The sequence below is a fragment of the Paraburkholderia suaedae genome, from assembly GCF_040812055.1.
Lineage (GTDB): Bacteria > Pseudomonadota > Gammaproteobacteria > Burkholderiales > Burkholderiaceae > Paraburkholderia.
Genome location: NZ_JBFOAH010000015.1, coordinates 115,344 through 171,778, shown reverse-complemented (window position 1 = coordinate 171,778; position 56,435 = coordinate 115,344). Strand labels below are relative to the sequence as shown.

General features: G+C 62.5%; 52 protein-coding genes and 2 pseudogenes (1 of these 54 only partly in view). 19 read left to right on the top strand and 35 right to left on the bottom strand.

What is annotated here, in order from left to right:
• A protein-coding gene (locus ABQJ48_RS20995) for a response regulator (RefSeq protein ID WP_367839912.1) crosses the window boundary here: on the top strand, positions 1-109 show its 3' end. 320 nt of this gene lie to the left of the window's left edge; the window shows 109 of its 429 coding nt (coding positions 321-429); its start codon lies off the left edge, out of view; the stop codon is at positions 107-109.
• 230 nt (positions 110-339) lie between these two features.
• Here the strand turns inward: ABQJ48_RS20995 and ABQJ48_RS20990 are convergent, their stop codons facing one another.
• The 3 genes from ABQJ48_RS20990 to ABQJ48_RS20980 all read right to left on the bottom strand — a co-directional run bounded on the left by ABQJ48_RS20990 (position 340) and on the right by ABQJ48_RS20980 (position 2,132).
• Positions 340-1,122, bottom strand: a complete 783-nt coding sequence (locus ABQJ48_RS20990) for an ABC transporter substrate-binding protein (protein WP_367839911.1) — start codon at positions 1,120-1,122, stop codon at positions 340-342.
• 350 nt (positions 1,123-1,472) lie between these two features.
• Positions 1,473-1,823: a DUF190 domain-containing protein gene (locus ABQJ48_RS20985; RefSeq protein ID WP_367839910.1), complete on the bottom strand. Its 351-nt coding sequence runs from the start codon at positions 1,821-1,823 to the stop codon at positions 1,473-1,475.
• A gap of 66 nt (positions 1,824-1,889) precedes the next feature.
• Entirely contained in the window at positions 1,890-2,132 is a 243-nt protein-coding gene (locus ABQJ48_RS20980; protein ID WP_367839909.1) for a hypothetical protein, read from the bottom strand.
• Between ABQJ48_RS20980 and ABQJ48_RS20975 the strand changes: the two genes are divergently transcribed.
• Positions 2,131-2,577, top strand: a complete 447-nt coding sequence (locus ABQJ48_RS20975) for an SRPBCC family protein (protein ID WP_367839908.1) — start codon at positions 2,131-2,133, stop codon at positions 2,575-2,577. The genes ABQJ48_RS20980 and ABQJ48_RS20975 overlap by 2 nt on opposite strands.
• An 86-nt stretch (positions 2,578-2,663) precedes the next feature.
• Here ABQJ48_RS20975 and ABQJ48_RS20970 read toward each other — a convergent pair whose 3' ends face one another.
• The 10 genes from ABQJ48_RS20970 to ABQJ48_RS20925 form a co-directional block, all read right to left on the bottom strand.
• Positions 2,664-3,086: a DUF1801 domain-containing protein gene (locus ABQJ48_RS20970; RefSeq protein ID WP_367839907.1), complete on the bottom strand. Its 423-nt coding sequence runs from the start codon at positions 3,084-3,086 to the stop codon at positions 2,664-2,666.
• A gap of 93 nt (positions 3,087-3,179) precedes the next feature.
• Entirely contained in the window at positions 3,180-3,707 is a 528-nt protein-coding gene (locus ABQJ48_RS20965; protein ID WP_367839906.1) for an SRPBCC family protein, read from the bottom strand.
• The gene (locus tag ABQJ48_RS20960; RefSeq protein ID WP_367839905.1) at positions 3,704-4,039 is read right to left on the bottom strand and encodes an ArsR/SmtB family transcription factor; all 336 of its coding nucleotides are present in this window, start codon (positions 4,037-4,039) and stop codon (positions 3,704-3,706) included. Before ABQJ48_RS20960 ends, ABQJ48_RS20965 begins: the two co-directional genes overlap by 4 nt.
• Positions 4,040-4,376: 337 nt before the next feature.
• Positions 4,377-4,964 carry a hypothetical protein gene (locus ABQJ48_RS20955; RefSeq protein WP_367839904.1) on the bottom strand — a complete coding sequence of 196 codons (588 nt, stop codon included), beginning with the start codon at positions 4,962-4,964 and terminating at the stop codon, positions 4,377-4,379.
• A 406-nt stretch (positions 4,965-5,370) separates the two neighbouring features.
• The gene (locus tag ABQJ48_RS20950) at positions 5,371-5,676 is read right to left on the bottom strand and encodes a DUF488 domain-containing protein (RefSeq protein WP_367839903.1); all 306 of its coding nucleotides are present in this window, start codon (positions 5,674-5,676) and stop codon (positions 5,371-5,373) included.
• 115 nt (positions 5,677-5,791) lie between these two features.
• On the bottom strand, positions 5,792-6,406 hold the full coding sequence (locus ABQJ48_RS20945) for a uracil-DNA glycosylase family protein (protein ID WP_367839902.1): 615 nt from the start codon (positions 6,404-6,406) through the stop codon (positions 5,792-5,794).
• A 281-nt stretch (positions 6,407-6,687) separates the two neighbouring features.
• The gene (locus ABQJ48_RS20940; RefSeq protein ID WP_367839901.1) at positions 6,688-7,932 is read right to left on the bottom strand and encodes an MFS transporter; all 1,245 of its coding nucleotides are present in this window, start codon (positions 7,930-7,932) and stop codon (positions 6,688-6,690) included.
• Positions 7,933-7,945: 13 nt separating this feature from the next.
• Positions 7,946-8,485 carry a GAF domain-containing protein gene (locus ABQJ48_RS20935; protein WP_367839900.1) on the bottom strand — a complete coding sequence of 180 codons (540 nt, stop codon included), beginning with the start codon at positions 8,483-8,485 and terminating at the stop codon, positions 7,946-7,948.
• A gap of 33 nt (positions 8,486-8,518) precedes the next feature.
• Positions 8,519-9,931: an MFS transporter gene (locus ABQJ48_RS20930; protein ID WP_367839899.1), complete on the bottom strand. Its 1,413-nt coding sequence runs from the start codon at positions 9,929-9,931 to the stop codon at positions 8,519-8,521.
• A 45-nt stretch (positions 9,932-9,976) separates the two neighbouring features.
• Complete coding sequence (locus ABQJ48_RS20925; RefSeq protein ID WP_367839898.1) at positions 9,977-11,761, bottom strand: gamma-glutamyltransferase family protein; 1,785 nt, start codon at positions 11,759-11,761, stop codon at positions 9,977-9,979.
• A 223-nt stretch (positions 11,762-11,984) separates the two neighbouring features.
• Here ABQJ48_RS20925 and ABQJ48_RS20920 point away from each other — a divergent pair, with 223 nt between their 5' ends.
• The gene (locus ABQJ48_RS20920) at positions 11,985-12,662 is read left to right on the top strand and encodes a FadR/GntR family transcriptional regulator (RefSeq protein WP_367839897.1); all 678 of its coding nucleotides are present in this window, start codon (positions 11,985-11,987) and stop codon (positions 12,660-12,662) included.
• Positions 12,663-12,680: 18 nt separating this feature from the next.
• On the opposite strand, the gene ABQJ48_RS20915 is transcribed toward ABQJ48_RS20920, so the two are convergent.
• Positions 12,681-13,430 (bottom strand): hypothetical protein, encoded by a 750-nt coding sequence (locus ABQJ48_RS20915; RefSeq protein ID WP_367839896.1) that lies wholly within the window; start codon positions 13,428-13,430, stop codon positions 12,681-12,683.
• A gap of 215 nt (positions 13,431-13,645) precedes the next feature.
• On the opposite strand from ABQJ48_RS20915, the gene ABQJ48_RS20910 reads away from it, so the two are divergent.
• Positions 13,646-15,232, top strand: coding sequence for a phospholipase D family protein (locus ABQJ48_RS20910; protein ID WP_367839895.1), 1,587 nt, complete (start codon positions 13,646-13,648; stop codon positions 15,230-15,232).
• 207 nt (positions 15,233-15,439) lie between these two features.
• Complete coding sequence (locus ABQJ48_RS20905; RefSeq protein ID WP_367839894.1) at positions 15,440-16,906, top strand: metal-dependent hydrolase family protein; 1,467 nt, start codon at positions 15,440-15,442, stop codon at positions 16,904-16,906.
• 185 nt (positions 16,907-17,091) lie between these two features.
• Here the strand turns inward: ABQJ48_RS20905 and ABQJ48_RS20900 are convergent, their stop codons facing one another.
• The 3 genes from ABQJ48_RS20900 to ABQJ48_RS20890 all read right to left on the bottom strand — a co-directional run bounded on the left by ABQJ48_RS20900 (position 17,092) and on the right by ABQJ48_RS20890 (position 18,672).
• Positions 17,092-17,472 carry an SHOCT domain-containing protein gene (locus ABQJ48_RS20900; RefSeq protein WP_367839893.1) on the bottom strand — a complete coding sequence of 127 codons (381 nt, stop codon included), beginning with the start codon at positions 17,470-17,472 and terminating at the stop codon, positions 17,092-17,094.
• Positions 17,473-18,146: 674 nt separating this feature from the next.
• The gene (locus ABQJ48_RS20895) at positions 18,147-18,350 is read right to left on the bottom strand and encodes a hypothetical protein (protein WP_367839892.1); all 204 of its coding nucleotides are present in this window, start codon (positions 18,348-18,350) and stop codon (positions 18,147-18,149) included.
• Between the two features lie 28 nt (positions 18,351-18,378).
• Complete coding sequence (locus ABQJ48_RS20890; RefSeq protein WP_367839931.1) at positions 18,379-18,672, bottom strand: GYD domain-containing protein; 294 nt, start codon at positions 18,670-18,672, stop codon at positions 18,379-18,381.
• A gap of 209 nt (positions 18,673-18,881) precedes the next feature.
• Here ABQJ48_RS20890 and ABQJ48_RS20885 point away from each other — a divergent pair, with 209 nt between their 5' ends.
• Positions 18,882-19,619: a protein-L-isoaspartate(D-aspartate) O-methyltransferase gene (locus ABQJ48_RS20885; protein WP_367839891.1), complete on the top strand. Its 738-nt coding sequence runs from the start codon at positions 18,882-18,884 to the stop codon at positions 19,617-19,619.
• Between the two features lie 332 nt (positions 19,620-19,951).
• Here the strand turns inward: ABQJ48_RS20885 and ABQJ48_RS20880 are convergent, their stop codons facing one another.
• The 4 genes and pseudogenes from ABQJ48_RS20880 to ABQJ48_RS20865 all read right to left on the bottom strand — a co-directional run bounded on the left by ABQJ48_RS20880 (position 19,952) and on the right by ABQJ48_RS20865 (position 24,827).
• Entirely contained in the window at positions 19,952-21,025 is a 1,074-nt protein-coding gene (locus ABQJ48_RS20880; RefSeq protein ID WP_367839890.1) for an AI-2E family transporter, read from the bottom strand.
• A gap of 164 nt (positions 21,026-21,189) precedes the next feature.
• Positions 21,190-22,488 (bottom strand): annotated as a pseudogene (locus ABQJ48_RS20875) (TAXI family TRAP transporter solute-binding subunit).
• A 423-nt stretch (positions 22,489-22,911) separates the two neighbouring features.
• A complete protein-coding gene (locus ABQJ48_RS20870; protein WP_367839889.1) occupies positions 22,912-23,598 on the bottom strand; it encodes a Vgb family protein in 687 nt (228 codons plus the stop codon).
• Positions 23,595-24,827 (bottom strand): helix-turn-helix domain-containing protein, encoded by a 1,233-nt coding sequence (locus ABQJ48_RS20865; RefSeq protein ID WP_367839888.1) that lies wholly within the window; start codon positions 24,825-24,827, stop codon positions 23,595-23,597. The genes ABQJ48_RS20870 and ABQJ48_RS20865 overlap by 4 nt, the downstream gene beginning before the upstream one ends.
• A 138-nt stretch (positions 24,828-24,965) precedes the next feature.
• On the opposite strand from ABQJ48_RS20865, the gene ABQJ48_RS20860 reads away from it, so the two are divergent.
• Entirely contained in the window at positions 24,966-25,730 is a 765-nt protein-coding gene (locus ABQJ48_RS20860) for a DUF899 domain-containing protein (protein WP_367839887.1), read from the top strand.
• A complete protein-coding gene (locus ABQJ48_RS20855; RefSeq protein WP_367839886.1) occupies positions 25,727-26,554 on the top strand; it encodes a DUF2182 domain-containing protein in 828 nt (275 codons plus the stop codon). The genes ABQJ48_RS20860 and ABQJ48_RS20855 overlap by 4 nt, the downstream gene beginning before the upstream one ends.
• Positions 26,555-26,873: 319 nt before the next feature.
• Here the strand turns inward: ABQJ48_RS20855 and ABQJ48_RS20850 are convergent, their stop codons facing one another.
• Together ABQJ48_RS20850 and ABQJ48_RS20845 are read right to left on the bottom strand one after the other, a co-directional pair.
• Positions 26,874-27,698, bottom strand: coding sequence for an alpha/beta hydrolase (locus ABQJ48_RS20850; RefSeq protein ID WP_367839885.1), 825 nt, complete (start codon positions 27,696-27,698; stop codon positions 26,874-26,876).
• 495 nt (positions 27,699-28,193) lie between these two features.
• A complete protein-coding gene (locus tag ABQJ48_RS20845; RefSeq protein WP_367839884.1) occupies positions 28,194-29,105 on the bottom strand; it encodes a LysR family transcriptional regulator in 912 nt (303 codons plus the stop codon).
• 148 nt (positions 29,106-29,253) lie between these two features.
• Here ABQJ48_RS20845 and ABQJ48_RS20840 point away from each other — a divergent pair, with 148 nt between their 5' ends.
• The 4 genes and pseudogenes from ABQJ48_RS20840 to ABQJ48_RS20825 all read left to right on the top strand — a co-directional run bounded on the left by ABQJ48_RS20840 (position 29,254) and on the right by ABQJ48_RS20825 (position 33,873).
• A complete protein-coding gene (locus tag ABQJ48_RS20840; protein WP_367839883.1) occupies positions 29,254-30,195 on the top strand; it encodes a hydroxymethylglutaryl-CoA lyase in 942 nt (313 codons plus the stop codon).
• Between the two features lie 7 nt (positions 30,196-30,202).
• The gene (locus tag ABQJ48_RS20835) at positions 30,203-31,354 is read left to right on the top strand and encodes a CaiB/BaiF CoA transferase family protein (protein WP_367839882.1); all 1,152 of its coding nucleotides are present in this window, start codon (positions 30,203-30,205) and stop codon (positions 31,352-31,354) included.
• Positions 31,355-31,615: 261 nt separating this feature from the next.
• On the top strand, positions 31,616-33,055 hold the full coding sequence (locus tag ABQJ48_RS20830) for an MFS transporter (protein WP_367839881.1): 1,440 nt from the start codon (positions 31,616-31,618) through the stop codon (positions 33,053-33,055).
• 306 nt (positions 33,056-33,361) lie between these two features.
• Positions 33,362-33,873 (top strand): annotated as a pseudogene (locus ABQJ48_RS20825) (aconitase family protein).
• On the opposite strand, the gene ABQJ48_RS20820 reads toward ABQJ48_RS20825, so the two are convergent.
• Complete coding sequence (locus tag ABQJ48_RS20820) at positions 33,854-34,324, bottom strand: ribonuclease (protein ID WP_367839880.1); 471 nt, start codon at positions 34,322-34,324, stop codon at positions 33,854-33,856. The pseudogene ABQJ48_RS20825 and the gene ABQJ48_RS20820 overlap by 20 nt on opposite strands.
• 285 nt (positions 34,325-34,609) lie before the next feature.
• Positions 34,610-35,452 (bottom strand): EamA family transporter, encoded by an 843-nt coding sequence (locus ABQJ48_RS20815; RefSeq protein WP_367839879.1) that lies wholly within the window; start codon positions 35,450-35,452, stop codon positions 34,610-34,612.
• A 123-nt stretch (positions 35,453-35,575) separates the two neighbouring features.
• Here ABQJ48_RS20815 and gcvA point away from each other — a divergent pair, with 123 nt between their 5' ends.
• Positions 35,576-36,466 carry a transcriptional regulator GcvA gene (gene gcvA / locus ABQJ48_RS20810; protein WP_367839878.1) on the top strand — a complete coding sequence of 297 codons (891 nt, stop codon included), beginning with the start codon at positions 35,576-35,578 and terminating at the stop codon, positions 36,464-36,466.
• Between the two features lie 157 nt (positions 36,467-36,623).
• Here gcvA and ABQJ48_RS20805 read toward each other — a convergent pair whose 3' ends face one another.
• The 4 genes from ABQJ48_RS20805 to ABQJ48_RS20795 form a co-directional block, all read right to left on the bottom strand.
• Positions 36,624-37,484 carry a class I SAM-dependent methyltransferase gene (locus ABQJ48_RS20805; RefSeq protein WP_367839877.1) on the bottom strand — a complete coding sequence of 287 codons (861 nt, stop codon included), beginning with the start codon at positions 37,482-37,484 and terminating at the stop codon, positions 36,624-36,626.
• 277 nt (positions 37,485-37,761) lie between these two features.
• Positions 37,762-39,975, bottom strand: coding sequence for a beta-glucosidase (locus ABQJ48_RS20800; protein ID WP_367839876.1), 2,214 nt, complete (start codon positions 39,973-39,975; stop codon positions 37,762-37,764).
• Between the two features lie 560 nt (positions 39,976-40,535).
• Positions 40,536-40,808 (bottom strand): hypothetical protein, encoded by a 273-nt coding sequence (locus ABQJ48_RS37865; RefSeq protein WP_473094164.1) that lies wholly within the window; start codon positions 40,806-40,808, stop codon positions 40,536-40,538.
• Between the two features lie 23 nt (positions 40,809-40,831).
• The gene (locus ABQJ48_RS20795; protein WP_473094163.1) at positions 40,832-41,833 is read right to left on the bottom strand and encodes an amino acid permease; all 1,002 of its coding nucleotides are present in this window, start codon (positions 41,831-41,833) and stop codon (positions 40,832-40,834) included.
• Between the two features lie 24 nt (positions 41,834-41,857).
• Between ABQJ48_RS20795 and ABQJ48_RS20790 the strand changes: the two genes are divergently transcribed.
• A complete protein-coding gene (locus tag ABQJ48_RS20790; protein ID WP_367839932.1) occupies positions 41,858-42,448 on the top strand; it encodes a hypothetical protein in 591 nt (196 codons plus the stop codon).
• 2,988 nt (positions 42,449-45,436) lie between these two features.
• Here ABQJ48_RS20790 and ABQJ48_RS20785 read toward each other — a convergent pair.
• A complete protein-coding gene (locus tag ABQJ48_RS20785; protein ID WP_367839875.1) occupies positions 45,437-46,411 on the bottom strand; it encodes a ParB/RepB/Spo0J family partition protein in 975 nt (324 codons plus the stop codon).
• On the bottom strand, positions 46,408-47,619 hold the full coding sequence (locus ABQJ48_RS20780; RefSeq protein WP_367839874.1) for a ParA family protein: 1,212 nt from the start codon (positions 47,617-47,619) through the stop codon (positions 46,408-46,410). Before ABQJ48_RS20780 ends, ABQJ48_RS20785 begins: the two co-directional genes overlap by 4 nt.
• Before the next feature lie 338 nt (positions 47,620-47,957).
• On the opposite strand from ABQJ48_RS20780, the gene ABQJ48_RS20775 reads away from it, so the two are divergent.
• Together ABQJ48_RS20775 and ABQJ48_RS20770 are read left to right on the top strand one after the other, a co-directional pair.
• Positions 47,958-48,311: a hypothetical protein gene (locus ABQJ48_RS20775; RefSeq protein WP_367839873.1), complete on the top strand. Its 354-nt coding sequence runs from the start codon at positions 47,958-47,960 to the stop codon at positions 48,309-48,311.
• A gap of 364 nt (positions 48,312-48,675) precedes the next feature.
• Positions 48,676-50,091, top strand: a complete 1,416-nt coding sequence (locus tag ABQJ48_RS20770) for a replication initiation protein (RefSeq protein ID WP_367839871.1) — start codon at positions 48,676-48,678, stop codon at positions 50,089-50,091.
• Here the strand turns inward: ABQJ48_RS20770 and ABQJ48_RS20765 are convergent.
• The gene (locus ABQJ48_RS20765; protein ID WP_367839870.1) at positions 50,088-51,656 is read right to left on the bottom strand and encodes a GntP family permease; all 1,569 of its coding nucleotides are present in this window, start codon (positions 51,654-51,656) and stop codon (positions 50,088-50,090) included. The genes ABQJ48_RS20770 and ABQJ48_RS20765 overlap by 4 nt on opposite strands.
• Before the next feature lie 2 nt (positions 51,657-51,658).
• Entirely contained in the window at positions 51,659-52,702 is a 1,044-nt protein-coding gene (locus tag ABQJ48_RS20760) for a patatin-like phospholipase family protein (protein ID WP_367839869.1), read from the bottom strand.
• 416 nt (positions 52,703-53,118) lie between these two features.
• Here ABQJ48_RS20760 and ABQJ48_RS20755 point away from each other — a divergent pair, with 416 nt between their 5' ends.
• The 3 genes from ABQJ48_RS20755 (at position 53,119) to ABQJ48_RS20745 (ending at position 54,417) form a co-directional block, all read left to right on the top strand.
• Positions 53,119-53,490 carry a GFA family protein gene (locus tag ABQJ48_RS20755; RefSeq protein WP_367839868.1) on the top strand — a complete coding sequence of 124 codons (372 nt, stop codon included), beginning with the start codon at positions 53,119-53,121 and terminating at the stop codon, positions 53,488-53,490.
• Positions 53,487-53,609, top strand: coding sequence for a hypothetical protein (locus ABQJ48_RS20750; RefSeq protein WP_367839867.1), 123 nt, complete (start codon positions 53,487-53,489; stop codon positions 53,607-53,609). The genes ABQJ48_RS20755 and ABQJ48_RS20750 overlap by 4 nt, the downstream gene beginning before the upstream one ends.
• A 469-nt stretch (positions 53,610-54,078) precedes the next feature.
• On the top strand, positions 54,079-54,417 hold the full coding sequence (locus ABQJ48_RS20745) for an RcnB family protein (RefSeq protein ID WP_367839866.1): 339 nt from the start codon (positions 54,079-54,081) through the stop codon (positions 54,415-54,417).
• Between the two features lie 91 nt (positions 54,418-54,508).
• Here the strand turns inward: ABQJ48_RS20745 and ABQJ48_RS20740 are convergent, their stop codons facing one another.
• Positions 54,509-55,843 carry a type II toxin-antitoxin system HipA family toxin gene (locus tag ABQJ48_RS20740; RefSeq protein ID WP_367839865.1) on the bottom strand — a complete coding sequence of 445 codons (1,335 nt, stop codon included), beginning with the start codon at positions 55,841-55,843 and terminating at the stop codon, positions 54,509-54,511.
• A gap of 2 nt (positions 55,844-55,845) precedes the next feature.
• Positions 55,846-56,370, bottom strand: a complete 525-nt coding sequence (locus ABQJ48_RS20735) for a helix-turn-helix transcriptional regulator (protein ID WP_367839864.1) — start codon at positions 56,368-56,370, stop codon at positions 55,846-55,848.
• Positions 56,371-56,435: the final 65 nt, after the last annotated feature.

Below are 56,435 nucleotides of genomic sequence, written 5' to 3'. Positions count from 1 at the left end.
GACGAATATCTGGCCTGACGACTCGCCCGCCAAGATCCGCAGCTACGGGTTCGACGGATTGTGCCGCCGCCCATGTCCGGTGTGGAAGTTGGCCGACGTGTTGAACTAGATCAGCGTTAGGCGATTGTCAGCCATGGCGCGATGTATCGCTGAATATTGACTGGACCAAGTGCGCCGCCGCGCCGATCTGGCAACAGTGTTCTCCGTTAGTCAAACAAGTCGGTGCGCTGGAAAAGGCAGTTCATCACGCGTGAATTGCGGCAGCCATCGCAAGAATTCGCATGGGCTGCATCGGCTCGTCGACGAAAATCCCGCCGCCCGGTCGTGCGCCAAGCGCTGTCACTGGCCGTAGACGTCGAAGTCGAAGTACTTCTTCGCGATCCTGTCGTACGTGCCGTCGGCACGCGTATCGGCGATGGCCTTGTCGATCTTCGCTTTCAGATCAGCATCCTCCTTGCGCAGTCCGATCGCGGTACCGCTGCCCAAGGTCTTCGCATCGTAAAGCGGATCGCCGGCAAATTCGAAGTCCTTGCCGCGCGGCGTGCGCAGGAAACCGACGTCGGCTTGCACGGCATTCTGCAACGATGCGTCGATGCGCGCAGCAATCAGGTCCGCGTACACCTGATCCTGATCCTGATAAGACACGATGCTCGCGCCGGCCGGCTCCCAATACGTTTTCGCGTAGGTTTCCTGGATCGTGCCCTGCTCCACGCCGATCCGTTTGCCCTTCACCGCTTGCGGCGTCGGCACGATCGTCGAGCCCTTCCGGGCGATGAGGCGCGTTGGGATGCGGAACACTTTCGCGGAGAACGCGATCTGCGACTGACGCGCCGGCGTCATCGACATGGTCGAGAGCACGCCGTCGAACTTGCGTCCCTTGAGCGCGGGAATCATCCCATCGAAGGCGTTTTCCACCCACACGCACTTCGCGTCCAGGCGTCGGCAAATCTCGTTGCCCAGATCGATGTCGAAGCCGACGAGCTTGCCGTCGGCAGCCTTGGATTCGAATGGCGGATAGCTCGGGTCGACGCCGAACCGCACGGTCGACCCATCCTTCGCGATCGCGTTGCCGGACGATACGGCGAGCAGCGCGACCGTCAGGGTTGCAAGCATGGCTTTCATGTTTCTCCTTTGTCACTCTTTGGCAAAAATGCGTGGGGTGATTCCACAGGTGTCGTCGCGCGGTTCATCAGGTCGATGAGCGCCGGGAGAGAGTTTGCTTATGCAAAGTGTCCCCGCGCGCGAGCCCGACATTCGAGCGTAATCTGCCAGGCCACGCAAATGCATTGCAAAAATCATTTCATGCAGGGCATGCATAGAGCGATGCAACGAAGTGCGGCGTGCAGCCGGTAGCGAGCCCAATACTGCGCGCCGCCAACGGCACGCTGTGACCGTCGTCTCTTTAGCAGGAACAGCCGGAGATGGGCATCGACGTTTGCCACACTTGTTGCCGGCAACAGCCGGATCGCATGCTATGGTTTGCTGATCTTCGCGTCGTCATCACCCTCGTCATCACCCACCACGCCGAACTCGACGGGCGTCTTGACGTAGAACACGTGTACGCCATCCGCGCGAAGCCGCTCGAACAAGCGGTCGGTTTCCTCGCTCGTGACTGCCATCACGACGGACAGAGGCTGGTCCGTCAATTCGAAAAAGTGCGCGGAGTGAATGCGATGATGGTGGCCGATGCCTTCGCTGGCCGGTATCACGGTGGCACCGCGCAGACCCAGTTCAGCCGCGAGATGGATCAGCCAGTCGGCCAGCGGCTTGCCCCGGTGGCGGCGATCCTGCTGGGTAAAGAAGGTGACCTGATAGCCGTTCATGTTGGCGTCTCCTTCATGCAGTTTTGGCGCACGAGAAAACCTTGCGTGACAGCGTGACGGGCGTCGTCAGTGCCACTTGTCAACGCTACCACTTTCGCCGGACGTGAGTGAGCCGGTGAGATCGGATTGTGGAAGTTCGCTGGCCCGGCCCGGCGCATAAAAAGCAACGCGCAAGCAAGCGGCGTTGATCGCGCCGCGGCAGGCGCGCAGCAGGATGGGTTTTCCCTGGTCGTAGCGGTGTCGATACCGCAGTCGTCCATTCGTCGTGCGAGTATCAACAACTTCTTCAGTGAAAAGCGAGCACATCATGGCTACTGGAACCATCCACCTGCACCGCGTCTTGCGCGCGACCCCCGAGCGCATCTACCGCGCGTTCCTCGAACCCGATGCACTCGCGAAGTGGCTTCCTCCGTACGGCTTCACCTGTCACGTCCATCACATGGATGCTCGCGTCGGGGGCACGTACAAGATGTCGTTTCGCAATTTCAGCACCGGCAACAGCCACTCGTTCGGCGGCGAATACGTGGAATTGGTGCCGTTCGAGAAGATCCGCTATTCAGACCGTTTCGACGACCCTAATTTGCCCGGCCAGATGCACGCCACCATTTCCTTGCGGCAGGTGTCGTGCGGTACAGAGGTCACGATCGTGCAGGAGGGCGTGCCCGAGGTCATTCCCGTCGAGATGTGCTACCTCGGCTGGCAGGAGTCGCTGATGCAGTTGACGAAGCTCGTGGAACCCGAGATTGCCGACTGAGCGTTGCGCGCGGGCGTGGATGCCGTTGCTCGAAGCACGCCCGGGCAATGGTGCTTCGAGCAAACAACGCGTTGGCGTGCCGCCGGCTACTTGTCCCGCTTCGGCTTTGCTTTGGCTTTTGCGTTGGCCGTGTTCAGGGCAAGCGCCGCGCGGACGAGTGCCCTGAACGCGTCCGCGTTGATCTGCTCGCCTTCATGGATGTCGATCGCGCGCCTGACGTTGCCGTCGAGGCTCGCGTTGAACAGCCTGGCCGGGTCACGCAACGAAGCCCCTTTCGCGAAGGTCAGCTTCACGACCGACTTATACGACTCGCCGGTGCAAATGATTCCATCGTGCGACCATGTGGGCGTGCCCATCCACTTCCACTCCTCCACGACCTCCGGGTCCGCTTCCTTGATGAGCTCGCGCATCCGGCTCAAGGTCTCGCCTCGCCAGTCCCCGAGATCGGCGATTCTCTTGTCGATCAACGCGGATGCCGGCTGGCCCTCGGGCGAATCCGATTTTTTCATGTTGTTCTCCTCGACTTGCGCGTCGCGCCGATTGCAGAGCAACTCATTCTCCGTGCTCAGCGCGCGGAAACTCTTCGTGTAGCGGATCGTGCTTCAGATGCCAAAGCGCTTGGCATACTCCTCGTTCAGGCGAGGCCAACCGAACCGCATTGCGTCGCCACCGACGATACGGCCAATCGGTTCGTCGCCCAGGAGCCGATCGAGTACATCGAGGCAGATGTGCCAGCCCGCCGCACCCATCGCGATGAAGCCGCGATCGATGTTGTGCCACAACGTGAGCCGCGTGCCGTCCCCGAGCGGTTCCAGTTCCCATCGCATCTGGTTGTCGCCCCAGCGGTATTCGAGCAGCTTTGGCGCGTCGGCGCGGGTCACCTCGGTCTCGGAGACTTGCGGGGCCGGCGTGCCGACCGTTGACAGCTTGACCGACCCCACAGCGGCGAGACTGCGGTCGGCGTCGAATGGCGCCCATTCGCGCAGGCTGGCCGGATCGGTTAGCGCATGCCAGACTTTCTGCGGCGAATGGCGCAACTCGCGAACCAGAACGAGCGTCCATTTTTCGCCGTCTTTTCTGACTTCGGCGCCGGCGGCGGGACCCGGCATGTATTCGTCTCGACTGCTCATGATTTCTTCCTCTTGCGGCGCGGTGCGGGATACCTCTGATCGAGGTGGCGTTCGAGAGCATCGACATGAACCGACCAGTAGCGGCGAAACGGCTCGAGCCATGCGTCGATCTCCATCAGCGGCTCCGGTTTGATCCGGTACAAACGGCGCTGTGCGTCCACGCGGGCTTCCACGAAGCCAGCCTCCCGAAGCACGCGAAGGTGCTTTGAAACCGAGGGCTGCGAGAGATTGAGCTTCTCCTCGATTTCACCCACGGACTGCTCCGACGATGCGAGCAGACTGAGGATCGCGCGGCGGCTCGGTTCAGCGATGATGGCGAATGTCGATTCCATGTCTCTTATATACCTCTAGAAGTATATTAGTGTCAAGCCGCATGCATGCTGTGGTTGGCCTAGCGGGGTGGGGTCATGGGGTTGGAGATTTTGCTGCGCTGAAGCCAAGGCCAAAGCCAAGGCCAGGCTGAGCCAGGCGATGGCGAGTTTCGGCGACGCCGCACAGGCGGGCCACCGGACTTGCCGTAGCGAAGCGTGGAAACAGGCGTACTCGCGCAGCACAACGTGCAAACCGTCACCGCGGCGGAGCGAACGGCAAGAGCCCCTCGCCGGGCGCGTCATGCTGCCTCGCCAGGCAGCCGAAGTGCGACGGTTTTCTTCGACGCCTTGCGCGGGCTCAGCCTCGCGCCCGGTCGATGGTACTGAGCGCCAGTTCGCGCGCGAGGTCCGCGTATAGCTCAGCCCATTTGCCTAGCAACGTAGAGTCGTCGGTCAGGAACAGCGGGTGCCCCACCCATGCGCTCACGCTCGAGTCTTTCCAGGCGAGCTCGAATACGCGTAAGTCCCGGTCTTCGCTGACGCCGATCTCGATCATTTCGTCAAACGACGCGAGGTCGCCAAGACGCACGTCTTCGACCGCAATCCCGTGGATCGCAGCCAGCGCGCCGAGCGCGCATTCGCGCGCATCGTCGCGGCTGGCGGCGAGCACGAACACGATGCTTTCGTGGTGAGTGTTATCGAACACGGCCCGATAGAGGGAGGTTCGGCAGCGATGGCTGAGCTGTGTGCCGATGCCTGCCTCCGTTTGCGACAACAGTGGTCTGTTTTTGCCGGTCGGTCGAATGCCGCTCTTCTGGATGCCGGACCGCTGCTTTCGGCCGCGGTATTTCTCGCTGCTCCAGTACAGATAGACTCCGCACACGACCAGGCAGGCCAGCGCCAGAATCCCGACGCCCCAGAGTACTGCCAGATCAGCATTCGCCATATCAGGCCCCCTTCTGTGTCGCTCATGGTTCGACCGCCAGTTCCGCGGTCTCGCCGGCGGTCCCGGCTATCAGCCGGACGTCCTGCACTTCTACCGGAAGACGCTCCCGTTGCCGCTGATGCCCACGCCGGTGAGCATCCACCTTGGTCCGAAACCGGAAAACGGCCGCGGCAAATGGTTTCTTGCGCAGGCTGGCGTCGCCATCGCCCGGTAAGCGAGGCGACGACACCTTCGAGTATCGGACCGCCGTCGCGATTGATCAACAGAGCACACCTCTCTATTGACCAATCAGTCTGGCTATAGGACGCTATGCGGATTGGCGCGGCCTATGCTAGCGGCGTGAGGCGCGTTCGGCGTTTCGCACCGAACTGGCAGACATCGAGTGCCGTGGGCACCTGCCGCGAGTTCAGCGTTTGTGCAGGTGCAACAGGACATCGCGCAACACGACCGCCTGGTTGTGTTCCTCGTCTTTGGCGCCGTAGACGAGCGTGATCCGCTGATCGGCAGCGTCTTTCAACAGTTGCTGCACGCGCGCTCGCATTTCGTCGCTGTCCAGTTCATCCCGATAGCGCTGCTGAAACTCCGTCCATCGCTCCGGATCGTGCCCGAACCATTCGCGCAGTTCCGCGCTCGGCGCAAGCTCGCGCAACCACTCGTCCAGTTTAAGCGTCTCCTTACTGCGGCCGCGCGGCCATACGCGATCGACGAGCACGCGAAAACGTCGTCAGGACCCGGCTCTTCGTAGGCGCGCTGAATCACGATCTTCGCGCTCTTGCTGTTTGCACGCGTCATGCGTTCCTCCGCTCTACAGCGTGTGCCGATCCCGCTTATCTGTTTGCGCGTGAGCCGGAAGTGACTGCTTGCACCCTTGAGCGCAGCATCGGCAGCACTTCGCTTTCGAACCAGGGGTGATGCTTGAACCATGCCTGATTGCGCGGCGACGGGTGCGGCAACGGAATGAAGGCCGGCGCGTACTCGCCCCAGGCACGCACTGTTTCGGTCAGCGACGGCTTGCGGCGCCGGCCAAGGAAATGGCGCTGCGCGTATTGCCCGATCAAAAGGGTCAACTGCACGTTGTGCAACTTCTCCAGCAGGCTGTCGAGCCACAGTTGCGCGCATTCGCGGCGCGGCGGCTTGTCGCCGCTAGCGCCTCGTCCGGGATAACAGAAACCCATTGGGATGATCGCGAACTGCGTATCGTCGTAAAACGATGTGGCGTCGACGCCCAGCCAGGATCGCAGACGCTCGCCGCTGGCGTCGCTCCATGCGATCCCCGACGCGTGAACCCGCGCACCGGGTGCTTGACCCACGATCAGAATGCGGGCTTGGTCGGTGGCACGCACGACGGGCCGCGGACCCAGCGGCAGGTCGCGTTCGCATGCGCGGCAATTGCGGACGTCGGTCAGAAGGGCCTGGAGGGTCGGATAGCTGGGCTTGTTCACTCGGAGAAATCGGATGTGGCGCGCGGGCTTCGCAGGTCGTTCGGGTTTTCATTCTACAACCGTCGCTCGCGACAGGCCGCCGCGCGGACAGTGAACGGCATCCGTGCATGATGCGCGCTGCGGATGAAGTCGAGCACGTCCAACGCTTGAATGCAGCGCAGTGCAGTGCAGTAGTTGCAGGGAACGGAAAATTTTCGAACGGTATCCGATGATCTCGCCAATTTGGTTCGATCTCCTGACTAACCACCCTGTCTTTGCGACAGTGGCGCTCGAAAAGCGGTCTACTTCTGTGTGTCGTACAACCGGTCCGGCACGAACAAGGCGGTGACACCGCTCAGAAAGAATACCGCGCCCACTACCAGAAACCCCGCGCCAATTGAAAACTGCGTAGCCAGATAACCGATAACGATCGGCGCCGCGCCCGAGCAGAAGCGGCCGAGGTTATAAGAGCCGCCCACCGCCGTGCCGCGAATCGAAGTCGGGAAGCTCTCGGACATAAACGTGCCGATGGTCCCCAGCGGCACGCCGTACAGGAAGCCGAACAGCAGCATCAGATAAACGATGTTCTCGCGAGTATGAAAGAAGATGATGACCGGCAAAAAGAGCGCTGCGCCGATGCAGCCGAGCACATACACACCGCGCCGGCTCCACCGGTCGCCGAGCCATCCGGCGACGATTTTGCCGACGAAGGCGACCACGAACGTGCCGATCATGTATCCGGCCATCGCGTTGAATTTGACGTGCAGTTCTTTTTCCAGATAAGTGGGCAACCAGTTGTTCAACCCGTAAAACCCGGAAAGCGCGAACACCGAGGCGAGCGTCCACAGAATGAACATGGTTCGCGCCTGCCGGTCGCCGAAGATCCCCGCGTAGCGATTCGCGAGGAGCCCGCGTTCGCCCTTGCGAGCAGCCGCCCGGACGGCTTGCCAGTTCGCCGGTTCCGGCACCGCGAATTTGATCGCCAGCGCGAGCAGCACGGGCAGCGCCGACACGTAGTACAGCGTGCGCCAGCCGTACTGCGGCAAGATCCAGTTGCTCAACGCGATGACGACGATATAGCCCGACGAGATACCCGTCTGCAACATACCGAGGATGAGCGAGCGCCGCTCGGTCGGCACGTATTCGGCGACGAGCGTCGTCACCAGCACCATGCAGCCGATGCCGAGAGAACTGATGAATCGCACGACCGCGAATTCCACGAAGTTATGCGTGAGTCCGAGCAAGCCGGCGCCTAGCGAAAAGAGCGCCAACGCCCAGGCGACCACCCGCACCCGCCCAAGGCGATCGCTCGCCCAACCGCCCGCGATTCCGCCGATCGCCATGCCGATCAACGTCAAGCTTCCGAGTGCGCCCGACTCGACGTTGGTCAGTCCGAATTCGTTTTTGATGCGGGTGAGTGTCAGCCCGTACATCATCACATCCGCGCCGTCGGCGATCAGCGCGAGGTAGCCGAGAATGAAGACGAGCAGCCAGCGACCCTGGGCTTCGGAAATCGTGGTCGAGGCTGACGGTGTGGTGTAAGCCATGGTTTCGGTGAAGTCAGTAAGATGTGAGACCGTGCGCGCGAGCCCATTGCAGATCGAGCAAAGCGGGGGCGAGAAAGCTGCCGATCAGCACGCCGATCTGTTCATGCCTGCGCGTGTACCAGCTTTCGACGTGGGTCATGTTCATCGTGCCGACGCAGACCCCGTCGTACGCGATCGGAATGTTCAGGATCGAGCCGAGCCCCATGGAGGTCATCACCGCGTGATCGTCGAACGCGTCGCGAATGCCTTGCGCGGTTTGCGCGCGGAAGGGCTTCAAGTCCTGCAGGATCTGATTCGACCACGCGGTGCCGCGCTTTTTCTTGCGCCCGCCAAGCGGATAAACAGCCGGCATGTTGGTATAGACACGCTCGACCTCGTGCTGCCGCGCATCGTAGGACATGATCGTGAAAAGGCGCGCCCCGATCGCGCTCGACGCTACAGCGTGCACCGCCTGAAAAATTTCGGCGGGTTGATCCTTCACGCGCAGCGCTTGGGCGAGACGTTCGAGATCCGACAGTTCCAGCGCGTGCTGCTCGATAAGATCGTCTTGCATGGTCCGTGTGCCGATTCGAGAAATAAGGAATGCTCAGCTGCGCATTTCGGTGGAGCTGAGCGGGCGGCGAAGGTCCGGCGCCGTTGCCGCGCCCTCTACTTCGATGTCTTCCAGCGAGCGGTTGCGCGTCTCGATGCCGAGGAAGAACACCACGCAGGCCCCGATCAGCAGGACCGTCGTGGTCATGGTGAACACGCCGAAAAAGCCCAGCGTCGGGTACACGAGGCCGACCAGAATCGGCGCGCTCACCGAGCCGATCCGGCCAAACGATGACGACGAGCCGGTACCGGTGGCGCGCACCGCGGTCGGGAATACTTCGGGCGTGTAGGCGTAGACGCCGGCGAACGCGCCGTTCATGAAGAACGACAACGCGATGCCGGCGGCCATGATCTGTATGCCGGTATGCGAGAACGCCAGCATGATCGCCGCCGCTCCGCCCAGCAGCATGTACGACGCGACGACCGCCTTGCGGCCGATCCGTTCGTTGAGCCACGCCGCCGAAAAATAGCCCGGAATCTGTGCGCCGTAGATCGCGATCGAATAGCCGAAGCTTTTCGTCATCGTGAGCCCTTCCTTGAGCAGCAGGCTCGGAATCCACGAAAAGAACGAGTAGTACGCGAACGCGACCGAAAACCACATCAGCCAACTGACCGCCGTGGTGCGTGCGAGCCGTGGCGACCACAGCGTCAGCACATTCTGCAATGCGCCCGCCTTCGCCGGTGCGGGCGCAGCCGTCTCACCGAGCGAAGCGACGGGCGCGAGCGCAATACCGCGCGTTGCAAACCACGCTTCGATATCGCTCACGATACGGCTCGCTTCGCCGCGTCGCCCCTGGCTTTCCAGCCAGCGCGGCGACTCGGGCAGCGTCCTGCGCCACCACAGCAGCATCACCACCGGCAAGGAAGTCGCGACGGCGAGATAGCGCCAGCCGTCCGTGAAGTTGCGCACCACGGTGAAGCCGAGAATCGACGAGCCGAGATAGCCGAACGACATGAACCCGACCAGCGCGCCGCAAAAAATGCCCCGGTAGCGCCGCGGCACGAACTCGGCGAGGAACGGCGCGATCACCACCGTCTCCGCGCCCGAGCCAAAGCCTGCGACGATGCGCAACGCGAAGAAGGTATGCCAGTCGCTCGCGGCCGCGCTCGCGAGCGACGCTGCGCAGTAGATCGCGAGCGCCGACATCATGATGCGGCGGCGGCCGATCACGTCGGCGAGCACGCCGGAGAGAAACGCGCCGAAGAAGTAGCCGATATACGTGCTGCTCGCGACGAGACCGGTTTCGGCACTGGTCAGATGCCACAGCTTGCTCACGACCGGCAGCAGGAAGGCAAGCGATGACGAATCGAGTCCATCGAACATATATCCCAGGCCGCCAATGAGCAGGAGCTTGCGATGAAAGCCCGAAATAGGCAGTCTTTCCAGACGGGCGGCAACAGCAGACACGGCGTTTCTCCCCGAGTAGTGGTTCGCGATTGGCGGGCCGAAACCTTATCGCCCGACCGCGTAGGCCTGCATCTGGCGCGGTGTCGCCGCGCCACGCATCAGCCCGTTTCTGATTCCGACTGCACACACGCGGCCCAACGCCCACGGCTCGGCCACATTCAAGTCATGCCCGCGCGCGCGCAAGCAGGCGAGCGTCTCCTCCGCAAAGCGCGACTCGGCGGACATCTGGCCCAGCTGCATGGAACGCGGGTAGAACGAGCCCGGAAAGTGAGCCGTCTGGAACGACGGTGCGTCCGCGGCAGCCTGGAAGTCCATGCCGCCGTGCACGTGCCGCAGAAACAGCTGCAGCGACCACTGATCCTGCTGGTCGCCGCCGGGTGTGCCGAAGGCCGCGTAGGGCTTGCCCGCGCGCGTGACGAGCGTGGGCGACAAGGTGGTGCGCGGGCGGCGTCCCGGCCCCAGCGACGACGGCAAGCCCTCTTCCATCCAGAACATCTGCGCCCGCGTGGTCACGTTGAAGCCGAGACCCGGCACCGCGGGCGACGCCTGCAGCCAGCCGCCCGACGGCGTTGCCGAGACCATGTTGCCCCAGCGATCGACGACGTCCAGATGAACCGTGTCACCGCGCAGTTCTGGCAGCGGCGCAAAGGTCGGCTCGCCCTGGCCGAAGCCGCCGGACTGCTGTTTGCCGGCATTGGCGAGAATCAGCGCGGCGCGCCGCTCGCTGTCGCCGAGCATGCCGGGACGGAATTCGAACGACGCCCGAGCGGGATCGATCAGCTTGCGGCGTTCGTCGTTGTACGCGCCGCTCAGCAACGTATCCATCGGCACCTGCGCGAACAGCGGGTCGCCGTAGAACACTTCCCGATCGGCAAACGCGAGCTTCGAGCATTCGATCACCGTATGCACGAAGTCAGGCCCGAGCGGGTCCATCGCAGCGAGGTCGAAGCCCTTGAGCAACGCGAGCTGCTGCAGGAACATCGGCCCCTGGCCCCAGGGGCCCGTCTTGTGGACGCGCAGGCCTGCGTAGTCGTAGGAGACCGGCTCTTCATACGTAGGCTGCCAGCGCGCGAGATCGTCGGCATCGAGCAGGCCGCGGTTGCGCTGCCCCGAGGTGTCGAGCACGGGAGTCGAGCGGAAATACCGGTCGATCGCATCGGCCACGAAGCCGCGGTAGAAAACGTCGCGCGCGCCTTCGCACTGCTCTGCGCGGTCGCCGCGCGTTTTCGCTTCCTGCAGGATGCGCCGGTACGTTTGCGCAATGGCCGGATTGGCGAACAGCCGGTTGGGCATCGGCGCATCGCCGTCGCGCAGCCATTGTTCGGCCGAGGTCGGCCATTCAGTCCGGAAGAAATCCTTGATGGCGAGAATCGACGAGGTCAGGCGCGGCAGCACCGGATAGCCGTTCTCCGCATAGCCGATCGCATAGCTCAACACGTCCTCTAGCGGCAGTTGGCCGTAGTCGCGCAGCATCGCCATCCATGCGCCGAACGCCCCGGGCACCACGGCTGGCAGCAAGCCTGTCCCCGGAACGACATCGAGCCCCATGCCGCGCATGCGCTCGATCGTCATCGCGGCCGGCGTCACACCCTGGCCGCACAGCACGCGCACGCGGTCCTCGCGCGCACTGTAGAACACGACCGGCAGCTCGCCGCCCGGACCGTTCAGATGCGGCTCGACGATCTGCAGAACGAACCCGGCCGCGGCCGCGGCATCGAACGCGTTGCCACCCTTTTCCAGCACGGCCATTGCCGACGCGCTGGCCAGCCAATGCGTCGACGCCACCATGCCGAAGGTGCCGATCAGTTCGGGACGGGTTGTAAAGGACATGCTCGACTCCTCAATACAGCGAATGGCGATGATCTTATGAACCAATTACCAAAGGTTCAGTCAAAATAACGTGTCAGAATACGGCCAACGGCGGCGGACTTCACCCGGTGTTAACCCGGTGCACGCCCTATCTTATGCGATCAAAAAATATCGCGGAACGACACGCTGCGCAGCTCTCGGATTCTGCTATATTCGGTACCAATTCATATTGGTCCAGCGAGACATGGAAAGCTCAGCGCTCAACGCCCTGCGTCACTACATTGCCGATCATCGGCTTCGCGACGGCGACATCTTGCCGCCGGAAAGAAAACTCGCCGACGAGCTCGGCATCAGCCGGCGGGAGCTGCGCGCCGCGCTGGCTTCGCTCGAGGCCGCCGGGCAGGTTTGGCGTGGGGTCGGCCGCGGCACTTACCTGGGCGCGCGGCCGTTGAAGTTCGCGCCCACGCTGCACAGCCTTCGCGCCGGAGCCAGTCCGGCGGACATCGCGGAAATGCGGCTGCTATTCGAGCCTGCGCTCGCCGAGCTTGCCGCGACGAAAGCGAGCCGCGACGATCTGCTGGAGCTGGAGAAATGCGCGCGCAAGAACGCTGCGGCGAAGAACGACGACGAGTGGCAGCAATGGGATCACCGGTTTCACCTGTTGATCGGCCAGGCCACGCGCAACCCGGCGCTCATTGCGTTGATGGAAGTGATCAACTCCATGCGGGTGAAACCCACGCTGCGCGAGAAGACGGCGGCGCAGATCACGCGTGAGTTCTTCGCCCAGCAGCATCAAGCCATCGTCAGCGCCATGCAGGCCCGAGACGGTGATGCGGCGGCCCGCGCCATGCGCGAGCATCTGCTCAGCGTTCAGGGGCGTGCTTCGGCAGGCCGGGACGAGGTCGTCTACCGCAACGCCTGACGGCCGGCCTAACCGCAGCTAGACGGCTAGCGGCACGCTGAACCGCTGCGGCGCTTGCGCGATCAGCAGCAGCGCCGCGCCGGCGCATCCGCTGGCGATATGTTTCAGCGCGTGCCCCGCGAGGAGATGACCCGTCATTGCCCAGATCTGCCAGTCGAGACTTTCGAACACCTTTGCAAGCCCGTAGAAGACGATGACCATCGCCCATGCGAAGGGCGCATCGACCTTGCGAGCGACGGTCATGCCGACCACGGCGGCAAGTCCGCCGAACTGCAAGATCGCATAGGGCCAAAGGCTGTCGAATGCGAGCCAGTATTCGACGGTAGCCAGCGAGACGGCAACCAGAACCAGCATCTGCACCCAGCCCACGCGCTGCCTGGTCACCGAACTCCAGAGCATCGCAAGGATTCCGGCGAACACGATCGTCATCGGCAATCTGTCCCACACCAGCGTCGCATCGGAAGGCGCCGCGTGATAGTAGGCCGAGCCGAACGCCGTGAGGACGAGGCCAGGGCCCGCGACCAGCATCGCCGGAAACTGGAGCGGCCGGTGTCGCGCATGCCGTATCACCCACCCGGAATTGACCAGACCTGCAGCCAGGATGACGAGGTTCGACAGCACATCGGACGCGTTCGGAAGCATCCCGAGCGAACGCTCGTCGGCGAAGTGATGGTACGACGCCGGCTGCGAAAGCGGCCATACGAACTGCAACACCGCGCCGATCGCGAAAAGCAGAACACTGCCAGACAGCAAGCGGGATAGTTTCACGTTGCTCGACTCCGGAAGGTGCGAAACGCTCAACCGACACCGGTTGACCGGTTCTGCGACAGGAACGACGCGCTGTTGCCGATTCCGGCAAACCGTCAGTCATAGTATTCTGATCGCGCAATGCAAGGCGCCGGGCTGGGCACGAGCCAACTCATCCGGCCTGCACATTGTAGAACCGGACGGATAGTCATGACCGCAAGGACGTTATGGACCGTATGCGATCGCTGAAACACACGCCGTTCAACTCGATTCGTCGATCTATCGGCGCGATCTCAGCGTTGCTGCTTTGCGCGTGCCTGCTAACCGGCTGTGCGTTGCCATCCCTCGATAATCGCACGGTGTCGAGCGCGCTGACGCCCGCGCAGGCCGCTTCGACCCAGCTCGGCCATGCCGTCGCCCCTGGGCTTGCGAACCATGAGGGCTTCACCGGCATCTATCCGCTGCCCGATGCGCACCGAGCGTTTGCGGCACGCATGGATCTGATCCGCTCGGCGCAGCGCACGCTGGACGTCCAGTACTACATCTGGCGCAACGACCTGACCGGCACGCTGCTGCTCGAAGAACTCCATGAAGCCGCCGATCGCGGCGTGCGTGTGCGCCTGCTTCTGGACGACCTGGGCATCCCCTCGTCTCTCGACCCGACGCTGGCCGCGCTCGCAGCGCATCCGAACATCGAGGTTCGCCTCTTCAATCCGTTCGTGGTACGCAAGCCCAAATTCATCGGTTTCCTAACGGATTTTTCGCGCGCCAATCGGCGCATGCACAACAAGTCGCTGACCGCTGACAGCACGGCGACCATTCTGGGCGGCCGGAACATTGGTGACGAGTACTTCGACGCCACCGACGGCATCGTCTTCGCGGACCTGGACGTGCTGGCGGTCGGACCCGCCGCCGCCGAGGTGGCGCGAGACTTCGACCGCTATTGGGCCAGTGCGTCGGCCTATCCCGTCGAGCGGATTGTCGCGCACCCGGACGCGACCCAACTCGACGCGCTTGAAGGCAAGGCAAAGGCGATCGATCACGACCCGGCGGCCCAAGCCTATCTCGACGCCTTGCGCGGTCCGCATATCGTGCAGCAGATGCTTGACCAGCGCTTGCGGTTCGAATGGGCAAAAACCGACGTGATCAGCGACGATCCTGCGAAAGGCCTGAACAACGCGCCGCCGCACGCGCTCATTTCGCCTCAGCTGAGGGAAGTGCTGGGCGAGCCCACGCATGAACTGGATCTGGTGTCGCCGTATTTCGTCCCGGCCGCGGCGGGCACACAGTACCTGAGCGGGCTCGCCGCGCGCGGCGTGGATGTGGTCGTGCTGACCAACGCGCTGGAAGCCACGGACGTCGCCGCGGTCCATTCCGGCTACGCCAAACGGCGCGTCGAACTTCTGACCCGTGGGGTGCGTCTCTACGAATTGCGGCGCTCGCCGCTCGGCCATCACAAGAAAGAACAGTCGCCTGGGCCATTCGGTAGTTCGGGCTCCAGTTTGCATGCGAAAACTTTCACGGTCGATTCTCGGCGGGTCTTCGTCGGTTCGTTCAATTTCGATCCGCGCTCGGCGCATCTGAATACCGAGCTCGGACTCGTGATCGACAGCCCTGAACTCGCCAGCCGGATCGATGCGATCTTCCTCGCGCTGGTCCCGCAAGTCGCCTATTCGGTCCGGCTCGACGAGCATGGCAAGCTCTATTGGATCGAGCGCAACGGCGACAAGGAAATTCGCCACGACACGGAGCCCAATACGACGTGGTATGGGCGACTGGGTGTATGGATGCTGTCTGTTCTGCCAATCGAATCGCTTTTGTAATCGTCTCCGTCATCGCGCTTTTCATTGCTTCGCGCCGTCACTTTTGTAAGCATGACCAGGCAACGGATTGACCGTGTGCCTTTCCACTCGCCGCAATCCGATATTCACGCGCACCCGCCACGGTTCGCATTTCACTTTTGATCCGGCCTACCTATACTGTCTACTCGCCGCCACGCGTCAACTCCCAAAACTATCTGGAGGGGATCGATGTTCTCTCGCAAGCCGGGCAGTCAAGACAACTCCGCTCATTCATTCGCCTGCTTCTGCCAGAAGTCGGAGATCGAATTCGTGAATAACCGGATCAGCGCGGACCTTTCACGGCGCGGCTTCGTCACCGGCATGGCCGCCTCCATGCTGGCGCTGATCCTGCCGAAGCTCGCCAGTGCGCAGACGGCGCCGCTACCCGCAAGCCCCACACAGCCTGTCCTCTTCACGAACCTGAGGCTCTTCGACGGAAAGACCGGCACATTGCGCGACGGTCTCTCCGTGCTCGTGAACGGCAATCGCATTCAGACCGTGGCGGCCGGCAAGCCGCCGGTGGCCGACGGCACGCAGACCATCGATTGCGGCGCCCGGGTACTGATGCCCGGCCTGATCGACATGCACTGGCATACGATCATCGCCGCGCTGCCGCTGCAGGCCGTGCTGACCGCGGACATCGGCTTTCTGCATCTGGCCGCCAGCGCGGAGGCCGAACGCACGTTGATGCGCGGCTTCACCACGGTGCGCGATGCGGGCGGCCCGGCCTTCGCGCTGAAACAGGCGATCGATCAGCACATCATCTCGGGCCCGCGCATTTATCCGTCCGGCGCGATGATCACCACCACGGGCGGTCACGGCGATTTCCGCTCGCTTTCGGATATCCCGAGATCCGGCGGCAAGATCAGCAGTTCTGAGCAAACGGGCGGCAGCATCGTCGCGGATACCGCCGACGAAGTCCGGCTGCGTGTGCGCGAACAGTTTCTACAAGCGGCCTCGCAGATAAAGATCGTGGGCAGTGGCGGCGTGTCCACACCGCGCAGCCCGTTGGAAATGCTCACATTCACCGAGCCGCAACTACGCGCGGCCGTCGAAACGGCAGCGGATTGGGGCACCTATGTGATGGTGCACGCCTACACGCCGCATGCAGTCCAGCGCGCGATCGCCGCGGGGGCCCAGTGCATCGAGCATGCTCATCTGATGGACGACGCGACGGCCGCTTTAATGGCGAAGAACGGCACATGGCTGAGCACTCAGCCATTCGTCAGCGAAGACGACGTCGTTCCGCTCACCGGTCCCAGCCGGGAGAAGATGCTCGAGGTTTTCGCGGGTACGGACAACATGTATAAGCTGGCCAAAAAGCACGGGATCAAAACGGCATTCGGCTCAGACCTGCTGTTCTCGGCCGCGCTTGCCGCGCGTCAGGGCACGATGTTGACGCATCTGCTGCGCTGGTACACGCCGGGCGAAGCGTTGAAAATGGCGACGGGAACGAACGGCCAGTTGCTGGCGCTGTCGGGACCGCGCAATCCGTACCCCGGCAAGCTAGGGGTGATCGAAGACGGCGCGTTGGCGGATTTGTTGCTCGTTGACGGTAATCCGGTCGAGAACCTCGCCCTTCTGGCGGATCCGTCGAAGAACCTGCTCGTCATCATGAAAGACGGGGCGATTCACAAAAATACGCTGAAGGCGTGAGGGCTCGCAACTGCCGCGCAGTTCTCGCGCAGTTGCCGCGCAGTTGCGAGCCGTACAAGGAGCGCCGTTGACCCAACATCTAACGCTGGCGCGCGTTCATTACCTTGCCGGGTGGGCCATGTGAGTCGCCGCCAGCGATCTGGCTGTGAGTGAACTTCGCGCGGCCGCCGGGCGAGGAACTGCGATTACTCGACGACCCGTGCTCTCAGGCGCGAGTATTCCTCTTCTGAGAGCGTGCCTGCCGCCTTCAGCCGCTCGAGTTTTTCTATTTCATCGGCAGCGCTGAAGCCCACCATATGGCGCAGTTCTTCCCTCATCTGTTTGGCTCGCGCCTGCTCGCGTTCGGCCATGCCACGGTGTTGTGTCAGCAGGTACGCGAAAATGCCGATATACGGCAGCACGATAAGCAGGATCACCCAAAGCACCTTAGCCCAACCCGATACATCATGACGGCGAAACAGGTCGGTCGCCACCGTTATGAACAACCAGAACCACAGGATGAACATAAAAATGGAAAAGATGTCCGTCAGGAAATTGCCAAATGTGAAACCACCGTCGAAGAGCATTCTTGTTCTCCAGTCGTTCGGATTGCGAAAGGCGTAACAGAGATCTACGTAGGGCCACCTGCTATGGACAGCTCGCGCAGTCGGCATAGTGGCGCTGGCAATTTACCATGGGGGGGCGAGTTCGCATTCCAACTTCTCACCCGACTTTTCGCCGATTGGTATCTCGTCTTCAGACTTTATAGTCTATTCGCATCGTGACGCGAGGTTTTTTAGCAATCCTGGCATCGGGTTCGATGCTTAGCATGGCTGTCTATCACGAGAATGTGAAATCAAGCTTACGCTGCAACAACGCGCGCACGGTGCAGGCTCAGCCCGGCAGTCATGTACTCGTAATGCCGTTTGATTCGCTGCGCGTCCCCACAGACGGCCTGCATCAGGAGTGCCGTACTGCGCGAAAGCAGATCAAATTGCGAATAAACAAAGGCTCAAACGAGTTCGAACTCCTCAATGAGCGGACGACCACGATAATGCTGTCGGTGCGCTGCACATTCGTCAACCACTGCGAGTCCAAAACAGGCTTTCACCAGCGTCACCGCCTGATCGCTTCGCGCGACATTCACTATCCATATGACCGCGCACAATGGAATGCCGCGCCGAAACAATGCGCACGAAGACAGCGCCGCCGCGTGGCCCAGGACCCCCACGCGCGCGCGATACATCGGACCCAGGCTAATCTAACGATCTTCCGCGAGCCCCTTCAGATGCGCGTCGCCAGCATCTTTCGCAGCGGCTCGCGTTTCGTAGGTGACGTCCGAAACGAGCGAACGCTTCACCTCCCGGTTGCCGAAGTCGACTAGCGTGATCACCCAGACGAAGCCCCCGGTTTGCTCGGCCGTCTGTACGAAAGCTTGGGTGTCGCTCCTGTTGTCCGCATTCATCGTCATCTCCTGAGGAAAGTCGCGCAGGTCAGGAAACCCGAGCAATAATCGAGCCGATTTCGTCCTTGCTGAATGCCCGCAGCGTGTTGGTGCGGACATTGCCCGCTGAACCCAGCGCCAGACCGAAGGCGGTGAAGCTTTGGTCGTCGGGTGCCTCGATCACCGAGACGATGTCGTATTCGCCTAACGTCCAGTAGATCTCTTTCATTTCACAGCCAAAGCGTTTCGCCATCTCGGCCGCCTGACCGGCCCGTTCGGGACTGTTCTTCATCGCGCGGATGCCCTGATCCGTAAACTGCGCCAGAACCACATAAGTCACCATGACAATTCCCCTTACGATTGAAGCGGGTTGGGAGCCGCGCACCGCGGGCACCGCGAGAAGCCATTTCACTTTCCGTATCGACCGGGCCGTCGCGCGCGTAAACTGATTCTAGGCAATTCATTGGTGCGGCAAGCGCCATTTGTCCGCATTTGACGAAGCGTTGCAATGCAACGCGCGGCAGGCGCGCCGACCGGAATACGGAGGTGGCTATGACTGACTTCAAGGAGGCGCGAGAGTGGATGGTCGAGCGGCAGATCGTCCGGCGCGGCATTAACAATCCCCTTGTGCTCGGCGCGATGCGCCGTGTGCCACGCGAGGAATTCGTGGCCGCCGATCTTCGGCCGTTTGCCTATGACGACACGCCGTTGCCCATTGGCAACGACCAGACCATTTCGCAGCCCGCGATGGTCGCGTCGATGATCGACGCAGCGGAACTGCATCCCGGCGACCGGGTGCTCGACGTCGGCACCGGCTCGGGCTACGCCGCCGCCGTCGCGGCGGCGATTGCGGCACATGTGCACTCCATCGAGCGCCATGCCGCGCTCGTCGATACCGCTCGCGACATCCTGGCGCGGCTGGGCATCGCCAATGTGACGGTTCATCTCGGCGACGGCACGCTCGGCCTCGCGGAACACGCACCGTACGACGCGATCATCGCGGCGGCCAGCGGACCCCGCGTTCCCGACGCGTGGTACAAGCAGCTCGCGCTCGGCGGACGCATCGTCATGCCGGTGGGGCGCGATCACGACTATCAGCGGCTGCTCAAGGTTGTCCGCCGCAGCGAAGACGACTTTGACAGGAGCTGGCTCGGCGACGTGCGATTCGTGCCGCTCGTCGGCGAAGACGGCTGGCCCGTGCGGGAGGGCGAATCGCACAATGCAGGCAGCGGTATCTGCCACGGACGGCTCGGCGCGATTGCGCGCACCGCTTGTATCGGGTGCGGATAGCGCAGAGAGCCTGCGCATGCGCGTGACACCCGATGAACCCGGTGCGGTTCGGGCGCGCGGGGACCCTGGTGCCGGAGCCGGTTCGTTGTGCTAACTCCGCACGCGACGCCAGCCCCGGTTGATTTGCCATAGCTTGTCACCTGGGCAGCGGAAAACCGGAGTGGCCATTGGTTCGTCAGGGCATGTACGGCCTTGTGGGTCATCCTGTTCGTGATCTGAATGATCGCCGACGCGTCGCTCGCCGTGCAGCCGACAGGACGGCGGCTTTCGCGTGCTCTTGCTGACCTGGATTGCCTGCGGGCCGCTGATCGGCGTTAGCGGCTGCGCGCGTCTCACGCGAGCGGCGCACTTCCACCATAGTTGAGCCGGCCGTTTTTCGACAACAGCACCGCAACGGGCCTGGTCATTTCGAACTCCGAAAAGATAATGATCACAATGACCGTGATTGGCACCGCCAGAAACGCGCCGGAGACGCCCCAGATCGCCGACCAGATCGCCATGCTCGCCAGGATTGCAAACGGACTCAGGTTCAGCGAGTTCCCCATCAGGTAGGGATCGACTATGTTGCCGATCACGAATTGAATGGCGGTCAGCGACAACAGCACGATCATCACTTCATTGACCTCACCGAATTGCAGCACCGACATCAGTGTCGGAAAAACGATGCCGAGCACCGAGCCGATGTACGGCACATAGTTGAGCAGCGCAATCAGCACCGCCCACAACCCGGCGAACTGCAGGCCGACGCTGCGCATCGCGCCCCAGCATATGGCGCCGAGCACCACGCCAAGCAGCGTCTTGAGCGCCAGATAAGCGCCGATGCGCCGGTTGATGTCGGTGACGATGCTCTCGATGCGCGCGGCGTTGGTGGAATTCGACGATATGTTCGCCAGCTTCTCGTTGAAGGTTCGTTGCTCGACGAGCAGAAAGCTTGCATACAGCAGCACCACGAAAACGTCGAGTATCACGGACGACAGCGATGCCAGCATGCTTGCGACGAGCGCCTGAACGTTGAACTGCGCGAGCATGTCGCGCCGCAGCGAATCCCACGTGGGCTCGGTTTCCAGGTGGAGAAGCACCGCCGCTTTCTGGATCAGGGTCAGCACGGATTCCTGATAGCGAGGCGCCAGCGCGACAAGAGCGTCGTAGTTCTCGACGAGCATGTCGACAGCAAAGAAGACTCCGGCTGCAATCACGAACGCGGACAGCGCATAACGCAACTGGATCGGCATTCGCGGACCGATCACCGGTATGCGCTCCAGCAGCCGCGTGAAGCCGACGATCACATACACCGCGATGATGCCGAACACCATGGGGATGAAGACGGCGCGCCCGATATAGAGCACCCAGCCTACGATCAGCAGCAGTACGACAACGCATACGGACGCCTGCAATCTGTCGGTCATGTGTCAATGCTCCATTGATCTGCGAACTGCTCGCGTTCGGGTATCTCTGATCCGATAGCCGCGATTATCGCCTGCGGCCACCGCGCGAGCCCCTCACCTTAACGCATCGCGATGGCAATTGGCAGTACGGTGTCGCGTCGAGGCGGTTGCGTTCGGCATGGCGGCTATGCGTTCGTTCTCGCCGCGACCTGCGAGATGCGGTCCCTGACCACGCCAATCGCCTGCTTAAGCGCGTAGACGTCCTGAAAATAACGATGCGGAATCCGTATCTCGCTCGCACGCGCATCGATCTGATCGATCTCGTCGCGCCACTTGGCGATCTGGCTCGAGCTCGGCTGCGTGTTTTGCCACGTTTCGTCTTCGAGCGATTTGATCTCCCGGTACCACACGACCAACCTTTTTTTGATCCGCGTCTCCACCATGCCCGGCAACGCCTGCAGCAAACCGACCAGCACAGCCATGAATGGCACCAGAATCAGCAATCGTCTTTCGATCAGGCTGGCCAGCCAGAATGGCAGGTAACGCTGCAGGAACGGTCTGCCGGATTTGAAGTAGCGGGTGCTTTCGTCGGAGATGGGAAATTCCTCGGTGTTCAGATTGGGAAACGTGCCGATCGGCGTAAAGTAGTCTTCGCCGCTGTGGACCGTTCGGGCCGCGTCCAGCAGCAGATAGACCAGTGCCGGATGCAGTGTGTCTTTCGAGACCAGCAAAGCCGTGGCGGCCAGCAGCGTGACGTCTTCGCGCGGCAGATCCTTCACGATGCTGGTCGACGCACGCGGGTAAATCACCTTCGAAAGCGATGGGAATTTCTGCACCAATGCATCGGCCTGCGCGAAGCTCATCAGCTTCAGGTCGCTGTTGAGCAAGGTTTTCTGCATCGACGCGTCGGGTCTGCCGATAAAGAATGCAGCGTCTAGTTGACCGCTTTCGAGACCTCGGTAGGCGTTGGACGCATCCGTCTGGACCAGCGTGCTGTTCTCGCCGGTGACGCCGCTATGGCCGAGCAGGACCAGCGAAACGTGCAGCAGCCCGCTGCCGGGAACGCCAATGGCAATCTTCTTGCCGCGCAGTTGCGCCAGCTTGTTGATGACCGTATCGCCGCGATAGAACAACCAGATCGGTTCATATGAGACCGCGGCGATGGTCTGCAACTGATCTGTTTCCTTCGGACTCGTGGTGCCGGACTGGATGAAGCCCACCTGGTATTCGCTGTCGGGATTCGTCAGCCGCTGATAATTTTCGACCGACCCGGAGGAACTGCGGATATCGAGCGCAATGCCTGCGCGCTTCAGGAGCGGCGCATAGCGATCCGCAAAGCCGCGATAGATGCCGTCGTCGGCACCGGTTGTGATGACAATGGTGCGTTGAAGAGCGGGTTTGAGCGCGGCCACCAGAGCTCAGCCGAGCATGGCCAGCAGCACGGTCGCGCAGACAATGAGAAGCCGCCGGCGCTCGCGCGTCATGCGGGCTTTCTGGACACGGTGGAGCGCCGGATCGTGTCTGGCCATCGCAAGCCCTCTTTCGTCAGGTTTCCCCAGGATAGACTCGCTCGGGGCAAGCGTTGTCGTGAAGCGCCGCTGATATTCGCCGGAACGTGGCGATGTTCATCGTCACTTGCGTATGGCTTGCTGGGTCGCCAGCCGGGTAGCCGGAAACCGGATGACGCGGCCACGCGCGAATGTCTGACAGCCGCATTTCGGTTCGTGGGCTCGACTTTATTCTAGCCGCTCAATTCTTCCACTCTCCGGGTCCCACCCTATCAGATTGTCTTCTCGCCACGACGGCCATCGAGGCTTGAAAAGCCGTTGAACGGCGACCGCGGGTCCGGGTGCGAATCCGGTCGCCGTCGTCTCGTCGCGATTTCGGCCGAGGCCTGATACGTTCGATCACTCGCTCGTGGAATCGACAGGCGTTTCAGACCCGCTGCCGGCCCTGTCCGCTGGCTTGGGCCGCCGGACAACCCTCACTTTGCCGCTACTGCCGCCGCCGCAGAAGAAACGCGCGTCACCGTCGGACTCGAGCCCCGACACGGCCACTCCTTCCGGCATCTCGATGCTCTGCAGGACTTCCCCCGTTCTGGGCTCGATCCGCCGCAGTTCGCTCGCGTCGTCCTCCCACGTGCCGTGCCACAGCTCGCCATCGACCCACGTGACACCCGTGACGAAGCGATTGGACTCGATCGTGCGGAGAATCGCCCCAGTCTCGGGGTCGATCTGGTAGATCTTGCGCTCCGGATAGTGCCCAACCCAGAGGGTCCCTTCGGCCCACGCGAGTCCCGAGTCGGCACCGCCGCCGGGCGCCGGAATGGTCGCGAGGACTCGGCCGGTGCCAGGGTCGATCTTCCGGATGCAGCCGCCCGCGATCTGGAACAGGTGCTCGCCGTCGAAGGCCGTGCCCGCGTCCGCGGCGACCTCGATCGAGCGCCGCGCGTCGCCCGTCTCGGGATCGATGGCATTGAGCCGGTCGCCGCTGGCAATCCAGACTTGCTGGCCGTCATACGTGACCCCATGCACTTTATCGACATCCGGAAACGGCCCATATTCGCGGATGATTTCAGCCGTCGATCGCTTCATGTCGCCATCCTGATCACAGGGTAATGTGGAGGGAGTAACAACGCCGCCGCGAATCCGGGCACCGGCGGGGTCGTCCAACGCCGCGCCCGGCCGCGGCCGAACGACTGCACCTTGCCCGCGGCCGCGAGCGAGTCGAGTGCGCGCTGCACGGTGCGCTGACTGGCGCCGAGCACCAGCGCGAGCGCGGAGCTCGACCACGCTTCGCCGTCGGCGAGGAAAGCGAGCACCTGCGCATGCTCGCCGTCCACCGGCCGCGCGAGCACGACGACCTCACTCGCGTGGCGGGGTGTCAGCGCGAACCCGCGCCTCGTCGCGCTCACGCCGGCCAATGTGCCAAGCGCCGCACGCAGCCGCCCGATTTCGACACGCAAGCGCACACGATGCGATTCGTCGGCGTGCTTCGCGCGGAACGCACGCGCGACCAGTGTGTCCCTCGGCACGTCGTCGGGCCATGCTTCGCCGAGCGCGCGGGCGAGCGCAAACAGCACCGGCCGGCTGGCAAGCGCAACGATGGCGCTTTCATCGCGCACGACATGACGGCACGCATCAACGACGAGCGCTTTCGAGGCCAGCAACGCTTCCACTTCTTCAAGCCGCACGAGCCGCTCTTCGCCTCGTGCGATCAGGCGTGCCGCCGGCGTGTTCAACGCGAGCGCGGCACTTTCGACCTCGGCCATCAGCGCCGGAATAGCGGACTCGCGCGCCGCTCGCGCGGCACGTGCCAGCGCCGCGCGAGCGGTCCTGGTGTTGAGGCGCCGCAACGCGACACCGGCGACGACCAGTTCGTGAGCGGCTCGCAATGCGGGCGGAAAAAGTGTGGGCACCACCCCAGCAAGAGTCCGTCGCGCGTCGTCGAGATGCCCGACCAGCAACAGACGCCGCGCCTGCAGATAGCGTGCGTGCGCGGCGTTCACGCGGTCGCCATGTGCTTCGAGCGCGGCCCTCGCGGCGTCGAGCGCCTTGGTGGGCCAACCCAGCTCGCGTGAGGCGAGCGCAATCTCCGCTTCGGCGACCACACATCTTGCACGGGCCACGGCGTGGCCGGGCCCGAACGCCCGGGCCGCGCTTCGCACGAGCAGCCTCGCCCGGGTGAAATCGCCGAGCTGCGCCATCGCGATTCCTCGCAGCGCGAGCGCCGGCGCATCGCCGCGCAAGGCGACGCGGTTCAATGCGCCGAGCGGATCACCCGCCGCGAGTGCTTGCGCCGCGGCCGCGATCAACGTGTCCATGAGCCATCCAATCCCGCCACACTTGTCACTCCCATCCGCCCGTTGCCCGGTACTAATCTAGCACGACCATCAACCGGTACACGGCGCCGTAGCGCGAATGCCTCGCACTGCGCCGCACCATCAACGGAGGAACGCATCATGACGACACACATGACCGGCACGCGCGAACAGTGGCTGGCCGCGCGGCGGCAACTGCTCGAGGCGGAAAAGGCCTACACCCGGCGCGGCGACGAGCTGACGCAGCAACGCCTGGCCCTGCCGTGGGTGAAGGTCGACAAGGACTTCCGTTTCGAGACCGATGAAGGCGGCGCGTCGCTGCCGGATCTCTTCAAGGGACGCTCCCAGCTTCTCGTCTACCACTTCATGTTCGGGCCGGACTACAAGGCGGGTTGCCCGTCCTGCTCGTCGATCGCGGACGGCTTCGACGGCTTCGCCGTGCATCTGGCCCATCACGACGTGATGCTGTGCGCAGTGTCGCGCGCGCCGCTCGCGAAGCTGCAGGCGTACAAGCGGCGGATGGGCTGGACGTTTCCGTGGGCTTCGTCGGCGGGCGGTGATTTCAACTTCGATTTCAACGTCTCGTTCACCGAGGAGCAGCAACGCACGGGCGACATCGAATACAACTTCGCGCGCGGCGGCCACGCGATGGACGCCTCGCCGGTGCCACCGCCCGTCGCCGAATTCGCGGCCATGTCGGGCACCGACGCGGCCACCTACTCACGCGACCGGCCAGGCATGAGCGCGTTCGCGATGGAGGACGGCGTGGTCTATCACACCTACTCCACTTACGCGCGCGGCGTGGACGCGCTGTGGGGCATGTACCAGTGGCTGGACCGCGCCCCCAAGGGGCGCAACGAGACGGGCATCTGGTGGCGCCGTCACGACGAGTACGACCCGCGATGAGCCCGTTCGCGCGCACCGTTCACGCGGGCGGCACCGCACGGCGCTCGCGGCGCGGCCGATCCGACGCGGTTTTCGTCGGCGCGTGCGTGCTGTGCTTCGCCGGCAGTGCGGCGGCGACGATCGCAGCCAGCGCGTCGATGTCGGCGATGGGCGAATTGCCGATGCCCGGCGGCTGGACGATGTCGACGATGTGGACACCGATGTGCGGACAGACGTGGGCCCGGATGGCCGCGTCGTTCGTCGGCATGTGGGCGGTCATGATGGTGACGATGATGCTGCCGTCCCTCGTGCCAATGCTGTGGCGCTATCGGGAAGCCGCGGGCGGGACGCGGGTCGAAGCGCTGACCGGGCTCGTGGGCGCGGGCTATTTTGGCGTGTGGGTCGCGTTCGGCATTGCCGCCTTTGCGCTGGGCATCGCGCTCGCTGCGCTCGTCATGCGCTGGCCCGCGCTGGCGCGCGCGGTGCCGGTTGCGCTCGGCGGGGTTGTGCTGCTCGCCGGCGCGCTGCAGTTCACCGCGTGGAAGGCTCGCCAACTCGCATGCTGCCGGGCGACGCCGGGTCATTGCCGCGCGCTACCGGCGCATGTCTACGCCGCGTGGCGGCACGGTGTGTACCTCGGTCTTCACTGTTCCTACTGCTGCGCGGGACTGACGATGGTTCTGCTGGTCGTCGGCGTGATGGATCTGCGCGCGATGGCCGCAGTGATGACAGCGATTACCTGCGAGCGCCTCGCGCCGGGTGGCGAGCGTGTTGCGCATGTGATCGGCGCGGTGCTTGTCGGCGCCGGGGTGTTTCGGGTTGCAAGAGGCGTGGCCGTGCAATGATGGTTTGAGCCTCGGGGGCCTTGCGCAGATCAGCGCCTGGGCAACCACGGGTCTCATATCTCATTACAGGCGGATGCGTACACGTGGCCGAATGCGCAAGTTCCTGCCGGCGTCTGCCACCGCACTCGATTTCTCGAACCGGCGCTCGGTTGCATCGTTCTGTGGAGGCGGTTGATTCGCCGCTTCCTCCTACGTTCCAGGAAGTGAAAACAGCAAATCGATCCGGCTCGAAACGATGCGAGCGCATCCACCGCGATCTGTTCAGCTTCACGATGTCATCGACTTCAGGCACGCGTGGTGGCTTTGTCGGATCGCATGTTCAATGCGCGTGGATGAACGCGGTGACGTCGGCCAGAACCGGTGAGACACTATGCTGCGCCGCCGAAAACGACTCAACGATCGTATCGTGGCTGTAACCCGGATACTTTTTCAGTTCAACCGTGTCGCCGTGCGCGCGCAGCGCGTCTGCGAAACGATCACTGTTATGCGGATCGACATCGGTATCGGCCGTGCCGGCGGCGAGCAACATCGGTGGCTCTTTGCCCGTGACGAATGCAATGGGCAGCGCTCGCTGGCGCAGTGCCGCCGGGAAGATTTCGTCCATGTGCGGGTCGCTCGTCGGAATGGCGGCGTACGGACCCGCGAGTCCGATCATCCCGGCGAGCGAGGCATTCGACATGCCTTGGGCGGCAAGATAGCGCGGATCGGTGGCGAGCATCGCCGCCATGTGCGCACCGGAGGAATGCCCCATCACGAAGATGCGTTGCTGGTCGCCGCCGAAGCTGCGCACATGATCGCGCGTCCAGCGCACCGCGGCAGCGGGGTCGTCGAGAAAGCCAGGGAAGACGGTCTCCGGATAGATGCGATAATCCGCCGCGATCGTCACGATGCCTCGCGCGGCGAGCGCTTGCGCGACGCCGCGCGAGTCCGAGCGATGACCGCTTTGCCAGCCTCCGCCGTAGAAATACACGACCACGGGGTGGTTCGTGCCGGTGCGGGACTCGGGCGCATATACATCGAGCCGCTGGCGCCGCGACTTGCCATAGCCAATGCCGCCCGCTTCGCCGGGCTCGCGCGCCCGGGACGCGATGATGCCGGCTGCGCATGCGGCCAGTGACAGTGAAATGAACCTTCGTCTTGCCATTACGCGCATGTTGCTATTGATCCGCGATGGTTATCGAAAAGACGGCTGTCGCGCGCCTGAACGACGCAAGTCCTGACACGAACTCGTTCAGTAATATCGCGTCGGGCACGCGGGTACTTGTGTCGACAGGCCATGAGTCAGCCGCCGGCCGAGCTGGTCTTGACACGGTCGGCCTGCTTCTTCGTTATTAAACGATGCCCGAAAATAGCCGTCAGTGCGCCGGACATCGTTCAGAACACGGAAGTCAACGCCCGCGGGACGGCCGGACCGCCCGCACGGGCAGCCCCACGAGTGACCGATGCACTCAGAAGCGCGACCTTCGAACGACAATGCCACGACAGGCGGTTCAGGGTCGACGTAAGCCGAGCGCATCGGGCAGAGATTGGGCCAATAAGCGACCGGGTCCTGGGATGAACGAAGGCGATCTGACGGCATATTCGGACGCAAGCCACCGCCGTGCCGCAGCGTGCTCGACTCCCCTCATCGCAGCGCACGTCACGTCGAAGGCCGTTCCACCCGGCTCGCGAGATAGTCAACCATGCGCTGCGCGGCCGGCTGCAACGCATCGAAGCTCTTGAAGCACAGCACGAAACGGCGATATGCCCACGCGTCGGTAAGAGGAATGATCCGGATTCCTAGCGCCGGTCGGTACATCTCGGCCACCTCCACCGGGACGACGCTGATCCCGAGCCCGGCCGCGACCACACGAAACGCCGCATCAAAGCTCGAGACGATCACCCGGTAGGACACGGTTGTGCCCGCGCTCGCAGCCGCGCGCTGCAGCATCGTATGGACCGCCGTCGACGGCAGCAGTCCGACATGCTCGTGCTCCAGGGTCTGCTCGAAGCGCAGCGACGCCTCGCCAGCGAGTGGATGATCGCGATGGACGGCGAGCGCCAGCCGGTCCTGTCGATACGGACGGTGCTGCAGCCCTTGCAGGTCGACGCTGTCCCAGCACACGCCGACGCTCGCCGCACCTTCGCGTAACTGCCGCACGAGGTCGAACGACAGTCGTTCTTCGACATCCACCCGAATGTTCTGATACTCCGGCTCGCGCATGAATGAAGCGATGTCGTCGAGCAGCGCCTCCGCGATCGCGGAGGCCGACGCGCACACGCTCACGCGCCCTTTCAAGCCGCCGCCGAAGGCGGCGATGTCGCTGGCGATGCGCTCCATCGTGAAGAGCACGTTGCGCGCGTGCTCCAGCAACGCGACGCCTGCCGCCGTTGGCTGGACGCCGCGCCGCAAGCGCGACAGCAGCGGCACGCCGAGCTCGCTCTCCAGTTGCGCGATGCGCTTGCTGATGGCCGACGGCTCGATGTGCGCCTCCTGCGCCGCCCGCGCGATATTGCGGTGATCGCACACGGCGACGAAAAGCCGCAGCGTCTTGAGGTCGATGTCGCGCATTTGGGGTCCTCGGGTCGCTCGTTCAGACATTCCGGATGGGAAGGTCAGCCGTTCCAAAATACCGCTTTAAGGTTTCTCTGGAATGTCTAAAGTTAGCACAATGCCGGCGACGCCACGACCGGCACGAGACACAACGGAGACAGCATTCATGCCCTCGTTCCCCAGGAACGTCGTGATTCGCGAAGTCGGCCTGCGCGACGGCCTGCAAAGCATCCAGACGATTCTTCCCACTCAACGCAAGCTCGAATGGATCAGCGATGCATACGCCGCCGGCCAGCGAGAAATCGAGGTCGGCTCGTTCGTTCCGGCGCGCCTTCTGCCGCAACTGGCGGACACCGCTGAACTCGTCGCCTACGCGAAGACGCTGCCGGGCCTCGTAGTGTCGGTGCTCGTGCCCAATCTCAAAGGCGCCGAGCGCGCCATCGAAACCGACGCCGACGTCCTGCTCGTGCCGCTGTCCGCGAGCCACGAGCACAGCCTCGCCAACCTGCGCAAGACACCCGATGAAGTCGTCGCCGAAGTGGCGCGCATTCGCGCCGCGCGTGATGCGGCCGGTTCGAAGACGCTGATCGAAGGCGGGATCGGCACGGCGTTCGGCTGCACGATCCAGGGCCGCGTCGATCAGGCCGAAGTGCTGCGCTGCATGCAGGCTTTGCTCGATGCAGGCGCAGATCGCGTGAGCATCGCCGATACGGTCGGCTACGCCGGGCCCGCTGCCGTGCGCGATCTGTTCGAGAAGGCTCGCAAGATTGCGGGCGAGCGCTTCTGGTGCGGGCACTTCCACGACACGCGCGGCCTCGCGCTCGCCAACGTGTACGCGGCGCTCGAAACCGGCGTCGCACGCTTTGATGCGACGCTCGGCGGCATCGGCGGTTGCCCGCATGCGCCGGGCGCGAGCGGCAATGCGTCGAGCGAAGACCTGGCGTTCATGCTCGCCGGCATGGGTATCGAAACCGGCATCGATATTCCCGCCTTGCTGGCACTGCGCGCGAAGCTCGCGCACTGGCTCGAAGGCGAAACGCTTCACGGCGCATTGTGGCTTGCCGGACTGCCCAAAACCTTCGCGGCTTCGGCTGCGCTCGACGCTTGAGGACATCATGACCGAGACCAACCGACTTCCCCTCGACGGCGTACGCGTCATCGAATTCACACACATGGTCATGGGCCCGACGTGCGGCATGATCCTCGCCGATCTGGGCGCCGAGGTCATCAAGATCGAGCCGCCGGGAGGCGATAAGACGCGCAAGCTGCCGGGTCTCGGCATCGGCTTTTTTCGCTCGTTCAACCGCAACAAGAAGAGCGTCGTGCTCGACATCAACACGCCGGAGGGTAAGGAAGCAGCGGTGGAACTGATCGGCACGTGTGACGCGATGCTCGAAAACTTTCGGCCGGGTCTGATGGCCAAGCTGGGCCTTGACTACGAGACGCTCTCGAAGCGTTACCCCCGCCTCATCTACGTGTCGCACAAGGGCTTTCTGCCCGGGCCGTACGAAAAGCGCCTCGCGCTCGATGAAGTCGTGCAGATGATGGGCGGCCTCTCCTACATGACAGGTCCCGTCGGTCGGCCACTGCGCGCGGGGACGTCGGTGAACGACATCATGGGCGGTATGTTCGGCGCGATCGGCGTGCTCGCTGCGTTGCGTGAGCGCGAGCGCACCGGCCACGGCCAGGAAGTGCAGAGCGCGCTGTTCGAGAACTGCGTGTTCCTGAGCGCGCAGCACATGCAGCAATACGCGATGACCCGCGAGCCGCCAGCGCCGATGCCCGCGCGCGTGTCCGCATGGAGCGTCTACGACGTCTTCACGCTGGCCGAAGGCGAGCAGCTGTTCATCGGCGCGGTCAGCGACAAGCAGTTCATCACGCTGTGCGACGTGCTTGGTCGCCCGGATCTTCCAGCCGAGCCGCGTTTCGCGACCAACGCGTTGCGCGTGGCGATCCGCCCCGAGCTGCTCGAAGTTCTCGGTGACATTCTCAAGGATCATCGCGTTGAAGAACTGTCGCCGAAGCTCGAAGCGGCCGGCATTCCGTATGCGCCGATCGTGCGCCCGGAGCAACTGCTCGACGACCCGCATCTGAAAGCGAGCGGCGGCCTCGCGCCGATGGAAACCGAGGACGGCAGCATGACCGAAGTCGTGCTCCTGCCGCTGACGATGGGTGGCCGCCGTCCGGGCGTCCGCCAGGCGCTCGCGCGAGTCGGCGAGCACACGCAGGAAGTGCTGTCGCGTCTGAAGAGTCGCGTGAGCGCGTGAGCCTGCGCTGCGACGATCCGCTTCGCCTCGTCGAATTCGAGTTGTTGCAACTTTTTGAGCGCAAGAGCGACGCCGGCTTTGGCAAAAGCAACTTCGAAGCGCTCTGCCAGCCGATGGGACGCAATCCGATCCGCCGACGGGTCGTCGACCCGAGGTCGCTTGCAATCGCGGGCCGTGCGCGAGCTCATGCGGCCCCTCACCTTCATACCGGCACGCACGCACACACAAGAATGCGGCCGGTGCACAAAGCAGGAGACACACATGCAGCAGACCGTCACCGCGGGCAGCGCCCCGCTTGCGTCGCCGAACGTTCGCGTGGGCATTGACCCCGGCGCGCAAATCTCCGCGCGTATGGATCGACTGCCCGTTACGCGGCATCTGTGGACGCTCGTGTTCCTCATTTCGCTCGGGGGCTTCTTCGAAGTCTACGACCTGATCTTCACCGGCTATATTGCGCCGGGCATGGCACATAGCGGTCTTCTCAAGACCACGACGAGCGCTTTCTTCGGCTTCACCGGCATCGCCGGCTTCATCGCCGCGACCTTCGCGGGCCTCTTCGTCGGCACCTTCGGGTTCGGCTGGCTGCCGGACCGCTACGGCCGCCGCGCCGTGTTCACCTTTTCGCTGCTGTGGTACTCGGTCGGCTCCGCGATCATGGCGTTCCAGACGACGCCCGAAGGCGTGATCCTGTGGCGCTTCATCACCGGCGTCGGCGTGGGCGTGGAGATCATCACCATCGACAGCTACGTCACCGAACTGGTCCCGCAGCACATGCGCGGCCGCGCGATGGCATTCAACCAGATGGTCATGTTTGCAGCGGCTCCGGTTGCGGCGATTCTCTCGTACTGGCTCGTGCCGACGACCGTGTTCGGCATGGACGGATGGCGTGTCGTGGTGCTCGCGGGATCGATCGGCGCGGTGCTCGTATGGTTCATCCGCCGCGCGGTGCCCGAAAGCCCGCGCAGGCTCGCCACGCACGGCCAGGTAGAGAGGGGCGAGCGGGTCGTGGCGAGGATCGAGGACGCGGTCATGCGCGAGACAGGCAAGCCGCTGCCGCCGCCGCTGCCGGTGATCGAGCAGCCGGCGCATCGGCGCGCGTCGTTTGCGGAGCTGCTGCAGCCGCCATACCGCTCGCGGCTGATCATGCTGATGATCTTCAACTTCTGCCAGGCGATCGGCTATTACGGCTTCGCGAACTGGGTGCCGACGCTTCTGATCGGCCAGGGCATCACCGTGACGAAGAGCCTGCTGTATTCGTTCATCATCGCGTTCGCGATGCCGGCGGGCCCGCTGCTCGCGATGCTCTACGCAGACAGGATCCAGCGCAAATGGCTGATCGTCGGCGGGGCGCTTGTGGTGATCGTTTGCGGGTTGGCATTCGGGCAAGTGAAGCAAGTCGTGCCGCTCGTCATTCTGGGCGTGCTGATCAGTCTCGCCGGGCAGACCATCTCCGTGTCGTTCCACGCTTACCAGGCTGAACTGTTCCCGACCGCTGTGCGCTGCCGTGCAAGCGGCCTCGTGTATTCGGTGAGCCGCATCGGAGCGATGATGTCGGGATTCGTCATCGCATTCCTGTTGCGGGATTTCGGCGTGGTTGGTGTGTTCACCGGCATCACCGGTTGCATGCTGGTCGTTGCCCTGGCGATCGGCGTGTTTGGACCCAGGACCAACGGAGTTCGACTCGAGGAGCTGAACCGGTGAGTTCTGACGTATCGAGCTTCGCTTTTGGAATTACGCTGTAGATGCAGTTTTCACCTAGGTGACAACCGTGTATCAGTCACCTTCGCCGCCGTCTGATCCGTCGAGGTCCGCGCGCTTTGACGGTCGAATCCTGTTCATGTCGCAGAACGCGAGCGTGATCGAGCCGGCAACTGCTCGGCGAGGACGTCACACTCGAACAAGCGGTGCCACGCGCACGGACAGGGCCGCGGAATCGGCCGGGTGTTTGAATATGGCGGTGAAGCCCTGGCGTCCTGATCGACGGAAGAACGGGCCACGCTGACGAACATGATTGCGGAAATCGGTGGCTTTACCGGCATCATCGCGCCTGACGAGCAAACGCGGCGCTTGCTGTGCGAGCGCCGCGGTATCGAGTTCGAGGTCGAACCCGGGATGCGCAGCGACGACGCTGCCGAAGTTGCCCGCACGATCGACGTGGACTGCTCGCAACTTGAGCCGATGCTCGGGCGCCCAGGCGATCCCGGTCATCGCATAGGCCTGTCCGAACTGCTCGACCCGGTGCCGGTCGCCATCGCATATGGCGGCTCTTGCACGGGCGGCAAGCGCGAAGATCTGCGGCGCTGCCATGAGAGGTTAGAGTGGGCGCTCAGGCACGGCTTGAAGTGGCCGGCACGACTAACTTATCCCTGCAATTCGGTAGTCAGGACGTGCGGGATTATTGCGTGCGCGAAGGCATGCTGGAGGTCTTCGAGCGCGCATGCGCCGAGCTGATTGAACCGGGTTGCGGTGCATGCGTGAACGCCGGGCCTGGCATCCGCCCTATTCCGCAATGCGCTTAAAACTGGCGTAGTAGTCCTCGGTGTAATAGCACTCGCCCGTCTGCCTGCGCGGTCCGCCACATACTATCCGGCGCTGGCCGCGATCCGTCATGCCAGGCGTGCGAACGGTGTACGTGTGGTAGTAGCCGCGCGGATGTTTCGGCAGCAAAAGCGCCGTGTTACGAAACAACACGCCGTCGTCCGCAAAAGGGAATGGGCCACCTGCTTTGATCAACTGCAATGTTTCGGCTGCTTCCGCAGGTAACTGTGCCTTGGTGATGGTGCCCAGCACGCCCGCCGCTCGCGTGCCCGATGCGGTGAGGGCGTCGCTTGCGCCCTGCGCTGGCTGAACCGGCGCCTGGCTCGCGGATGCGCCCGATGCCTCAGTGGCGTTTTGCGATCCGCCCTTGCCACATCCGCCAAGGATCGCACTCAAGGTGACGATGCACGAGAAAGCCAACGCTGTCTTCACGAAACGGTTCTCCCGTTGAACAGACTTCGACGATCCGGCTAGATGCAAAGGTATCGCTAATGGCTAAGCGAATCAATCTTCTTCCCGGAAACAGGCGCTTTTTATGCGCCCGGCGCCGTTCAGGCGTCGATGCCCGAGCGGCAGGCGGAATGAGTGGACGGCCAACGGGCGACATGCCTCGTAGGGCGAGTCCGCGCCCCAAGCGCCGCCCGCACCGCATTCCGCGGACCCGCCCGGTCGAGCGATCACGTACGGCCAACGGATCATGCGCTTCTTCAGATCATGTCAAAGGCCAAGACAAACCGCTCCGCCCGCGACGACCATGCAGGCGAGCCAGCGCGGTCCACTGACCGCTTCACGCAAAAACATCCGCCCGATCAGCACGGCGAACACTACGCTCGTCTCGCGCAACGCCGATACCGCGCCCATCGCGCCCGACTGCAACGCCCAGATCACGATGCCATACGCGCCAATCGACGCAAGGCCACCGACCACCGACGAGCCGACCGACAGTGGCTCGACACGTATCGGTGTCCATAGCGGCGCAAGCCCCCGCACGGCGACGAACAGCACGGGCATCAGCCAATAGAACATGAACATCCACGCGGTGTAGGTCAGCGGCTGACCGTTGGACAATCTGACGCCGATGCCGTCGATCACGGTATAGAGCGCAATCGTCGCACCCGTCGTCAGCGCGGCCAGGGCGCCCGCGCGCGACACGCGACGCCCCTGCAGCGCGATTGCGACAATGCCGCCCGATATCATCGCAATCCCGAGCGCACGTAAGGGGCCGACCGCCTCATGGGCGAACAGCGCCGCGCCGAGCGTGACGAGCAGCGGCGATGAGCCTCGTGCGATCGGGTACGCGAGCGCCAGGTCGTTGCGGCGATACGACCGCACGAGCGTCACGTTGTAGAAGATGTGCACCAGCCCCGATGCGACGATGTAGGGGCAAGACCCGCCGGCCGGCCACGGACTGAACAGGACGACGAGCGTGGAGACCGCCGCGATGGCTATGCTCATCCACGTCATGGACAAGAACCGATCGCGGTTGCTGTGCAGCATCGCGTTCCAGCTCGCGTGGAGCATCGCAGCGAAAAGCACGATACCGCCGGTATAACTGAGCATTGGGACTGCGGGTTGGGGTTGCGCAGGGAGAGGTCGTCAGCGCTGCAATGCGAAGCATATCTATCTTGTAGCGGCCCGGCAAACCAGATAAATTGACAAATCGCGTTAGAAAAACTCTTGCCAATGAACCGGGTGTTGCCGCCGCTCAATGCCTTGCGCGCCTTCGAGGCCGCGGGCCGGCTTGGCAGCTTCAAGGAGGCCGCCGCCGAGTTGCACGTCACTCACGGTGCGGTTAGCCAGCACGTGCGCCTGCTCGAGCAGTGGCTTGGCGCATCCCTCTTTGAGCGGCATAACCGGCACGTCAAGCTGACGCCGGCGGCAAAGGCGTATCTCGAGCAAATCGGCCCCTTGTTCGAACAGCTCTCGCAGGCAACCGCCAGATACGGTGCGCCCGAAACGATTGCGCGTGTACTGTCCGTGAACGCGCCCGCGACATTCACGTTGCGCTGGCTCGTGCCGAGGCTGGCGCAACTGCGCAATGAGCATCCCGACGTGGAGGTCAGGGTGGAGACGTCGAACCGGCCGTTGGAAAGTCTGAAAGAGAACTACGACATCATCATCCGGGTCGGTCCGGACACCTTCTACGGCTACTCGATGCAGCCTTTCCTGTCCGAGGAGAGGCTTCCGGTTTGCAGTCCGGCGCTTCTGCAGCGAGTGCCCCTTCGATTACCCCGCGACTTGCGACACCATACGTTGCTGCACACCTCAAGCCTTCCGCGGCTTTGGCCCGACTGGCTGGCGAGCGCACAGATTCCCGACCTGAGGCCATCTGCCACCTTGACCTTCGACCACTTCTATCTGACCTTGCAGGCCGCCATCGACGGAATCGGCATCGCAATGGGGCCGACTGCGCTGGTATCCGACGATCTCGCCGCTGGCCGGCTTATCGCACCATTCGCCGAGCCTCGTCTGCCATCGCGCAGCTATTGCACCTATGTTCCCAACGAGAAATTCAGCGACGAACGGGTCGTGCTGTTCCGTTCATGGCTAAAACGCGAGGGGACGTGTTCATGAGCGCAGACGGCCGCATCGCAGGGCCTTGCCAGGTTCGTCGGCTGGTGATCGCGAGGGCATCGCTGGAACGACGGTGCGCTGCGTTCCGAATCAGATCACGAACGATGCACACGAGAAGCACTCCCTCACCACGATTGCTCCTCGCGACTGCGAACCGCTACGTGGTGGCGACCAGCAGTTCCTCGGCATTATTCGGCGGGCGCAGACCATCGGTTCTGCCGACGAAATAGCGCTGCGCAAGATCGGCCGCGGACACATGCCGGGCCTCCCGGAAGCCGGCTTGATGGGCCAGCGCCAGAATCTGCTGCGGGGTGAAGAAGCTCAGGAAAGGCGTGCCGCTCGCGCGCGCGCCCTTCTCCGCCATTTCGAGTCCGGGCCGCACCTCCGGGTCCGCCATCTGCAGCGGCAACAAGAACGTCATGGCCAGCGTCGAGCCAGGTGCCAGCTCCGCGATCTGACGCAGCGTGGCTGCGTTTGCCTCTTGGCTCAGATACATGCTGACGCCGGTGGACACCACGATCGCCGGCTTGCTGTCGTCGAAGCCGGCAATCGCGAGGCCGTCTCGCCAGTTCTGTCCCGCCTCGAAGTCCACCGGCACGAAGCGCAACCCATCCGGAACGCCGAAGCCGAGTTCCACGAGGCGCTGACGCTTCCATGCCTGCGGCCCCGGCTGATCGACTTCGAACACCGTGAGGCGAGACGCGATCTCCCGCCGGCGCTGCACGAAACTGTCGAGACCCGCGCCGAGAATGACGTACTGTGTGAGCCCACGGCCGGCCTGCTCGACGACGAGGTCCTCGATAAAACGCGCGCGCGCCACGATCGAAGCGCGAAACGGCCGCGTGAACTGCGGGTCCATGTCCCCGCGACTGCGCCATCCGTCGCCGGGCGCGAGCAGTTGCAGGCCGATCCGGTCTTCGAACACGAGCGGCCGTGCATCGGCCTCCGCATGCAGCGCGCGCCACAAGGCGACTCGCGCTGCCGTGCTGTCCGGCGCTGCGTCTTGCCTGTCGTTCATGAAGTTCAAACCTCTTCTTCGTGATTGGCGAATTGCGGACAAGGTTGCCAACGTTGTCCGCTAAGAGCAATGCAGCGACAATATTATTATCCGAACCGACTGTCCACGTCCGGCCACAAAAGACGGCGACCGTGCAGCCCGCCTTTTATTTCGGTAACCTAATCATATTGCACCTCCTGAATCGAGAGCGCCGGCATTCCTTTTCGCACGCCTGCCGCCGCGATCGCACCGGGCGCGAACCATCCCGCGCCCGGTGCGATCGCGGGAAACCCGCCGTTCAACTCCCTTGCAAACGGATATCACGCGAGGACGCGCCGACATACACCGTCCCGCCCGGCACATACCGCCAGCCGTTGCGCGACGTGTCCCACACGCTCTGCATGCGCGGCGTGACCGTCATGCGCACGCGGCGCGCTTCGCCGGGATTCATGCCGATCTTCTCCCAGCCGACCAGACGCCGCGGCGGCTCGCCACTGTAAGGCACGCCGAGATACACCTGAGGCACTTCCGCGCCCGCCACGCGCCCATCGTTGCGCACGGTGAACGACACGTCGATCGAGCCATCGCGCCGGTGCGCGACCGAGAGCCCCGAGTACGAGAAGTGCGTGTACGACAGCCCGTGGCCAAACTCGAACATCGGCGCGATGTTCTTCGCGTCGTACCAGCGGTAGCCCATGTCCAGCTTCTCCGCGTAGACCGGATCGGCTTCGAACGCGCCGTTCTGCCCCCACGTCGGCGTGTCCTGATCGCGCAGCGGGAAGGTGACGGGCAGCTTGCCGGACGGATTGACCTTGCCGAACAGCACGTTGGCAATCGCCTGGCCGCCGCCTTCTCCCGGATACCAGGCTTCGACGATTGCGGCCACGCGGTCCTTCCACGGCATCAGCACCGGGTTGCCGCTTTCCACGACGACGATCGTGCGCGGATTGGCGCGCGCCACTGCGTCGACGAGCGCATCCTGGTTCGACGGATTCGCGAGGCTCAGACTTTGCAAATCGCCGAAGTCCTCGCCGGCGGGCTGAGCGACGACGACGATCGCGACATCCGAGCGGCTTGCAAGCGCCGCCGCCTGGTCGATCTCCGTTTGCGTGTAGGTGCGAAACGGCATCTGTTGATCGCTATTGCCGGCAAAGCTCACCTGCGCGGACGGCGCGAGCGAGTGGATCGCCGCGACGATCGGCGTGTTCAGCTTCAGCCACGGATTGGTCCACCAGCTGCAACCCGTGGATGTGCCGAAGCTCAGCCCGCCGCAACCCGCGAACGAGCCGGTGACCGGATCGCGCGTGTTGCCGGAGCCGCCGCCCGTCAGCACGGCCGCATCGGCGTGGCCGCCGATCACCGCGATCCGGGTCAGCGATGCGGCGGAAAGCGGCAACTGATTGTTGTCGTTCTTGAGCAGCACCATCGACTGTTCAGCCGCGGCCTGCGCGAATGCGTTGCCGCGAGCGAAGTCGATGGCCGCACCGCCCTTCGCCGGATCGTCCATGACCCCGGTGCGAATCATCACGTACAGCTTGCGGCGCACCATGTCGTCGAGGCGCGCGGTCGACACCGAGCCGTTAGCGATCGCCTGGCGAACCAGATCCGGCGTCAGATAGACGGTCGAGCCGACATCTTCTTCCTCGTCGAGTCCGGCGTTGATCGCGTTCGCGGTGCTGTGCGCGGCGCCCCAGTCCGACTGGACCTGCCCTTCGAAATGCCAGTCGTTCTTCAGCACGTCGTTGAGCAGATGCGCGTTCTCGCAGGCGTAATCGCCGTTGAGCCGGTTGTAGCTGCACATCACATTGCCAGGCTGCGCGCGTCGTGCGGCGATTTCGAACGGCAACAGATACAACTCGCGCAGCGTGCGTTCGTCGATCTGGCTGTTGCCGCCGCCGCGGTTGTGCTCCTGCTCGTTGCCCGCGTAGTGCTTGATGGTGGCGATGACTTTCTGGCTTTGCGTGCCGTCCGTGCGTTCGGCGAGCATCTCGCCGGCAAGCAGGGGGTCTTCGCCGAGGTATTCGAACAGCCGTCCGCCGCGCGGCTCGCGCGCGAGATTGGTGCCGCCGCCCAGACCCATGCCGAAGCCTTGCGCACGCAATTGCACCGCGATCTGCCTGCCGAATTCGGACGACAGCCGGCGATCCCAACTCGCCGCGAGCGCGATCGTCGCCGGGAAGGTCGTGCTTGCCTGCGTCGTGCTGCCGGAGCCCGTGGCGGAGTCGACCATGTTCAGATCAGGAATGCCCAGACGCGGCACGCCTTGAATGTAACCTGCGCCCCCGCCCGGCACGCTGGACATCGCGTACTGGGAGTGAATCAACTGCAGCTTTTCGTCGAGCGTCATTTTGCCGACGAGGGAGTCGGCGCGCCGGTGCGCGAGCGCGGAATCGAATGCACTCAGCACCGCCGAAGTCGGTGCGAAATCGACGGGAGCATTGGGCACTTGCGCGCGAGCAGCGACGCACACGGCCGCCGCTAATGCGACGGCCGGCCAGAGTTTCATCTGCATATCTGTGTCTCCGAAATTCGGCTTGAATGGGGCGATGCGACAGCGGAGCGCGTCGAATGGGTTGACAGCGGACGCGAGGGTCGGCAACGCAGGGTGACTGCGAAGACGAGTGCCTGCCGGGCGGGAATCGGATGAGCCGGATGAGCCGTTAGCGATTCGCCGTGTGAGGTAATGTAGGAATGTAGTCTGACTACAGCATCGGTGTTTCTACTAATACGCTATGCTTTTATGCTAAATGATGTCGGTAAATCGAGGTGAATTGCCATTCAAGGGCTTTGACTATTTTGAGATAATGCATTTGGCACCGAAATGCCGGTAGCACCACGATTTCATGCGTGGCAGATGCTTTTCTACGTTGCCTTTTGTTACGAATATAGAATTGCTTTTTTAGATAAATCGGTCTAAATGCAATCCCGCCGTTCAACTGCCGATTAACGATTCGCAATGTCGGCGAATTCGGCCTCTCATGCGATGTTTTTTGTCAGCGGGATGCGGGCCGGCAGACCGTTAGTTGCATAACCATGGCAAACGCAGGGCTGCCTGACCCTCGCCGACTCGGTTCAAATCAGGATGGTGCCGGTTATCAAACCGATGAGCGCGGCAAGCGCGCCGCACACCGCCACGGCGAATATGATCCACTCGGCGCGCAGAAACACCGGCAAGCTGCGCTCGCGTCTCGCCACCATGAACAGCACGGTACCCGGCGCAGAGAGCAGCGCGGACATCATCAGGAATTTAGCGCCGCCCGCGAATAACAGAACCATGGTGTAGAGCGTCGCAAATGCCGCGATGAACGCGTCGCGCCGCAGTGCATGGCTTCGCGCACCACTCACTTGAATGTCATGACGTGCTGCCTTCATGCCCTAGGCAGCAACCCAGATAAATACGGAATGAGCGCCAGTGAACTGGTGACGTTGATCATCAGCGCAAATGCATCAATCGACCAATACGTGCGGGTTACGAATAGCTGGACTATGGTGCTGGTCAGCCAGATCGCGGCGACCGCCAGCTTGCGCTCGTTTTGCTGGGCGAATATTCGCGGCATCGTGCCAGTGCGCGCGGCGGCGAACAGCACTTCGGCACAGATGAGCGACCACGCGAGGCACGCACCGGGAACCGAAACGATCAACCCCGCGCCGATGAATATGGAGCCGAGAGGCCCAAGCAACGCACCGAGCACGGCCGCCATCGACGGCTGGCGCATCACCGCGATGTCGGGGCGCGGCAACGCCGCGTAGGGCAGCAGCGTCACCAGGACCAGCAGACACAGCACGGCAACGAATCCGGTGAGCGTGGCGGCGCCCACATCGGAGCGCCGCTTTGCGTAGCGCGAATAGACACTCGCGCCTTCGATGCCGACGAACGCGAACACGGTCACCCGCATCGTGGCCCGCACCTGCGAAAACAATCCCGCCGACAGCGCATCGCTGCCTTCCCACAGGTTCGCGTGGAACATGTCGGCGCAAAACCGAACGATCAATATGCCGATGAACAGCACGATCGGAATTACCTTGGCCACCGTGACGATGGTGTTGATCATCGTGGCCTGCTGCACGCCTCGCAGCATCACGCAATGAAACAGCCAGATGCCGACTGACGACACGGCGATCGCCGTCAGCGTATTGCCGTTGCCGAACGCCGGAATGAAAGCGCCGACTGTCGACTCGATCAGCACCCAGTACGAGACGTTGCCGAAACAGCCCGCCATCCAGTAGCCGAACGCGCAGAGGAAGCCCGCATAGTCGCCGAAGCCGGCTCTCGCATACGCGAACACGCCCGCGGCCAGTCGGGTCGCCGTTCGGCCACCGCCTGGAAAACCCGCGCCAACGCGTACATGCCGATGCCCGCCACGCACCATGCGATGATCGCGCCGAGGGGCCCTGTGGCGCGCGCGAAGTTGCGCGACAGCGAGAAGATGCCCGCGCCCACCATCGATCCGACGACCATCGCGGTCAACGCGGGCAGAGAGAGTTTCGGGTCGGTTTCGGACGCCATTGCTCACCCACCCTTAAGAAAGAGAAAGTCGATGCGCAAGGACACGGATGCCAATGCGCACTACAACTTGCCGCCATGCTGCGGCGGTGGCGCGCCGCGCACGCGGCACACTCGAATCCGACGCGTTATCGCGAGACCACTGCGCTCGCTGGTGCGGGTCCCGCTGGACGCTGCTGGGTACTCGCCGCCGGCTGAGCCGCCCAGCCGCCCCCATCGCCCTGAACAGAGCGAACTGGTCTTGCAACTTGCCCACCTGCTCGCGCACGTGCGACGACTGGCTGGCGAGCAGCGACACCCGCACCTGGTCGATATCCAGCCGCCCGGTATCGCCCACTTCAAAACGCCGCTGGACCTGCATCAAATGGATGCCTCGCTGCGCGACTTCCTCGTTGCGTGCGGCAAAGAGTTCGGTTTGACGATTAGGCGTGTGAGCGCGCGCTCTACGTCGTGCAGCGCGCCGAGCGCGGTTTTTTCGTAACTCAACATCGCTTGCTGCGCCTGTGCATCCATCGACTCCACCTGGGCCCGTCGTTGGAGCCGCCTGGAGGACGGAGCTTATCTCGCACCGCGCGGGTCCGGCTCGGGGGCAAAATGATTCAACGGAACGGTCGACCGCGGATCAAGAGGAGTGCGAATTTTGTCGCGTGTCGACATCGGTGCTTAGAGTGGGGATGGTACCGCAGCGGGCAGGTTGCACGGGCCGCTCAGCCTAAGCGGAGTCGAGGTCCCGAAGCTGGTGCGCTTGCGGTTTAGTCGTCTGTCGCAAGGCCGGGGAACGTATAGCGCCGAATCGGGCGGACTATCTCATCGCTGCGTTCCAGAACTGATCGATGATCGCGACGTCGTCGAATTGTTTTCGAACGATCTATATCCATACTACACATTACGTAACGGTCGCTACGCGCGTTCAATTTGGCCGTTCCACCAAGGGCAGGAAGGTAAAAGAACCGTCGATAACGCGGGGGACCGGCCCTGCATTTCATTGTTTCGTGAAACACTGTTCCTCGCTGAGTGGAAAGTGTAATTGAAACAATGACTTGTCTAACCGACACGGTTTTCGACAATGTTTCACGCACCGGCCACTCGTACGATCAAAGACCGCTCCCCCGGTCCGTTCATGGTAGACCCGTTGCTGCCGCGCTTACGATCCACGTCGCCGAAGATTGCGCTTGGGTCGTTCTGCTTTCCCTTCTGCCCTGTCTCTTGTCAATGGTTTGTTGCGTCCCTAATTATTCTGACGTTAGCTCGTGCTTCCTTTCCGATGGACCAGGTCCGCTCATACTGGGCAAGCGTCGCCCTGCTGGGCCAAAGTCGGCAGCGCCGTACGCCTTCCATACGCGAATGTTGATGGTCCAGCTCTCGGCCTGGCCAAGAGCGAATCGGCTCGGACTTCCTTTTCGGCACAGGACGGATTGGTTGCGATGCGGGCTTCCAACTTTCCAAGGTTGCGAATTGCGTGGCAGGCTCAGAATGTCGCCTTGCCGACTCGGTGCTATCGCTGTTTCGTAGTTACTGTTGGCTTCTAGTCGGAACGCCGCAGTTGCCGTCGCCAGACTTGACTCCGGCCGGCCGCCGTTAGCCGGAGCGATGTCTGCACAGTCTCACCGCAACCACGGCACAGATAGCGCCACACACTTGCCATTTGAATAATTGCCTATCCGCCTGACTATGGCCTCGTCGGCGAAGTAGCGTTTTCAATTTGGCGCGGTTTGCGGAGTCATGGGCACACTCAGGTCGTTGGCGCCTAATTGGAATAGGCTCGCGAGGTGTGTCAGCAGGGCCTTCACCACTTGCCCACATGGCTCGGCCGGCCACACTCAAGATGCCGGAATGCTACCGTCGGTTTGCTGCAGAGTGCCGATAATTGCCGAATAGCGACTCAAGACCGGCAACGCGGCGACGCGGTGTTTGAAGCATCCTGTCGGCCGCTGAATCCGTGTATCACGGCTCTCCGTGTGGCCTGCCGCGCTTTACCCAAAAACTCCCCGAGCGTCGCTTACTTTTCCGCCGCATCCTGGACGGCGCCGAGGTGGGCGATCGGCCGTGGGCGGGCTTTAAATCGTGCGCCGACCGGTCAAAGCGCCGGTTCTAACTCAATCTGCTTGGACGTTCTCAAATGCTCAGTACTAGCGCTGAGCGATTCACGCCCTCGATCGGACACGCGTGTCTTGCTGGCAGAACGTTGCAACCGGAGGCCGCGGGCATTCGAAGAAAGGCTATCGTTCCCCATTTGCTGCCAGCCGCCCCACGATCTTCGGCCCACGAGCAATGCGACCGCTAAGGCAGATCCAGAGCAGATCGCGCGACGCCAGGTTTTGTGGGGTGAACCCGGGGCGCTACCACCAACGGGACCCTTTGCCTCTCCAGACAGGCTTCGTGGAACCTGCGAGGAATTGGACAACTGACGCACACTGAGAACGCCCGCTGTTTCGGCAATCAGTTTTTGGGGTTGCCCCATGATGAACTGTCACACTGCGCCCACGTATAGGACCGAATAGGCAGGGGCGTTTTTGGTGATATCAATGCGCTGGCTCGGGCGCCGCGCTTTACCTTCAGTTGTGATTCAAATAGCGCGCGGGGCTGCGTTCCAGACGCAAATGTCCGTGGAGGCCCGACCGGAAACTTGGCGGCATCAGCGATTAGATAGCGGTGGCAGTCAAGTCATGCGCCTGCGTAGAGGTCGCACAGGTCGGTCGTGAATCCACTTCAGAGAGAACCCGCTCACGTTAGGGCCCGACAAGAGGCATGTTGGTGTTCGATCATGAGGGCGGGAAGGAATGTGCGCGACAGGCATCTCCAGCGCGTGGTCCTACTCCGGCCATCCTGACGCGGTCAAGCTCGACGCGCTCTCGCGGAAGCTCTGCGATGCAAGGAAAGGGCTGTGCGCAAATTAACCAACCGATCTCGTCTTAGTCGCTGGAGTTTTGACAGGCTGCCATTAAATTCAACTGGTGGCCCGGTGGATGCGCTGACCTCTGCCGCGATCACGCTATTTGCGCGCGAGCCCAAAGTCCGTAGCGACATGTCTAGAGTCTAGACACTATCGGTTTAGACACTATCGCTAAGCGCTGGTCCAGCGCCGTCGCGGGACAAAAAAACCCGCGGTTGCGGGCTAGCTTCCAACGCACCGCAGGATCGCCTCCTCTTCGGTTGGGGGCGGAAACACCAACCGATCAGGTCTTATATCGTTGTTAGTCGCGTCTTGGAGATTGTTCTATCTACGACTCACGAAGTCTACGGACCCACCCGATCAGCGGATTCCGTCATAGCTCGTCGTCCGCTCCACTGCTATCCCGTTGGCCTCGAATCTCGATCCCCGCAGGTCCTCCGACCCTCCTCCTTCGCACGCGCCCGCCTCCGTCACGACAGGTCTAGACTCTAGACACTGTCGTGACGTCTCCGAGCGGCGCCCTCCACCGAAAAAAAAAGCCCGCAATTGCGGGCTTGCCATGGACGCAACGCAAGCTCAATTCGTCTTCGGTTGAGACTGAAACATCTGGCCGATCAACTCCCGAATCTGCGTCTCCTGCGCTTTCGTGATCACGCCGGTCTTAATTTTGACCGTGAAGTTGCTGATGTCCTTCGTGATACTTCCTGCGTGTTCCTTGCCGGAGAAAAACTTATCGATGCTGCGCCCGCTCGTCTCGGTCGACGTAGTTTGCCGAGTCGCCAACGCGCTGATCGCTGCCGCAGCTTTGCCCTGGTCGATTTCGCCCTTGACGACGAGCGGCCAAACCTCTATTGCGGCTTTTTCTCCCTCATCACCATGTTTTTTTATTGCTGCCGCGATAGCCTGCGCCGCCGTCCCCCCCAGCAGACGCGGCTGAATATCGAGGTCCTTCTTGATGAAGTCCGGGAGATTTTCAAACGCCAGAAACTGATAAAGGCCGGCACGCGACAGCCCCATCGCCTCCGCCAGCCGCTTCCGGTTCGGAAATTCCGCCTCGGACCGTCGAATGGCAACCCCGATCTCATAGTCCGCCAAATCATCGCGGCTGATGTTTTCGACCATGGCCAACACCGCCATGTCAGAATCGGAGCAATCAGCGACGACCGCCTTGATGGTGTCGAGTCCCAACATCTTGTGCGCGCGCCACCGGCGCTCGCCGGCAACGAGCTGATAGTCGTTTTCCACGCGACGTACGACAATCGGCTGCATGAGCCCGACCTCGCGAATGGACTCGGCAAGTTCCGCGAGTTTTGCTTCGTTGAAGACCCGCCGTGGCTGCCACGGGTTCGGCAAAATCCCGGCTACCTGCAGTTGCGACGCGACACCGGTCGCCTCCAACTCCTGCACACGAAGTTGAGCAACCGCCAAAGCCCCCGCGAGACCAGGCGCCGTCTGTGTCCGCGTACTGCGCTTAACCTCGTCCTCGTTAATCGACGAAGTCTTCCGGATGCCAGACGTCTTGGCCAGCAGTTGTTCGCGCATGTTGCTCATTGGGCGTTCCTCCATTTTTCCGAGTAGATTTCGTCCACCCATCGGCAGTAGTCGACCAGAGGTTGACGTACGCGCTGCAACGACTTGGACGCACTATGTGTACTGCTGATATCGAAGACGGTCGAGAATGCCAACGCGCCGGTGCTCATCACCGAACTGGCCGGCACTTCGATCGAATGCAGCCAATTCTCATAGGCGCTTTGTGCCCACGCGCGGACGATCGGTGCAGACGAATTACGGCCATAGTCGACCCTCGACAGCATCAGTGAGACGAAATCGTACTTCTTGTCTTTCTCGTATTTGATAAAGCTCTTGGAAACATCCGAAAAGAGCCGCCAAAACGACAGTGAACTGATGAAGTCGAGGTTCTCCGGCACCATGGGCATGACCATCGCATCGGCCGCCATCAACGCATTCAGATTCAGATAGGACAGCGACGGCGACGTGTCCATCAGAATGTAGTCATACTTCTTGCGCAGCGGCTCGAGCCCCTGCCGCAGCACCGTCCAAAACCGGAAGCCCGGCCTCATTTTCTGCATTGCGGGCAGGTGGAACTCGGCGCCGATGAGTTCGGTATGTGCAGGGATCACGTCGATTCCATCCCAGTACGTCGACTGGACTCGCGCCTCAAGGCCGCCCTCGATGTCCTGATCGTAGACATACGGCAGCACCGTGTCTTCCGGCGTAACATCTTTCTCAGCGTAGAGTCCACACAATTCCGAAAGGGACGCTTGCGGATCGAGGTCAAGCACCAGCACCTTGCGCCCGCGCAGCGACAGACCTTGGGCGAGACACATCGTCGTGGTGGTCTTGGCAGAACCGCCTTTCAATTGCGCCGTAATGATGATTCTTCCATCCGGTTCTTTTAAGCGGGTCACCAGCGGAGTCTGGTAGATGTCGGATACCTTCTGCACCCAGATGCGGGCTTCTTCCAACGTGAACGTGCGCGTGCGGCCGGTGCCAGCAGCTGTGCCGGGGGGCAACTCACCGTCGCCCTTGGTCGCGAGGTATTGAACCTGAGAGTGGGAGATGTTGCACATCTCGGCAATCTCCCCTGTTTTGAAAACCGGAGCCGTTTTGCGAGGACGCGGAGCCAGAATCGTGTCACGCAGCTCGTTAGTGAAAATCGTGACCTTCTCCGCAAACTGGCTGATCTGCTCGAAGTGAACGGTTCGGTCTACGGCAGGGAGTTGGCTCGTTCTGACCATTCTGAGGTTTTTCCATAAAATTCTAGAAACCTCAGAATACAGGAAATGCTCGAAGTAAGCTTCTTAATTCGCTGTTTCCATACGGATTTCAAACAAAAACGTGGAATATCACCGCGTATTGCGGGCCATAACGTTGGGCACCGGTCACGGAGGCGCTCCAGATCCACCGTCAACCGGCTGGCCGCTAGTCCGAGGAACTGCCAAAGGCACAATCGACCTCACCATCCCTCTGTTCAAACGCCTTCCGCGTCACTGCGATGCTCGGAAATTCAGCACAGGGTGAGGTCAATTGTGCATTTCTATACTTTTAAGCATGGCCCCGAAGCTACGAACGCACAATGGACCTCACCTTGATCTCCAAAACAGGCCCTTGCAGCGCTGCCGACGAGGTCTGGTCGCGTCGAAGCACAATCAACCTCACCTATATCGGGCTAGCCGGGCGCCACCCCGTCACCGTATCCGCGCGCAATCGTCCAAATCTATGCCCTCTTACACAACGAACCTCACCATCAATCGTTCAACCAGAAGACAACAGCTACCCGCACAATCGACCTCACCGTATTTTCCACGCCCAATGCGTTGTATCTGAACTTCCGGTTGGTTTGTTTTTTTTTAAAGAACACAACAAGCCAACAAACCAACAGACGTATCCAATACTCATTAGCTTCAGCGACTTAAGCCTGCAAAAGTGAGGTGGTTTGTGTCAAAGGTGAGGTTAGATGTGCGCACAGGTGCGGTCCGTTGTGCGGCAAGGTGAGGCTGCTCGCACATCAAGGTGAGGTTTGATGTGCTGCAGGGTCGATGGCAATTCCGAAGGTGAGGTAGGTTGTGCCCACACCTGCCGGCCCCGTTCGCAGCCCCGTAGCGCAAGGGTTTTTCGGTGACTACAGCGCGGTAGTGGTGAGGTCCATTGTGCGACTGGTGAGGTTTTATGTGCGCAACTCGACGCGCCCATCGCACCCTCGTCGCGGGCACCACGCATGGTGAGGTTCTGTGTGTTGACAGCTCACCACCGTGTGCTTACAGTCCCGGAAGCGAAAAAGAGCGGATGAAGACATGGCGGCGGACAATCCGGAAGAGGGCAAGTCGAAGGCAACGTCTCGCCAGATGGCACTCGCCCTGTTCGAGGACATGTTCGATCTGGGACTGCGGATCAATGAAGCCAATCGCGAGATTGGCTATCAGCGCAACGACTTCTTCACCGAAATCGTCAACATGGGCTTGCCGGCCCGGCGGTTTCTCGATGCTGCCTATTTCATCGTTGCCCAGGAGCCGGAACAGCGCGATCAGTACGACGTCGAGCTGAACTACTTCAAGTGGTTGATGCGCTACGACAGCCGCAACCTCAAACACCTGCGTACGATCGCCGACGAAGCGCAAAACGCCAAAGTGCGCGTCACCAATACCCCGATGGACCGCGACCCCAATGAGAACGACCTCTGGGTCCAGGTCCAGCTGATCGGGATGGTGGGCTTTCATCGCGGGCGCATGCGATTCGACGTCCATCCCCGGCTCGTGCCGCACATTCGCGATCCGCAAAAATCCCACTGGCTGAGCCTGCGCATTTCTACCGCGTTTACACGCAGCCTCGCGCGCGCGATCTACGACAAGGTGCTGCCGCATGTCCCCGCCGGCCGAACCGACTGGATTCAGCTCGATGAGATGCGCAACTGGCCTGGCCGAATGGGTGCCAACGCGGCCATCTTCAAATACTTCAAGCGTGACTGGCTAGAGCCGGCCGTGCGTGAAATCAATGACGTGTCGGATATCGAGCTGTCGTACGAGACCAGGACTGCGTCGACGTCATCGAAGAAAATCGACCGCATCAGGTTCCTGCTCAAACGCAAGGACACCGCGGACGCGGTGCTCGCCAGTCTCGCAGACGCCAGTCACTTGTACAAGATTCTCACGGACGAATTCGCGCTGTCGACCAAGCAGTTCAGCGAGATTTCCGAGAACCGCGATGTGTGGACCGACGAACGCATCCAGCAAGCGGTGGAATACACACGATTCAGGATTCGACGCGGGCAGGTCAAGAAGAGTCCCGCCGGCTATCTGATGCGCGCGTTGCGCGACAACTGGAAGATGTCCGATGCGGAGCGCACGATGGTCGACGTTCAGGCCAAGCTGATCGCCGACGAAACGCAAGTCCAGGTGGCCAAATCGGAGACGAGAGAGTCGGTGGCGCGCAGCGTGGCCTCGCGCGAAGAAGAAGTGCGCGCGCGTATGAACGAGGACTCGCGGAAGGGCCGGGACCACTTCCACGCAGCCGATGCGAAAACGCGCAAAGATTTGCTGCATGCATGGATGACCTCGCGCGAAGGCAAGCTCATGCTGCGACGCATGAAGCTCGAACCGTTGACGGTGACCGAGGACGTCATCCTCGCGAACACCGAGTTGGTGTGGTACCTGGGCCAGTTCGTGTTCGGGCGGATGAACTCATCACGGGTGCCGGCCGCCACCGCAATTTAAAACGACCCAATGATCGACCCCAGCACGATCACCACTACCAACGCCAGCAGCGCGCCGAGAATGCCGACGATCACAATGTCGCGGTAGCTTTCCCGATGTGACGAACCGCACACCGCCAGCAAGGTCACTACCGCGCCATTGTGCGGCAGGCTATCGAGCGTGCCCGAAGAAATCATCGCAACGCGATGCAGCAGCGCAGGGTCGATCCCATGTTGCGCGGCCAGTTGCAGATAGGTGCTGCCGAGCGCATCGAGCGCGATGGTCAGGCCGCCGGAGGCGGAGCCGGTGAGCGCCGCCAGCAGATTCGTCGCGACCGCGAGCGACACGAGCGGGCCGCCGCCCACGCCGAGCACCCATTCCCGAACCAGCGCAAACGCAGGCAACGCGGCGATCACCGCGCCGTAACCGACCAGACTGCCGACGCTCAACACCGGCAGCACTGAAGCGTTGGCGCCGGCATCGACCGTATCGCGCAACGCAGGCAGGCGCCGGCGGTTCAGCACGATGAGCGCCACGATCGCCACCGCAAGCGCCACGCACACCCCCCAGACGCCCCCGACCGCCGACAGCGACGTCTCGCCCCAACGCACGTCCGCAAGATAATCGGCGTCGATGCGCGGCAGCACGATCACGTTCATCAACAAGTTCGCGCAGACCACCAGCACCAGCGGCGTCATCGCGACACCGAAGGACGGCAGGTCGCTGCTGAGATGGCCGTGCTCGATTTCCTCCGGATCGAAACTTTGCGACACGGTCGCGCGTTCGCGCACGAGGCTCGCACTGGGCGCGGATTTCGATGCCGATGCCGATGCCGATGCCGATGCCGTGGCCGATGCCGATGCCGATGCCGATGCCGATGCCGTGGCCGCTGCGGCCGCCACCGCGCTCAGCCCTTCGAAACCTTCGTTCGCGGCCTTCGCGCGCGACTGTTGCAGCGACAGCCACCACAGCCCGAAGCCCACCATCACGATGCTGGCGATCACGCCGAGTCCAGGCGCGGCGAACGGCGTCGTGCCGAAGAACGGCATCGGTATCGCGTTCTGGATCGCGGGCGTGCCGGGTAGGGCGGACATCGTGAAGGTCGACGTCCCAAGCGCGATCGCGGCCGGCATCAAACGGCGCGGAATATTGGCGGCCTGGAACAATGCCGTGCCCATTGGCGCGATCACGAAGAATGCGACGAATAAGCTGACGCCGCCGTACGTCACCAATGCGCCGCCGATCACGACCGCGAAAATCGCCCGATGCGCGCCGAGCTTGGCAGTCATGAAGCTCGCGATGGCCTTCACCGATCCGCTGTCTTCCATCAGCTTGCCAAACAGCGCCCCGAGCAGAAACAGCGGAAAGAACTGCGCGAGAAAGCGCGCGGCGCTGTTCATGAACGTCTGGGTCCAATGCGCGAGAACGGGCTCGCCGGAAATCGCGGCGGCGAGCATCGCGGCAAACGGTGCGAGCAGCAGGACGCTCCAGCCGCGATACGCGAAGCCGATCAACAGCGCAAGACTCGCGAGCATGCCGAACAACCCCAGGCCGACCGCGAGCGGCGACAGGATAATGACGTCCATGGTCAGACTCCGTCGAGCAATATGTCGAGGTCGAGCGATGAGCGCACTCCGATGGACTCCCCGTGTTCGATGAGAAACGCTTCCGCGGCTCGGCGGCCTTCGTCGCGCAGCATCGTCAGGAACGCCCATTCGGCATTGAGCTTGGACGAGTAGCCGAGTTCGGTCATCTTTTCGCTCGAGATCCGGTGAATGCGCATCTGCGCCCAGTGACGTCCTTCGTCACTGCCGGCGTCCGCCGCGCGACGCAGCAGCGCGATCATGCGCAACTCTTTTAACAGCGGCGCGTTGAACGCGACTTCATTGAGGCGGCTGATGATGTCGCGCGCCGAGCGCGGCGTTTGATCGCGCTCGACCGGATTGACCTGGACTAGCAGCGTGTCGCTCGCCGTGCATTCGCGAACCAGCGGCGTCATGGTCGGATTGCCCGCATAGCCGCCGTCCCAGTAGTCTTCGCCATCGATCTGGACGGCCTGGAACAGCGTCGGCAGACAGCCCGACGCGAGCAACACGTCGGCCGACAGGTCGGCGTTGCGGAACACGCGCGCCTGACCGGTACGCACGCGGGTCGCCGTGATGAAGAGCTTGATCGGCGCGTCGCGCAAATGGGCGAAGTCGATCGATTCATCCAGGATCTTTTGCAGCGGATGGACGCCGCGCGGATTGATGTCGTAAGGCGAGAACATGCGCGCGGCGAGATCCATCGCGATGAACAACGGCGAATGATCGAGCGTCCAGCGTCCCATCAGCGCGTCGAAAGGGCCGCGGCGGAACGGACTGAACATCGCGGCGTCGGAGACGCGTCGCCAGAACGCTTCGAGCGCGGCGCGCGCGCCGGCCGGTCCGTCTGTCAGATAGCCGCTCACGAGCACGGCGGCATTCATCGCCCCCGCCGATGTGCCGGAGATGCCCTCGATCTGCAGCCACGACTCTTGCAATATCCGGTCGAGCACGCCCCACGTAAAAGCGCCGTGAGAGCCCCCGCCTTGCAACGCGAGGTCGATGCGAGCGCTCGCCTGACGCACTGGTTGATCTTTCGAAGCAGCCAAGACAACTCCTATGGTGAGGAGTGCTCCATGTCGCGAGCTCAAGCCGAAATGCACGGCGGATGAACAAAACCAGTGGGACAAAAACGACAGCAACAAGCCGGGAGTGGCGGGCGGCTATTCGATACAGGCGACGGACGAACGACCCGCGCTGTCAAGAAGGTCTGAAATGTTGAGTAGCTGTGCGCAGCATTTTGAAAGGCAAAAGCTGATGCCGCACGATCTGTATTGAAAGGGGCGGCTGCCTAAAAGTCAAGGGCAATCGCCTGGGCGCGCGCATGGTATGCCGCCTGAACGACACAACGTCGGTTCACTTCGCGTGAAATGTTTTGTATCGCCCCGGGCACTAGATACACTGCGACACAATCCGCGTAGCAAACCAGGCTATAAAGCAGTCGTTGCCCATCACGGAGAGCGCAATGAACGCCGACTTGCTGCAAGGATCTTGCCACTGTGGCGCCGTCAAATTCGAAGTACGGACCCCGATTGTTCCCGCCGGTCGTTGTAACTGCAGTCTGTGCCGCCGCAAGGGAGCGTTGATGACGCCGCTGTTGCCGGCGAGCCAACTGAAAATTCTGAGCGGCGAGAATGCGTTGACGCTCTATCAGTTCAATACGAAAGTCGCCAAACACTACTTCTGCAAGCATTGCGGCATCTATCCGTTTCACCAGACGCACAAGGACCCGCTGCAGTGGCGCGTCAATATCGGCTGTCTCGAAGGCGTCGATCCTTACGCGCTAGAGGCTGGCGTTGCCGATGGCGCGAGCCTTTCCGTAGTGGAGGACGCATGAGGCGACTACTGGCGATCGTCGCTTTTCTGACCGGCGGACTCGCGGCGGAACTGGCGCATCCGCTTCAATGTACGCTGATTCAGGCGAACGGGGCACAACTGAAACGACGCAATAGATAGGATAGCGAAGCTCCAGATACAAACCGTAAGACACCGGTCAACTCATTCGGCGCCAAAGCGATCAAGCATACTCAGCAGTACATCGTTCCCTCGACGACGTAGACCGCAACGGGCGATCCACTTCAACGTTTTATCGTCATCCATCCGGACCATCTCGCAGATTGACGATCTGCGTTGCGCGTTGGCCGCATGTCTCCACTATAGTTGATCGCGACAAAATCAGACCGGACAACTGAAGCCGACGTGTATGCCGCTGGCTCGGAACCCGGCTTGAAGTCGAACGTTCCTTTACTATAATTTGAGGGTCATCGGGCAACGGCCCTGACAATACTATTAACTTTCTCGCGTCGAGTCGTAGGTACTTTGCATTGCTAATTATATGAAAAGCATGGAGTTGTCATCGCGATGTCAAAGAGACATTGCATCCCACGACTGCGTGAGCTTTCTTTCCCCGTACGGAGGTTCGATCGTGAACAAGCAGATTGCCGTGCAGTTTGTTGCTCTTTCCTTTTTCGGCGTGTCTCTGATTGCGACGGCTGCGGGTCCGCCACCGGATCGAGGTGACGCAGCCAGGGTGGGCCCGTCTGGCCGCCAGCAGATGATGCCGTCGATTCCACATCGCGACTGGCACAAGGGCCAACGCATTCCGGATGAATACCGTCACTACAACTTCGTGATGGATGACTGGCGCAGCCATGGGCTCAATGCGCCGTCGCGCGGACACAAATGGTTAGGCGTGAACGGCGATTATGTGCTGGTATCCACCAACAACTGGACTATCTCTAATATCGTCTCTGGTAGGGAGTGAGTCCGTTCAGGCGGCGAATGCAAACTGCGTCAAGCGGTTTTGTGTTCGCTACCGCCGGCGTGTTCAGGTCCAGCGGCGCGCGCAAAGATGCTTACGTGAATTGGCCGAGCTTCCTGTTCAACCGCCGCATCCCGCCAAAGACCGCATCGGCCACGTCCATCGGAAAGTCCACGGGCAATTGTGCCGACACTTCGTCGATTACCGCGTCGGTTCGCGAGGTCAACTCGTCGATCATCGTCTCCACATTCGCAGCGGAGAATCCCACTCGCTGCCCCTGCGCAATCCAGTGCCGCCGCTGGATCTGATTGAGCAGATAGTGGACGTTCTTGCTGCGCACCGCCATGGCCAGTTTGACCTTTTGCGCGGGCAAGCGGCCGGCGCCGGCGCCGATGATCGGATGCGCGGAAAGCACATCGTAAAGCGGAGTGGACTGGTAGCGGTTGCCCGGCAAGTGCGCGATGCTGAAGTTCTTCGCATGACCGTCGGTCGCAGCGAGCAGCCAGAAGACGATCTGCGTCATGAAGAAATTGCGCCGGTCTGTCGCTGCGCGCGCGGAGCCGGACAGCACTTCCATGATCGTCTCGATGCCCGGCCCGCCATCCGATTCATACTTGCGAAGCGCGGAGGTGGCCGTGGCCTGGCACATGTCCTCCTGCGGAAGCCGCACGATCCATGTTGCGTCGCTCGAAGGGCGGCGGTCGAAGCGCTCCACGATCAACACCTTCTGGTCGTCGAAGCCCGCGATCTCGCAGCGCGCTACCGGTAGCCCATAGGCCGCGACGATCTGCGAGCAGAGCCACTCGTTTTCCACCGACGTGCGCATGTCCGCGCGCATATTGCCGACCAGCCCGAGCGGCAGCTTGAAGATATGCGTGGTCGGCGTGCTGCCTTCGGGCAGCAGCCAGCGGCCCTGGTGGCGAAGCAGCGCGGTTTTTTCCTGTGCGCCCGCGATCGACAGGCGCAGATCTTCCAGCGGATCGTGTTGTCCGAGCGGGGACGTGGAGGTGGTGCCGCGCAGCAGGCTGGCGATCTCGTTGTCGCTGAGCACGCGTCCGCTGATGCGTGCCAGATCGGCAGGCGTGTCGTCTGGCGGCAGCATCTGCAGCGCGCCGACGCAGTCGCGACCGAGCGCGGCAAGCAGTGCGAACGGGGCGGTGCTGCCGGTCCGGTAGCGCGTGGCGATCCGGCGGCGGATCGGTTCGCTGTCGGGAAGCAGGTTGTCGAAATAGTCCGCGACGAGCTGGCCGCGATACGGCTGGTTGCCCGGCGTGAAAGGCAGCGACAGCGACAGCGGGCGCCCCTGCGGATCGGCAATCCAGTCGTCGCGATACACGAGGCGCTCGCCATGGCGGGTGGTTTCCCAATGGCCCACTGGCAAGCCGTTCATCCAAAGATTCAGGCGGGTGGGTTGCGTGCTGCGTGCCATGCTTACCAGTCCTCGCGTTTTTTGCCGGCGCTGCGCGATTTCGCGGCGGCACGAGGCGCTCCCGGCGCGGTAGCGCCGACGGCTTTTCGGGTGATTTTCGAGGCGGTTTGCTTGACCGGGGCGGCCACGCGGGCCTGGGTGGCAGAGGAAGCTTCCTGCTTGCGCGGCGACGAGGTTTTGCGCGTTGTCTTGCCGGCCATTGCCGCCGCCTTTTTCGCGGGACGGTGGGCTGTTGCAGTGTCGGCCGGTTGCCTCGCGTCCGGGGAAGATCTGACGTTTTCCCCGGCGACATTGCTTGCCGATGAGCCATTTGCGGTTTGGGTCAGCTTCAGGTCGACCTGTAGCACCCGCAGGACCTTGAATAGCCGCTCCATACTGACCGTGGCCGGATTGGCCTCTAGTTGTGCGTAGGTCTGCTGCGTGACGCCGAGATGGCTGGCCATTGCGGCCTGGGTGAGCCCGGCGGCCTTCCTGAAGCCCAGCAGAATCGGCTTCAACTGGCTCAGTGTCTTGATGGAGTAGTCCACGATTGTTCTCCGGCAGGCGCTTCGGCACCTTGACAGTCTATAGCCTGTAAATTTCGCATACAGTC

Bases quoted from the DNA above. Each gene is read 5' to 3' on its own strand.
- ABQJ48_RS20990 (WP_367839911.1), bottom strand. From the start codon at position 1,122: ATGAAAGCCATGCTTGCAACCCTGACGGTCGCGCTGCTCGCCGTATCG.
- ABQJ48_RS20985 (WP_367839910.1), bottom strand. From the start codon at position 1,823: ATGAACGGCTATCAGGTCACCTTCTTTACCCAGCAGGATCGCCGCCAC.
- ABQJ48_RS20975 (WP_367839908.1), top strand. From the start codon at position 2,131: ATGGCTACTGGAACCATCCACCTGCACCGCGTCTTGCGCGCGACCCCC.
- ABQJ48_RS20980 (WP_367839909.1), bottom strand. From the start codon at position 2,132: ATGATGTGCTCGCTTTTCACTGAAGAAGTTGTTGATACTCGCACGACG.
- ABQJ48_RS20970 (WP_367839907.1), bottom strand. From the start codon at position 3,086: ATGAAAAAATCGGATTCGCCCGAGGGCCAGCCGGCATCCGCGTTGATC.
- ABQJ48_RS20965 (WP_367839906.1), bottom strand. From the start codon at position 3,707: ATGAGCAGTCGAGACGAATACATGCCGGGTCCCGCCGCCGGCGCCGAA.
- ABQJ48_RS20960 (WP_367839905.1), bottom strand. From the start codon at position 4,039: ATGGAATCGACATTCGCCATCATCGCTGAACCGAGCCGCCGCGCGATC.
- ABQJ48_RS20955 (WP_367839904.1), bottom strand. From the start codon at position 4,964: ATGGCGAATGCTGATCTGGCAGTACTCTGGGGCGTCGGGATTCTGGCG.
- ABQJ48_RS20940 (WP_367839901.1), bottom strand. From the start codon at position 7,932: ATGGCTTACACCACACCGTCAGCCTCGACCACGATTTCCGAAGCCCAG.
- ABQJ48_RS20935 (WP_367839900.1), bottom strand. From the start codon at position 8,485: ATGCAAGACGATCTTATCGAGCAGCACGCGCTGGAACTGTCGGATCTC.
- ABQJ48_RS20925 (WP_367839898.1), bottom strand. From the start codon at position 11,761: ATGTCCTTTACAACCCGTCCCGAACTGATCGGCACCTTCGGCATGGTG.
- ABQJ48_RS20920 (WP_367839897.1), top strand. From the start codon at position 11,985: ATGGAAAGCTCAGCGCTCAACGCCCTGCGTCACTACATTGCCGATCAT.
- ABQJ48_RS20910 (WP_367839895.1), top strand. From the start codon at position 13,646: ATGCGATCGCTGAAACACACGCCGTTCAACTCGATTCGTCGATCTATC.
- ABQJ48_RS20905 (WP_367839894.1), top strand. From the start codon at position 15,440: ATGTTCTCTCGCAAGCCGGGCAGTCAAGACAACTCCGCTCATTCATTC.
- ABQJ48_RS20900 (WP_367839893.1), bottom strand. From the start codon at position 17,472: ATGCTCTTCGACGGTGGTTTCACATTTGGCAATTTCCTGACGGACATC.
- ABQJ48_RS20895 (WP_367839892.1), bottom strand. From the start codon at position 18,350: ATGAATGCGGACAACAGGAGCGACACCCAAGCTTTCGTACAGACGGCC.
- ABQJ48_RS20890 (WP_367839931.1), bottom strand. From the start codon at position 18,672: ATGGTGACTTATGTGGTTCTGGCGCAGTTTACGGATCAGGGCATCCGC.
- ABQJ48_RS20885 (WP_367839891.1), top strand. From the start codon at position 18,882: ATGACTGACTTCAAGGAGGCGCGAGAGTGGATGGTCGAGCGGCAGATC.
- ABQJ48_RS20880 (WP_367839890.1), bottom strand. From the start codon at position 21,025: ATGACCGACAGATTGCAGGCGTCCGTATGCGTTGTCGTACTGCTGCTG.
- ABQJ48_RS20870 (WP_367839889.1), bottom strand. From the start codon at position 23,598: ATGAAGCGATCGACGGCTGAAATCATCCGCGAATATGGGCCGTTTCCG.
- ABQJ48_RS20865 (WP_367839888.1), bottom strand. From the start codon at position 24,827: ATGGACACGTTGATCGCGGCCGCGGCGCAAGCACTCGCGGCGGGTGAT.
- ABQJ48_RS20860 (WP_367839887.1), top strand. From the start codon at position 24,966: ATGACGACACACATGACCGGCACGCGCGAACAGTGGCTGGCCGCGCGG.
- ABQJ48_RS20855 (WP_367839886.1), top strand. From the start codon at position 25,727: ATGAGCCCGTTCGCGCGCACCGTTCACGCGGGCGGCACCGCACGGCGC.
- ABQJ48_RS20850 (WP_367839885.1), bottom strand. From the start codon at position 27,698: ATGGCAAGACGAAGGTTCATTTCACTGTCACTGGCCGCATGCGCAGCC.
- ABQJ48_RS20845 (WP_367839884.1), bottom strand. From the start codon at position 29,105: ATGCGCGACATCGACCTCAAGACGCTGCGGCTTTTCGTCGCCGTGTGC.
- ABQJ48_RS20840 (WP_367839883.1), top strand. From the start codon at position 29,254: ATGCCCTCGTTCCCCAGGAACGTCGTGATTCGCGAAGTCGGCCTGCGC.
- ABQJ48_RS20835 (WP_367839882.1), top strand. From the start codon at position 30,203: ATGACCGAGACCAACCGACTTCCCCTCGACGGCGTACGCGTCATCGAA.
- ABQJ48_RS20830 (WP_367839881.1), top strand. From the start codon at position 31,616: ATGCAGCAGACCGTCACCGCGGGCAGCGCCCCGCTTGCGTCGCCGAAC.
- ABQJ48_RS20815 (WP_367839879.1), bottom strand. From the start codon at position 35,452: ATGCTCAGTTATACCGGCGGTATCGTGCTTTTCGCTGCGATGCTCCAC.
- gcvA (WP_367839878.1), top strand. From the start codon at position 35,576: ATGAACCGGGTGTTGCCGCCGCTCAATGCCTTGCGCGCCTTCGAGGCC.
- ABQJ48_RS20805 (WP_367839877.1), bottom strand. From the start codon at position 37,484: ATGAACGACAGGCAAGACGCAGCGCCGGACAGCACGGCAGCGCGAGTC.
- ABQJ48_RS20800 (WP_367839876.1), bottom strand. From the start codon at position 39,975: ATGCAGATGAAACTCTGGCCGGCCGTCGCATTAGCGGCGGCCGTGTGC.
- ABQJ48_RS20795 (WP_473094163.1), bottom strand. From the start codon at position 41,833: ATGGTGCGTGGCGGGCATCGGCATGTACGCGTTGGCGCGGGTTTTCCA.
- ABQJ48_RS20785 (WP_367839875.1), bottom strand. From the start codon at position 46,411: ATGAGCAACATGCGCGAACAACTGCTGGCCAAGACGTCTGGCATCCGG.
- ABQJ48_RS20780 (WP_367839874.1), bottom strand. From the start codon at position 47,619: ATGGTCAGAACGAGCCAACTCCCTGCCGTAGACCGAACCGTTCACTTC.
- ABQJ48_RS20775 (WP_367839873.1), top strand. From the start codon at position 47,958: ATGGACCTCACCTTGATCTCCAAAACAGGCCCTTGCAGCGCTGCCGAC.
- ABQJ48_RS20770 (WP_367839871.1), top strand. From the start codon at position 48,676: ATGGCGGCGGACAATCCGGAAGAGGGCAAGTCGAAGGCAACGTCTCGC.
- ABQJ48_RS20765 (WP_367839870.1), bottom strand. From the start codon at position 51,656: ATGGACGTCATTATCCTGTCGCCGCTCGCGGTCGGCCTGGGGTTGTTC.
- ABQJ48_RS20755 (WP_367839868.1), top strand. From the start codon at position 53,119: ATGAACGCCGACTTGCTGCAAGGATCTTGCCACTGTGGCGCCGTCAAA.
- ABQJ48_RS20750 (WP_367839867.1), top strand. From the start codon at position 53,487: ATGAGGCGACTACTGGCGATCGTCGCTTTTCTGACCGGCGGACTCGCG.
- ABQJ48_RS20740 (WP_367839865.1), bottom strand. From the start codon at position 55,843: ATGGCACGCAGCACGCAACCCACCCGCCTGAATCTTTGGATGAACGGC.